Below are 41,613 nucleotides of genomic sequence, written 5' to 3'. Positions count from 1 at the left end.
TTTGATCTTGTTTTTAAAATCAAAATCAAAAGATCGCAGCGTGCCGCAGCTCCTACAGGGGATGGTGTGGGGTCAAGGTTCAAGGAGGTATTGGAAGCCGCCGTAGATCATGCGCTGCCCATCAAACGGCATCGGGTTGACGTCGGGTTGCATGCGCGGGTCTTCCATCATTTTTGCCATGCCGGCATCGCGGGTGGCTTTGTCCGGCCAGATCAGCCAGCCAGACACCACGGTTTCGCCCTCCTTGAGTTTCACCGCCATCGGGAACGACGTGAGCTTGCCGTCCGGCACGTCATCGCCCCAGCATTCAGCCACGCTGAGCGCACCGTATTCCTTGAACAGTTTTGCCGCGATCACGCAGTGTTGTTTGTACTGTTCACGATTGGCAGTCGGCACAGGCGCCACGAAAATATCGATGTAAGCCATGATCATTCTCCTTGTACGTTGGGTTCGATCTGCTGAGTAGTCGAATCCGGCGGCTGCCATTCGACACGGTTCACGCCCAAGCCGACCGACGGTTCCTCCCGCGCACCCAGATTGCGTTCGACCTGACCGGCCATGTGCAGCGTGCCGGCCATGACGCCGGTCGTCGGGTTCTGCACCAGTTTCAGCCAGGCCTTATCGAAGGTGCTGCCGAGACTGTTGCGAATCAACGCTTCGCTGTCGGGGCGATCGTTGGCCTGAATGATCGCGCGGATCCCCGCGACACCCACCGAAATCAGCCCACCGGCCAATTTACCGGCGGCGGCTGCCACGGCGCTGGCAGCTCCGCGCGGGGCCATCTCCGCTTCCATGCGCTGGCTCGCGCGTTTGGCCACCGGCGCCATGCCGGCGTCCGTCGAGGCAATCCCCTTGGCGCCGCCGTCGGTATGGATCTTGTCGATGAGCGCGGCATACGCCGGCAGCGTGTTCAGCGGTTCGCTGCTGATGACTTGATACAACGAAGCATCGCGCGCTGGCGGAGGGCCGAGCGCGATCGCCGGAATCTTCTGCAACCGCCCATTGAGCTGAGCAACCGGCACCCCATGACGCTGGGCGATGAGCGGCATCTGCTGGGCCATCAACTGCGCATAGAACGCCGTGGCCTGACCGAGAATCGCGTCCGGGTCGACCTCCACCGCCACCGGCGCCAGCACTTTTTTCTGATACTGCTCAAGCAGATACGCCGCCAGACGCTTGGCGGAAGCGTCCTGCTCGCCACCGGCACTGACGGTGTACCAACTGACCTTCATCGACAGCCATTCCTGCGTCCAGTAGCTGCTGAACCACGGGATGAAATTTTCTTCAGTTTGCTCATAGACGCGAATGCGCCAATGTTCCATCGAACCGCGGGCAAACAGCTTGACCTGCTCGGTGGCCTGCTGGGAGGCGCTGACGATCTCGCGGTCGATCTGCTGCCAGGTTGCAGGCGAGACGAACACGGCTTTAGGCGCTGACACCGGGGCACGGGCCGACGTGGCGCAGCCGGCCAGCAGAAACAGTGCGGCGACGAGCAGCGCACGCAGGTTCACGGAAGGGGTTTCCTTCAAATTGGGAAGATGCAGATTTGAGTATAGGTGTGTGCGTCGAACCATTTGTCCGCTGTCGCGAAAACTCCGCAGATCCCTTGTGGGAGCGAGCTTGCTCGCGAATGCGGTGTATCAGAAACAGATGATTCGACTGGCTCGACGCTTTCGCGAGCAAGCTCGCTCCCACAGGGGCTGCGACAACCATCACTGCCATCGATATCCACCATCGCCACGATTGCCTTCCGCCCACCGCCCATCAAAGGCACGATTGCCACATCCGAGACGCAACGAGGAGTTCACATCATGATTCACACCATCACACTCTCCGTGAGTTTCCCGGTGTTCGGCAGCAACTACTACGACCAGCACTACGTGTCGCACAAGACACAGGCGCTGGTGTTCAACGAAGCTTTCGAAGATCTGCTGATGCCCGCCGCGATCAATCACTTCAGCAATGAAGTGGTCGGCATCAACGATCAGTTCCGCTTTCTGAGCGACATTCTCGCCACCCATTTGCTGGACATCGAGGCCTCCGTGCCTACGCGATCCCGCGTCCAGGCGAGCGCTCACTTTTAACAACAAGGGCGTCCCATGGGACGCCCTTTTTCATTCAATCAATCATCATCGCGATCACGGTAGTAGCGACGGCCGTCGCGGTGATCATCGCGATCGTCCCAGCGCCGGTCGTGGTCGTAACCACGGCCATGATCGCGGTCGTAGTGCCGGCCATGGCGATGGTCATCATCAAAATCCGCCACACAACCACCGAGCAAAACGGCGGCGGTCACGGTCAGCAATATCGTTGTAGCGCGCTTCATTCAACACTTCCCTAAAACCAAGGTCTTGACGACGGAATCGGCCACGCTGCCCTTGCCTTCAGGACACGGTGCGCGCAGCCGCAGATACGACCGGACAAAAACGTGTTGATTCAGTGGCCACTATCGACCGTTTGTCGGCCTGTCGGATCGGCGTAGCGCCCTTCGCGAGCAAGCTTTGCTCCTACAAAGCGCAACGCATCGCCGCTTTCCTTGCAGGAGCCGAGCTTGCTCGCGAAGAGGCCAGCCCCGTCACCGCAAAATCCGAACCCGCCGAAAGATTGCCTAACACCGCACATAACAGTCTGGCGTAAATCCAACAAAACCTTTCCCTCCCCCCTGCGGTCACTCCTTAACGAGACCGGCGATCACGCTGGCTGCCCGTTTGGGCCATTCGCAACCCCGCTGCCCTGATTGAGAGAGACAAGGAATCGAACCATGACGATTTCCCGACGCAGATTTTTAATCCTCGGCGCCGTGACCGCGACAGCCTTCGCGATGCCCCCGTTTATCAGCCTCAAGGCCTATGCGGCCAACCTGGAGCAACCCGCCATGAGCAAAGTGACAATTCAAGTCAACGGCAAACCCCAGGCGCTGGAGGTCGACAACCGCACCACTCTGCTCGACGCCCTGCGCGAACACCTGCACCTGACCGGCAGCAAAAAAGGCTGCGACCACGGCCAGTGCGGCGCCTGCACGGTGATTGCCGATGGTCGGCGGATCAACTCGTGCCTGACCCTGGCGGTGATGCACGAAGGCAGTGAAATCACCACCATCGAAGGCCTTGGCATGCCCGACCAGTTGCACCCGATGCAAGCCGCGTTCATCAAGCACGACGGTTATCAGTGCGGCTATTGCACGCCCGGGCAAATCTGCTCGGCAGTGTCAGTTATCAAAGAAATCCGCGATGGCATTCCCAGCCATGTCAGCCCCAGCCTGACGGATTCCCCGCGACTGATCGCCAGTGAATTTCAGGAGCGCATGAGCGGCAACATCTGCCGCTGCGGTGCTTACTCGAACATCATCGAAGCCATGACTGAAGTCGCGGAGGTGCCGGCATGAGACCGTTTAATTACAGCCGCGCCGACTCCCCCGCTGCCGCTGCGCAAGCGGCGCAGATTGAAGGCGCCAAGTTCATTGCCGGCGGCACCAATCTGCTGGACTTGATGAAGCTCGACATCGAAACACCGCTGCACCTGATCGACGTCAATCACTTGGGCCTGGATCAGATCGAAGCCACGCCCGAGGGTGGTTTGCGCATCGGCGCGCTGGTGCGCAACACCGATCTGGCTGCCGATAGCCGCGTGCGCAAGGATTACGCTTTGCTCTCACGCGCCTTACTCGCCGGCGCGTCCGGCCAGTTGCGCAACATGGCAACCACCGCCGGCAATCTGCTGCAACGCACCCGTTGCCCATACTTCTATGACACCAATCAGGCGTGCAACAAACGCCAGCCTGGCAGTGGTTGCGCGGCGATTGGCGGCGTCAGTAGGCAACTGGGGATCATCGGCGTCAGCGACGCCTGCATCGCCACGCACCCGAGTGACATGGCCATCGCCATGCGCGCCCTCGATGCGCAGATCGAAACGGTGAAACCCGACGGCAGCACCCGCAGCATCGCCATGGCCGATTTTCATCAGTTGCCCGGCAACACGCCGAACATCGAAACCAGCCTCACGCCCGGCGAATTCATCACCGCCGTGACCCTGCCCGCGCCTGTCGGCGGCACGCACATTTATCACAAGGTGCGTGATCGCTCGTCGTACGCATTTGCGCTGGTCTCGGTCGGCCTGATTCTGCAAAAGGATGGCTGCGGCCGTATCGCCGTCGGCGGGATCGCGCCGAAACCGTGGCGCGTCGAAGCCGCCGAAGCGCTGCTGCCCGACGGCGCAAAAGCCGTCAGCGCACGCCTGCTCGATGGCGCGACGCCGACCCACGACAACCAATTCAAACTGACCCTGGTCGAGCGCACGCTCGGTTCGGTGTTGGCGCAAGCGAGGGAACAAGCATGAAATTCGACACGCCCGCCACCACCAACCCGATCGACCAGTTAAAGGTCATCGGCAAACCCACCGACCGTGTCGAAGGCCCGCTGAAAACCAGCGGTCAGGCGCCGTACGCCTACGAGCAACACGAGGCAGTGGCCAATCAGGCTTACGGCTTCATGGTCGGCTCAGCCATTGCCAAAGGCCGGATCAACAACATCGACCTTGAAGACGCGAAAGCTGCGCCGGGCGTGCTGGCGATCGTCACTGCCGCCAACGCGGGCAAGCTCGGCAAGGGCAAATACAACGCCGCGCACCTGCTTGCCGGGCCGGAGATTCAGCACTATCACCAGGCTGTCGCCTTGGTCGTTGCCGAGACTTTCGAACAGGCGCGCGCCGCCGCGCAAATGGTCAAGGTTGATTACGTGGCGGCCACTGGCGAGTTCGATCTGGCCAGCGTGCGCGACAAAGGCGTCGAGCCGAAAGAAGAGTTGCCAGACGTCAGCCACGGTGATTTCGCCAAGGCGTTCGAAGCCGCGCCGGTGCAGTTCGATCAGACCTACACGACGCCGGATCAGTCACACGCGATGATGGAGCCGCACGCCACATTGGCCGCGTGGAAAGGCGATGAGCTGACGCTGTGGACGTCCAATCAGATGATCGCCTGGAGCGTCGACGACATCGCCACCACCCTCGGTTTGCCGAAGGAAAAAGTCCGCCTGATTTCGCCGTACATTGGCGGCGGATTCGGCGGCAAACTGTTCATTCGCGCCGACTCAATCCTTGCTGCACTGGGCGCACGGATGGCCGGCAGACCGGTGAAAGTCGCCCTCGCCCGCCCGCAAATGGCCAACAACACCACCCACCGTCCCGCCACCATTCAGCGCATTCGCATGGGTGCGACGGCGGACGGCAAACTCACGGCAATCGCCCACGAAGGCTGGTCGGGCAACCTGGAGGACGGCAAAGTCGAGGTCGCGGCGCAGCCGAGTCAATTGCTCTACGCCGCTGAAAATCGTCTGGTCACGATGCGCCTCGCGCCGCTTGATCTACCCGAAGGCAATTCCATGCGCGCGCCCGGCGAAACGCCCGGGCTGATGGTGTTGGAAATCGCCATGGACGAAATGGCCGAGCAGCTGAAACTTGATCCAATCCAGTTCCGCATCCTCAACGACACTCAGGTCGATCCGGTGAAAACCGAGCGGCCGTTTTCCCAGCGCCGCTTGATCGAATGCCTGCAAACCGGCGCCGACAAGTTCGGCTGGAGCCAACGCAATGCTCAGCCGGGCACCCGCCGCGAAGGTCGCTGGCTGATCGGCATGGGCGTGGCGGCAGCGATCCGTAACAACCTGCTGGTCAAATCGGGCGCGCGGGTGAAGCTGGAACGCGACGGCAAGGTCACCGTGGAAACCGACATGACCGACATCGGTACCGGCAGCTATACGATCATCGCGCAGACGGCCGCCGAGATGATGGGCGTGGGTTTGAAGGACGTGACGGTGCATCTGGGCGATTCGAGCTTCCCGGTTTCGTCGGGTTCTGGCGGCCAATTCGGCGCCAACTGCTCGACCGCCGGGGTGTATGCCGCATGCATGAAACTGCGTGAAGCGGTGGCGGGCAAGCTCGGGTTGGCGGCGGATCAGGCTGAGTTTGTCGACGGTGAAGTGCGCGTCGGCGACAAGCGAGTGCCGCTGCGTAATGCTGCGCAAAACGGCGTGTTGGTGGCCGAGGACAGCATCGAATTTGCCGACCTTGCCAAGCAATATCAGCAGTCGACGTTTGGTGCGCATTTCGTTGAGGTGGCTGTGGACGCGGCGACTGGCGAAATCCGCGTGCGGCGCATGCTCGCGGTGTGTGCGGCGGGACGGATTCTTAACCCGAAAGCGGCGCGCAGTCAGGTGATCGGCGCGATGACCATGGGCGTCGGTGCGGCGTTGATGGAAGAACTGTCGATCGACAAGAAGCTCGGGTTTTTCGTCAACCATGATCTGGCGGGATATGAAGTGCCGGTGCATGCCGACATTCCCCATCAGGAGGTGATTTTTCTTGATGAAACCGATCCGATTTCTTCGCCGATGAAGGCGAAAGGTGTCGGTGAGTTGGGCATTTGCGGGGTGAGTGCGGCGGTGGCGAATGCGATCTATAACGCCACGGGCGCGCGGGTGCGGGAGTATCCGATTACGCTGGATAAAATCCTCTCTTCACTCCCCGAGATGATCTAAACAAAATCCCTGTAGGAGCTGCCGAAGGCTGCGATCTTTTGACTTTGATTTTTAAAAGCAAGATCAAGAGATCGCAGCCTGCGGCAGCTCCTACATGGATCACGGGGTAGTCTCAGTCGATCTGCGGGTATTGCTCGGCGCTCACCTGCTCCATCCACTCCACCACCTTGCCATCAAGCACTTCAGCAATCGCGATATGCGTCATCGCCGTGGTTGGCGCCGCCCCGTGCCAATGTTTGGCACCCGGCGCAATCCATACAGTATCCCCCGGGCGAATCTCGCGTACCGGTTGTCCCCATTCCTGCACGAAACCCACCCCAGCGGTGACGATCAATGTCTGCCCCAGTGGATGGGTGTGCCACGCCGTGCGCGCGCCCGGCTCGAATGTCACCGTCGCGCCACTGACCCGCGCTTCATCAGACCCCTTGAACGGTGCATCAACCCGCACAGTGCCGGTGAACCAATCCGCCGGGCCACGGGCCGAAGGTTGCGAGCCGTTGGGCGTAACGCTCACGCGAGGATTTTCATTGGCCTGCACTTCACCTGCCAACAGGGACAGGGTCAGAGCAGAAGCAGCAATCGGGTGCATGGCAAGTTCCTCCAGAGAATCAATGCCATCACTTTACCGACCCGCACTCTTCAGATAATCGACTAGAATTCGAAAAAACTTATGCGAGACACTCATCAATGCTTCGGGAAAACGCCACCGACCTGCTCGCCTTCCTCGCCGTGGCCCGCGAACGCAGCTTCACCAAAGCTGCCGCCAAGCTCGGCGTCTCGCAATCGGCGCTGAGCCACACCATTCGCGCCCTCGAGGCGCGCCTTGGCCTGCGCCTGTTGACGCGCACCACACGCAGCGTCTCGCCCACCGAGGCCGGCGAGCACCTGCTGCAAACCATCGGCCCGCGCTTCGAAGAGATCGAAGTGGAACTGGCAGCCCTGAGCAACCTGCGCGAAACCCCGGCGGGTAAAATCCGCATCAACGCCACTGACCATTCGCTGGACTGGCTGCTGCGCCCGGTACTCAAGGAATTCCTGCCCAAATACCCCGACATCGCTGTCGAAGTCAGCTGTGATTATGGTTTCGTCGACATCGCCGGCCAGGGCTTCGACGCCGGCATTCGGTTGGGCGAAGACGTTGCGCAAGGCATGATCGCCACGCGCATCGGCCCGGACATGCGCATGGCGGTGGTTGGCTCGCCCGCGTACTTCGCCCGCTGCCCCGCCCCGCAAACCCCGCGCGACCTGACCGACCACAGCTGCAACAACTTGCGCCTGCCCACCAACGGCGGGCTGTATAGCTGGGAGTTCGAGAGGGATGGCGAAAGCCTGAAAGTGCGGGTATCCGGGCAAATCACGTTGAACGGCGTCTACCCGTTACTTGATGCGGCGCTGGATGGTTTCGGTTTGAGCTACATCCCGGAGAACATCGTCGCCCCGTATCTGGCCGATGGTCGCTTGCAGCAAGTGCTTGAGGATTGGTGCCCGACATTCGCCGGGTATCACCTCTACTACCCGAGCCGGCGTCAGGCGGCACCGGCATTTGCGTTGTTGCTGGAGGCGTTGCGCTATCGCCCCTGACCCCAACCGCCAACCTGCTTTATGCAGGAGCAGAGCTTGCTCGCGAAGAGGCCTTATCAGTCGATATTTTCGCTGACTGATACACCGCTTTCGCGAGCAAGCTCGGCTCCTGCAAGATTCGTCGCAAACTGGATATCGCCACGGACTACCCCACCAACGCAATCAACTGATGCCGCTGCGCGTCGGTGAGCATCGGCCCGAATCCGGCCCTGACGTTGTCGGCCATATAACGCGGATTGCTCGTCCCCGGAATCACACAGGTCACCGCCGGATGCGCCAGCAGAAACTTCAGCGCCAGTTGCGGCCAGCTATTGACCTGGACGTCCGACACCCACGCCGGCAAAGGTTTGCCCTTGAGCCGGCCCAGCAAAGCACCGCCACCAAACGGCCGATTGCAGATCACCGCCACCCCGCGCTCGCGGCACAGCGGCAGGATGCGTTTCTCCACACCTCGATCATCGAGGGCGTAGTTGATTTGCAGAAAATCCAGTTGCTCATTCTTCAGCACCGCTTCGACTTCATCGTAAGCCGAGGACGTGTAATGGGTGATGCCGATGTAGCGGATGCGCCCCTGCTCTTTCCATTCGCGCAGGGTCGGCAGGTGGGTTTTCCAGTCGAGCAGGTTGTGGATCTGCATCAGGTCGATGCGTTCGGTGCGCAGCAGGCTGAACGACTGCTCCATCTGTGCGATGCCTTCCTCGCGCCCGCGTACCCACACCTTGGTCGCCAGAAACGCCGGCGAGCGGGGTTCATGGATCGACAGCAATTCGCCGGTGGTCTGCTCGGCGCGACCATACATGGGTGAGCTGTCGATCACCGTGCCACCCTTGGTGAACAGCTCATCGAGCACCGACGGCAGTTGCCGATAAGCCGGGTCGCCCGGCGCGACGTCGAATCCGCGATACGTGCCCAGACCGACCAGGGGCAATGACTCGGAGCTGGAGGGGATGGCGCGGGTCTGCATGGCTTGGCCTCGGATAGTCGCGGGTGGCGCGGCAGTGGCCAACGCCCGATCAAAAGTGAAGACTGCCGAAACCCCGGCAGCCAGCGTGAGCAATCGGCGACGGGAGTAACCCTCAGTGTGGCTCATGCTGGTTCCCCTGCTGCGTGAATCTGTTGCATGTTGTGTGCGCAGACCGTCTGGCGAAATCGCTGGACTACACTGCGACTGCCGACTTCCTTACCCCGTTAAAAGTAGCCGAATGTCCCGAACCCTGATGTTACTCGTCGCTTTGATCGTCGCTGTGTACTTGGTGCTGTGCGCGGCGCTGTTCTTTTTTCAGCGCTCGCTGATCTATTTTCCGCAGGCCGGCACGGTGGAGTCGGCGGAGTCACGGTTGAAATTATCGATGGCGGATGCCGACGTCTGGGTAACCACTCGCGAGCGTGTCGGGCAACGGGCGCTGATCTATTTCGGCGGCAATGCCGAGGATGTCTCGCACAATCTGCCGGAGTTCGCCGCGGCGTTACCGGATTACGCGCTGTACTTTCTGCACTATCGAGGGTTTGGCGGCAGCGGCGGCAAGCCTTCCGAGGAAGCAATTGCCGAGGATGCGCTGGCGCTGTTTGATCAGGTGTACGCCAGCCATCCGCAGGTGGCGGTGATCGGGCGCAGTCTGGGTTCGGGCGTTGCGGTGCGTCTGGCCAGTCAACGGCCGGTGCAGAATTTGATTCTGGTGACGCCGTACAACAGCCTCGAAGAAGTCGCCGTGAAGCAATATCCGTGGGTGCCGGTGAAGTGGTTGCTCAAGGATCGTTTCGAGTCAGGCAAATACGCGGCGCATATTCGCGTGCCGACGTTGTTGCTGGCGGCGAGTGATGACGAAGTGATTGCGCGGGACAGTACCGAGCGGCTATTGAGGAATTTTCCCGAGGGGGTGGCGGTGCTTAAGGTGGTGCCGGATTCGGGGCATAACTCGATTTCCGAGCGGGGGGAGTATTTGCGGTGGATGGGCGATGTGTTGAATCGCTGAGATTTGTGTTGGCGGGTCTGGCCTCTTCGCGAGCAAGCTTTGCTCCTACAAGGGCTTGAGCTCCACACAATGCCGTAGGAGCAGAGCTTGCTCGCGAAGGGGCCGGCCAAATCACATCAATACCCCAGAAAAAAACCACACCTGCCACCCTGAACCAAGTCCAAAAACCCCAGTCCTACACGCGCCGCTTTTTCCTCTCCTGAGCCATCCACTCCATGCGCCACACCGCCCACCCACTTCGTCTGGTTTCGCTGTGCCTGCTGCTTTCGCCTTTGTTTGCTCAATCTGCCCACGCCGGCGCCGAACGCCAACTGGTCGCTGCCATCAACGACTACCGCGCCCACCCGCAACGCTGCGACCGTCGCCCCGCGCAGCGCCTGGCTCCGCTGGCGTTGAAAGAAAATCTCGCGCTGCCCATCGGCTATGGCTCCGGCGGCGGCATGCGCGAGGCGCTGAAATCGTCCGGATATGCGGCGGTGACCGTGCGCAGCATCCGCATCGTCGGTGCAGAGGATGCCGACGAAGCCTTCGACCAGCTACAAGACCACTACTGCGGCGCATTGCTCGACAGTCAGTACGCCGACATCGGCATCAGCCGTTCGCGCAGTGAATGGCAAGTGGTGCTGGCGCGGCCGGTGCTCGACAACCGTGTCGGCGATAATCGTAGCGTCGGCAAAGCGCTGCTCGCCGAGGTCAATGCCGCTCGCGCCCGGCCACGGATGTGCGGGCGCCAACGCTTCGCTGCCGCCCGACCGCTGAGTTGGAACGCTGCGCTGGGCGCGGCCGCACAAGGGCACAGTAAGGCCATGGCTTATGGCAATTATTTTGCGCATCGTGATCCGGACGGTGATTTGCCGGCGGATCGCGCCAGAGCGGCGGGTTATCGGGGGCGGCAGATAGGCGAAAACATTGCCGCCGGGCAGAGTTCGCCGGGCAAGGCGATGGCCGGGTGGCTGGCCAGTCCGGGGCATTGCGCCAATTTGATGAACCCGATGTTTACCCAAGTGGGGGCGGGTTTTGCCAGTGAAGCGCGAAGTGATGAAGGGGTTTACTGGACGATGCTGTTTGGTGCGCCTTGATTTTTGATTTAAAGCAAATGGCCCTTTCGCGAGCAGGCTCGCTCCCACAGTAGATCGGCGTACACAGGCCGAAGTGGGAGCGAGCCTGCTCGCGAAGAGGCCAGCAGTGTCACCTCATCACTTGGGCCGACGCACCGCCCGCACCCGCCCGCTATTCCCGCCACCACAATAGAACCGATCCTTGCCATCCGCCTCCAGCCCCGACACGCCAGTCCCGTCGGGCATCGTCAGGCTTTCCAGTACCTCACCGTTACCCGGATCGATCCGCCGCAGTTCGCTCTCCTCGCCTTCCCACGTGCCATGCCACAGCGCGCCATCAACCCACGTCACGCCGGTGACAAAGCGGTTCGACTCCAGCGTGCGCAAAATCTCGCCGGTTTCCGGGTTGATCTGATGGATTTTACGGTCGCGATACTGACCAACCCATAACGAACCCTCGGCCCAGGCCATGCCGGAATCGTTGCCACCACCGGGTGCGGCGATGGTGTTGAGGATGCGCCCCGTGGCCGGGTCGATTTTGTGGATGTGGCGGTCGGCAATCTGGAACAGATGTTTGCCATCGAACGCGGTGCCGCCATCAGCGCCGACCTTGAGCGTGCGCACGGTTTCGCCGCTGGCCGGATCCAGCGCATTGAGCTGACCGTCGCTGGCGAACCAGACTTGCTGACCGTCGAAGGTCACGCCGTGGATGCCGTCGACCCCTTCGAACGGGCCGTATTCGCGAAGGATTTCTGCGTTTGCGTGTTTCATGGGGGCTTCCTCGTGTTGGTTGAGACCAGCCTAGCCATTGCCCAGCGACACCGGGAGTAACAAGATCGTCGCGAAACCCGGCACCGGCGGCGTCATCCAGCGCCGTGATCGGCCCAGACCGAAGGACTGGATTTTGTTTTCCGAGGCCAGTGTCTCAAGCGCTCGTTGCACTTGGCGTTGACTGCTGCCCAATGCGAGTGCCAGTGCTGAGCTCGACCACGCTTCGCCATCCGCGAGCAAGGCCAGCAGCGCCGCATGTTTGTCCTCGACCGGCAAGGTCAGCAACGCTACTTCCTCCGCGACGAGCATATAACCGCGAGCCGTGGCGCGAATGTTCGCCAGTGGTTGCAGGGCCGCACGTAATCGGCCGATTTCGACGCGCAAACGCACGCGGTGCGATTCATCACTGAGCTGCAATCGGAAAGCCTTGGCAATCAGCGCCTCTCGCGAAACATCGCCCGGCCAAGCCTCGGCCAGTAACCGGGCGAGATGGAAAAGCACCGGGCGAGTGGCAAGCGCAACCGTCATGCCGGCGCCGCGCACACTGTAGCGGCAGGCATCGATGACCAACGCTTTTGAAGCGAACAGGGTTTCTACTTCTGCGAGTTTCAGCGGCTGCTCTTTTCCGCTGATGATCAATCTGGCAACCGGCGCCTCAAGGATTTGCGCGGCGTGCTCGACTTCAACGCTCAACGCCTCAATGCCAGCCTCCCGCGCCGCGTGTTGCGCGCGAACCAGCGCCGCCTGCGCCCTGTGCGCCTGAACCCTGCGCAACGCAATGCCCGCCGCCACCAGTTCATGGGCGGCACGCAAGGCTGGCGGAAGTGGTGCAGGATCCTGTTCAGCGAGCAACCGTTTAGCGTCATCCAGCTCACCGATCAACAACAATCGACGAATCTGCAAGTAACGCGCGTGCGCCGCGTTGAGCCGGTCGCCGTGATCCTCCAGCAACCGACGCGCCGCCTCCAGCGCCTCCACCGGCCAGCCCAGATCGCGCGCCGCCAGCGCCACTTCGGCCTCGGCAACAAGACACCGCGCCCGCGACAGCGGCTCATTGCGACCGAACGCCTTCACCGCCCGCTGCAACAACGCCTTGGCACGCGGCAGATCGCCCAACTGCGCCATGGCAATACCGCGCAACGCCAGCGCCGGAGGGTCTTCGCGCAGGGCGACGAAATTCAGCGCCGCCAACGGATCCCCCGCCGCAAGCGCACGGCTGGCGGCGGTGATCAGTGAGTCCATGGTGAATGACGCATGGCGGAGGTTCCCGAAAGTCGGAGCTTCAGGGGAGTCTAATACCGGTTACTTGAGCAAGTGGTTTTTCTTCAACAGTTCAAGCAAACCTTTGGGCACTAACGGAGATTGTTCGTTGAAGCTCGAGCTGTCATGCCAACTCGCTGTGAACGGAGCGCCGTTACTTTCATGCCCTTGAATATGGGGTTGTTCGTAGAGAGCGGCATCGTCAAATGAGGCATCGTAGACCTGAACGATCTCGTGCCCAGGCTTGCCGTTGTAAACGAAGAGGCTTTCCAGCGTGCCAATCAGGCGCAAGTCATGGATCGACTGCGCCAATTCTTCCTGCACCTCACGCTCGATCGCTTCGGCGCTGGTCTCACCGAATTCGATGCCACCGCCGACGGGACGGAAGAGGGTTTGTTGCTGGATCGGGTCGTGAAAACTGTTCACCAGTATTCGACCCTTGTGATGAAAGATGCAGAGTGCGAGCGCACGGATGCGGGGTTCGGCCATGAAGGGTGACGTCCATTTGCGGGGGAAAAGCGCGGCATTAAATCACGATTCGCGCCGTATTCCCTAGGCATCACCCATCAACTCTTGACGCGTTTCAAACCGGAGAAATTGTCGCGAGCACGCCGATCAGAATGGTCAGTGTCAGAAATCCACCCAGGAAAATCGCCATCTTGAACATAGAGCTCTCCTCAATGCAGGGTTTGCGGTGCACTGGACGCTTCGGAATGAAGGACTGCCGTGAGTGACCGCACTGCCGGGGTATTTTGAGCCGGTGACTGAACCGGTTACAGGGGCAGATAGAATCGAAAAAAGCGTATCAGATGACATCTGATCTGTAGGAGCTGCCGAAGGCTGCGATCTTTTGATCTGGATCGGTGAACAACAAGATCAAAAGATCGCAGCCTCGTTTCACTCGACAGCTCCTACAGGCTAGAGTGACTGCGGTCGCGCAAAAACAATAAAAACTCTGGGGTAAATCCATGTCCGAATTGAACCTGCAGCCCAACGTTGCCGAATCGCTGAAACGCTGGCACGAGATGATCCGCACCGGCAACTTGAGCGCCCTGCCCGAGTTGCTTGACGCCAAAGCCGTATTCCGTTCACCGATGGCGCACACGCCCTACCCCGGCGCGCCGGTGGTGTCGATGATCCTCAATACGGTGTTCGAGGTGTTTCAAGACTTTGAATATCACCGTGAGCTGGCGACGGCGGATGGTTTGAATGTGATTCTGGAGTTCAGCGCCAAGGTCGGAACGAAGGAACTGAAAGGCATCGACATGATTCGCTTTGATGAGCAGGGCAAGATTGTCGAGTTTGAAGTGATGGTGCGGCCGTTGAGTGGGTTGCAGGCGTTGGGCGAAGAGATGGGGCGGCGACTTGGCGCTTATCTGGCCTCCGCGAAACCCTGACATCTGAACATCTGAACATCTGAACATCTGAACACCTGAACACCGAAACAATTCCGTAGGAGCTGCCGAAGGCTGCGATCTTTTGATTCTAAAACAAGATCAAAAGATCGCAGCCTTCGGCAGCTCCTACAGGGAATACAGGGAATACAAAGGGATATCGAGGGATAAAAAAAGCCCACTGACCGTCGCCGGTGCAGTGGGCTTTGTGTGTCAGGGGTCTAATTACAGAGCCATGTCACGTGCAGCGTTTTCCTTCGGTGCTTCAGCTTTTTCAGCCGCAGGTGCAGCCGGAGCAGCAGCCTGACCGATCACTGGAGGTGTCGGCAGTTCGAGGATCTTGGCGGTGTAAGCCCACTCTTCGGCCACTTTCGCTGGATCGCTGTTCAGCTGAGTGCCGTAGCTTGGCACGATCTGGTGCAGCTTGGTTTGCCACTCTGGGCTAGCCACTTTGTCTTTGAAGACTTTCTGCAACACGCTCAGCATGATCGGTGCAGCGGTCGACGCGCCTGGCGATGCGCCAAGCAGGCCGGCGATGGAGCCGTCTTGTGCAGCAACGATTTCGGTGCCCAGTTTCAGCACGCCGCCAGCGGCTTCATCACGCTTGATGATTTGCACGCGTTGGCCGGCTTGCCACAGGCGCCAGTCTTCGGCTTTGGCGTTCGGGAAGTATTCCTTCAGCGCGTTCAGACGGTCTTCATCCGACAGCATCAGTTGGCCAGCGAGGTACTCGACCAGCGGGTATTCCTTGATGCCGACCTTGGTCATAGGCCAGATGTTGTGGGTGGTGGTGCTGGTCAGCAGGTCCAGGTACGAGCCTTCTTTGAGGAACTTGGTGCTGAAGGTCGCGAATGGGCCAAACAGGATGACGCGCTTGCCGTCCAGAACACGGGTGTCCAGGTGCGGAACGGACATCGGTGGTGCGCCAACCGAAGCCTTACCGTAAGCCTTGGCCAAGTGCTGTTCAGCGATGGTCGGGTTATCGGTCACCAGGAACGAGCCGCCTACCGGGAAGCCAGCGTATTCCTTGGCTTCAGGAATGCCCGACTTCTGCAACAGGTGCAGTGCACCGCCGCCCGCGCCGATGAACACGAACTTGGCGTCGGTTTCGGTTTTGCTGCCGTCTTTCAGGTTTTTGTAGCTGACGCGCCAAGTGCCATCGGCATTCTTGGTGATGTCCTGGACTTCGCTCGACAGTTTCAGATCGAAGTTAGGCTTGGTTTGCAGATGGGCAGCGAACTGGCGGGTGATTTCGCCGAAGTTCATGTCGGTACCCAGCGGGCTCCAGGTGGCCGCGATTTTCTGGTTCGGGTCACGCCCTTCCATCATCAGCGGAACCCACTTCTTGATTACAGCCGGATCTTCGGAGTACTGCATACCAGCGAACAGCGGGCTCGCTTGCAGGGCTTCGTAGCGCTTTTTGAGGAACTTGATGTTGTCATCACCCCAGACAAAGCTCATGTGCGGTGTGGTGTTGATGAACGAGCGAGGGTTCTTCAGAACGCCTTGCTGAACCTGCCAGGCCCAGAACTGACGGGACACCTGGAACGCTTCGTTGATCTCGACAGCTTTCGGGATCGTCACGTTGCCTTTGTCATCTTCCGGGGTGTAGTTCAGCTCAGCCAGAGCCGAGTGACCGGTACCGGCGTTGTTCCAGCCGTTGGAGCTTTCGAGGGCGACGCCGTCGAGGCGCTCGACCATTTCCATCGACCAGCTTGGCTCCAGCTCATTGATCCACACACCCAGGGTGGTGCTCATGATGCCGCCGCCGATCAACAGCACGTCGACTTTCTTTGCTTCTTCAGCATTGGCGGACGACATCCCCATCGCCAAAGCCAGCCCCAGCAGAGCTGTGTTCACTTTTTTAAACATCTGTTGCACCTATGATAAAACGCCTTCCGCCCGCCGCTGTTATCTGTATGCGATCCGCTTTGATGACGCTCAGGCTAGCGTCGCAGATTCCGGCACACTTCAATTTTGACGGGTGGGCACACAAGGCCGACGTGCTGCATCGACCTCAGTTAATGTCCCTTCTGAACTGACTTTTTATCATTATTGGCTTCAGCTACTTGAGCGACAGGGATTCCGTCAGCCCGCCCGAAGGCAAGCAAACTGAATTAGGTCAAACCAAGTTGGCGCGAAGAATATCACGTCAGGACAAACCCGCGCGTCTGTTCCCGACTTGATAGTCCTTCTGCGTTCAGGGACTTATCGGCTGGAGGGGGTTGAACATGAATCTTGGGGCGGGCATTTAAGTATTGGGGTGACTGGACGGGCCTCTTCGCGAGCAAGCTCTGCTCCTACGAAAAGCGGGTATCAACGATCCCCGTAGGAGCAAAGCTTGCTCGCGAAAGCGGCCGCTCAATCACTGCAAAACTCTGTTACAACCGAAACCGATCCACCGACTGCGCCAACTGCCCCGCCAGACTCGACAGCTCATCCGTAGTCGTCGCCGTCTGCCCGATCACCCGGCTATTGCCCTCGGACATCCCCGCAATCATCTCGACCTGATGAGCAATCTCGTTACTGGCCAAGCTCTGTTCGCCAATCGTGCGGGTAATGTCGTTGACCAACTGTGTGGTACTTAATGTGGCCTCCAGAATCTCCCGGATCGCCCTCTCCACCTCTGCCGTCACCGCCATGCCCTTGTCGACCTGCGCCACACCCGCTTCCATGCTGCTCACCGCCTCGCGGGTGCTGTGCTGAATGCGCGCGACCATCGCAGCAATTTCCTGGGTCGAGGCACTGGTGCGTGCCGCCAGACTGCGCACTTCATCCGCCACCACGGCAAAACCACGACCCTGTTCGCCCGCCCGCGCCGCTTCGATCGCAGCGTTAAGCGCCAGTAAATTGGTCTGGTCGGCGATGCTTTTGATCACTTGGATAATGTTGAAAATGCCTTCGGATTCCTGATCCAGCGTGCGGATCACTTGCGCCGACTGTTGCGCCGAACGAGCAATGTCGTCCATATCGCTGACCACTTGATGAATCACCCCGCCGCCCTCCTTCGCCAGGTTTTCTGCCTGATTGGCCATGCTCAGGGCGCGTTCGGCGTGGCGAGTGATTTCCTCGATACTCGCGGTCATCTGGCTGGCAGCAGCGGCCATGGTGCTGGCGGCGACGCTTTGTTGCTGGCTGCTGTCGGCGACTTGATGGCAGCCGTGGCTGAGTTGCTCGCTCATGCCGCTGACGCCGTGGGCGTTGCTACGCACCACGTCGATCATGTTGCGCAAATCGCGTTGCATGGTCGCCAGCGTGCGAATCAAAGCGCTCGCTTCGTCCTTGCCGGACGGCTCGGTGATCGGTTCACTGAGGTTGCCGTGGGCGATGCTTTCGGCGATGCGGCTGGCGGTTTTCAACGGCCCGAGAATGCTGCGGATCACCCAGCGCCCCTCGACCAAAAGCAGCAACAGCCCCGCCAGTAAGACCACGCCGAGGGCAATGTTGGCGTTGCGGATCGCGGCTTCGGTGCCAGCGCTGGTCTCACGGGTATTGGCTTCAATCAATTCACTCAACGCGGCCATCTGCGTTTCCAGCTGGCTGAACGCCGCATTGAACGTGCCCAGTTCCTGCTGCGCAGCGTCCGGGTTATCCAGCGCCAGGCCGACAATGCGTTCCCCGGCATTGATGTAAGTTTCAAGGCTCGGTTTGATCTGCTCCAGCGCCGATCGCAACGTCGGGTTGATCGGCAGTTTCAGGTTTTCTTCCAGCACCTCACGAAAATGCCGCGCATGCTCCTCGATCGAACTGCGTGCCTCGGCCGCCGTGCTGGTGCTTTTGCCCAGCCCCACCAACATTGCCGAATAGACGTCGGCACGCAGGGCGTCGTGCATCATGTCCGCTTCCATGTGGTTGCGCAGCGCGCTCATGCTCACCGCGTTGTCGCTCACCGCCGAGGCCATGTGCAGGTTACCGACGTAACTGACCAGACTCACGAGTAATGCCGTCAGCAGACTGGTAACAATCAGCAACACTAAACGCAGTTTGATTGACACCGTGGGTTTCTCCTTGGGGGACGCCGGTAAAGGCCTGTCAGTCCTAGAGTTAAGCCTATTTGTGCCGGTCTGCCGCGCCAGAGCGTGTCGGCAGATGTCTGCGCGCAGGGCAACGGCGATAAAACTTTCAGTTTGAGCGGCAAGTCTCACTTTTCAACGCATGCGGACATGGCTTTCATCGCCGGTTAATGCCGGCAGACTATTGAGTCCGTCGTTCTGAAAACTCATGCAGCACAAGGAAACGCTTATGAAACGCGCACTGTGGTTAGGTCTGCTCGGCACCTTCGCAATCGGCACTGCTCAGGCAGCGACGGAAAAAGTCGCGATCAATCTGGTCAGCGCCGACGGTGCACCGCAGGCGATCGGCTCGATTACCGTCAGTGAGACGCCGTATGGCCTGTTGTTTACCCCTGATCTGAAATCCCTGCCGGCCGGCGTGCACGGTTTTCACGTGCATGAAAACGGCAGTTGCGAGCCGGGCATGAAGGACGGCGTCAAAGGCGCGGCACTGGCAGCTGGCGTACACTTCGATCCGCAGAAAACCGGCAAGCACCTCGGCCCATACGCTGACGGCCATCTCGGTGACCTGCCGGCGGTGTACGTGACCGCTGACGGTATCGCCAATTACCCGGTGCTGGCGCCGCGCCTGAAAAAAATCTCCGAGATCAAAGGCCACGCGCTGATGATTCATGCCGGTGGCGACAACCATTCCGACATGCCAAAACCTCTGGGTGGTGGCGGTGATCGCATGGCCTGTGGCGTGATTTGATAGAACTCGCGTCAAGACCGGGCACCCGCCATGGCGTGCCCGCGTCTGCAGAATTAACGCCTCACGGAACTCCCGCCCTCCGCGCACCTCTCACATTATGCAGTCCTTCCCTTTTTGCTTAGCGCTTGTGGAGGAACCCCGTCATGCGCAAGTTATTGCTCGTTTCTTCTTTACTCTTATGCCTGCCCGTCGGCTCCGCTATGGCCAAGGTCGATGCGGGGGATGTGGCCACTTCGGCCGGCGTTTCCGCTTCGCTGTACTCGACCTTCAAGGATCACAAAATGGTGATCCCGGCGCGTGACGACTTGTCTGCCTTTGTCGCCAGCGGCGGAGCCATTCGCGGGGTTTATCTTGAGTCGGTGTTGCAACAGGTTCGTCAGGAAAATCCCGGCATCAATGCCAGCGATGAAGACCTCGCCAACGCCATTCTGGTGCATTACGAAGGCCTGAATCAGTAACCGGCACGGAGCAAGCAGCCGATGGATGGCCGCTGAAGGCGCATAGGCAAAACTGTCCGACGGCCTCTATGATGGAGGCCATGACGACGACTGCGCCTTTGCGCTCCCCCTGCCCACCCGGCGCCTGCAATTGCGGGCGCGACCCGTTGCTGGACACGCCCGGCGCGGATTTGCGCATCCTGCGCCTGACCCGCGAGGAAGAAAAAATCCTGCTCGCGCGTCTCGAAAAACTGAAAAACCTCGACGACCTCCGGCACCTGCAAAAACGCATGTTCGAGCAGTTGGGCATTCGCGTCGACGTCTCACCGGGGTTTCACGAAGTGCGCACCATGCTCGGCATCGAGATCGAAATCGACGCGCTGCCAGGTCTGTGCCGCAAAACGCGCAAGTCGATTCCAACGGCGATTCGACGGGGCTTGAACAACAACCCCGAAATCGCTTTTGAATTGCTTAACGCCCACGACTTGCTGCGCGACAGCTGATCACTTTTTCATGCCGACTCGTTTGCGCATCTCGGCGGTGATGCTCTGCCGGGTTTTCTTCATGTCAGCCCAAGGCTCATCGCCAACCTCGGCCAACCGTTCGTGGACGTTATGCACGTTCCATTGATTGCCGCCCTTGATCTCCCCAACCTCTTCACGAAACAGCGGTACCGACACCGGTAGCCCTTCGCGCGTACGCGCCGAGTAAGTGCAGATGGTGGTGGCGCCGAGGCCGTTGCGCAGGTAGTCGATGAAGATGCGCCCGACACGGTTTTTCGGCCCGGACACCGCCGAAAATCGATCCGGCAACAGCTTGGCCATATGGCTGACAATCGCGTGGCTGAAATCCTTCACTTCATCCCAGCCGAGCTTGCGCGTGATCGGCACCACCAAGTGAATACCCTTGCCGCCACTGGTTTTCAGAAACGCTTTCAAGCCGAGTTCATCGAGCACGGTCAAGGTCAGCGCGGTGGCTTCGACCATGCTCTTCCACGGCAGCGCCGGATCAGGGTCGAGGTCGAGCACGAAGCGATCGGGTTTATCCAGATCCACCGTGGTCGCGTTCCAGGTGTGCAACTCGACCGTGCTCATCTGCACCGCGCCGATCAGTGCTTCGGCGTTGTTGATCAGCATCACCGGTTGGCCGGTGACGTCTTTGTCCAGCGTGCTGATGCCGGGGATCGCCAGGCGCTCGGCGTTCTTCTGGAAGAACAGTTCACCCGCAATGCCATCCGGCGCTCGCACCAGCGCCACCGGGCGATCCTTGAGTTGCGGCAGAATCCATTCGGCAACGCTGGCGTAGTACTCGGCCAGTTGCATTTTGGTCGTGCCGCTGACCGCGTCGATCACCCGATCAGGGTGAGTGATGCGAACCTTGCCGTTGGCCAGACCGAGTTGCGACGGCGCAGTCTCAGCCTTTTCCGCGGCCACTTTTTTCGCCGTTTTTTTTGCAGGGCTTTTCGCTGCAGTTTTCGTCTCTGAAGTCTTCACCGGTTTCGCTCGCTCCTCAGTGATGTCCTTGGCCGGTTTGTCATCGCGCAAACCATGGAACACGGCGTGGCGCACCGAGCCGTCCTTGGTCATTTCAGCGAAGGCGATTTCGGCCAACAATTTCGGTTTGAGCCAGTGCACGCCTTTGGCCTCGAAACCGCTCGGCGGATTGACCACGGCAGCCTTCTTCACCTGCAACGGTTTCAGCTGCGCCAGAATGCTTTTCAGCGTCGCTTCGTTGAAGCCCGTGCCAACCTTGCCGGCGTAGCGCAATTCGCCGCTGTCGCGATCATGCAGACCGAGCAGCAAGGCACCGAAGGCACTGCGCGAACCTTTCGGATCGGTGTAGCCGACGACGACAAATTCCTGCCGATGCTTGCACTTCAGTTTGATCCAGTCACCGCTGCGTCGCGACACATAAGGCGAGCCGAGGCGTTTGCCGATCAGGCCTTCCATCTGCATCTGACAAGCGCTGTTGAGCAATGCATCCGGGGTTTCGTCGAAGGCTTCGGAATAGCGCAGCAGCGGATTTTTCTGCGCGCCGAGGATCGTCGCTAGCGCGGCTCGACGCTCTTCAACCGGCACCTCACGCAAGTCGACGCCGTTGAGATAGGGCAGATCAAACAGGTAGTAGAGAATGTTGCCGCTGCGCCCAGCCTCGAAAGCATTTTGCAGCGCCTGAAAATCCGGCACGCCATGTTCATTGGCGACGACCATTTCGCCGTCCAGCCAAGCCGATTCCAGACCCAGCGCGGCCAAGGCGTCAGCCTGTTGCGGCAGCTTGTGCGTCCAGTCATGACCGTTGCGGGTGAACAGTTGCACCTGGTCGTGATCGATCCGCGCCATGATCCGGTAGCCATCGAATTTGATTTCGTAGCTCCACTGCCCTTCGGGCGCGCTGTCGACCAATGTGGCCAATTCGGGTTTGAGCTGCGCCGGCAGCTTGGCTTTATGCGCGCCCGTCAGCGTGCCGGTGGCTTTTTTGCGCGATTTCGCGGCGGGTTTCTTCACCGGTTTGCTTTGCTCGGCGGCGAGTTTCGGTTTGTCGACGAGGGTGCGTTCGCTCAACACGCTGTCCGGCTCAGCGACCAGCACGTCGTAATCATCCTGAGGCCGCGCCGCGCCGTCCTGATGTTTGATCAGGAACCACTGCTCCTTTTTCCCCGGCATGTGCGTGCGCACCAGATTCCAGATCCCGCCGAGTTTCTCGCCTTGCAGTTCGAATTTGAGCTTGCCTTTGGCGTAGGCCTGTTGCGGATCCTCCTGCGGAATCCACACGCCGCGATCCCAGACAATCACATCCCCTGCGCCGTAATGCCCTTCGGGAATGCTGCCCTCGAAGGTCGCGTAATCCAGCGGATGATCCTCGACGTGCACTGCCAGGCGCTTGACCTTGGGATCCAGCGACGGCCCCTTCGGCACGGCCCAACTCTTCAACGCGCCATCGAGTTCCAGGCGAAAGTCATAATGCAGGTGCGAAGCGTCGTGCTTCTGGATGCAGAACTGCAAGGCGTGCTCGGCGGCGTTTTTACGGCCCGAGCGTTTGACTGCCGCCGGTTCCGAGGTTGCCGAGAAATCGCGCATGCTGTTGTAGTCGTCGAGGTTCCTGTTCATCGTGCACCTGCCTGATTTCAGCCCATTCGGGTGACGGTCAACGCCACCACGGCGATCCGGTCGACCCGTTGATATCCAGGGTTCAGCAGCTCTTCGCCGAATACATCCGGATCGATTTCACAGTACGTCCAGGCGAAGCGTTTTTCATCGAGTCGCGGCAGCACCGTGTCAAGAAACGGATCACGGCCATCGACCATCGCCACGCCGGTATAGAGCAGCAGCGAACCACCGGGAGCCAGCCGATTGAGTGCCTGCTCGACGATGCGCAGCGAGAGTCCCGCGCCGAGTGTTCCGCCACCGTGGCGATAGGCGCGCTCCGCCGGATCCGCCATGTACGGCGGGTTGGCGACGATCAGATCGAACTCGCCGTCGACGCCTTGCAACAGATCACTGGCGTGAACTTCAACGTTGGCGACTTCTGCCAGCGCCGCGTTAATTGCAGTCAGGCGCAGCGCGGCGGGGTTGATGTCCAGCGCCAGGACTTGCGCCTCGCGACGGGCTCGGGCGATCACGATCGCACCGACGCCCGCGCCACAACCGATGTCGACCGCGCGATGGATCGGGGCGAAGTTCTGTTGCAGATGAGCGTGGATCATCTGGGCGAAACGGTAGGTGTCGGGGCCGAAGAACACCGAGTCCGCCGCGTCGGTCGGGAACGCCGAATGCACGAACAACAGATCATCCAGGCTCGACCAGCGCACGCGACTTTTCAGCTGGCCTTCGTAGGTGTCGATGACTTGCGCCTCCTGTAACTGGCGCTGTTCGTCGGCGGAGAGCAAACCGGGTTCGAACGGCCGCGACCAGCCAAACACATCACGCAGGCTGTCAGCCATTTGCCCTTCGTCGCGCTGATTGACGCGCTGATGCGTCAGCGGCGTCGGGGTGATGAAACGGTAGCCATCGGCCTGAAGGCGCCGGCCCAGTTGCAGCAGCGCCAGATCATGGCTGCTGAATTGTTCTTCCTGACTCATTGAAAATTTCCTTACGGCTGGCGTGATTTGAGTTCGATGAATCGTCGGGTGGCGAGCAACCCGGCCGGGTGTGCATGGCGATCCGGGGCGAGCCACGGAATCAGCGTCGCGATTTGCGTGAGACCGTCCTGACCTTGCAACGCCGCGTTCAATTGCTGCACATCGGGATCCTGCTCGGGCACCGCGATCGATGCCGCCGTTTGAGGCCGGCGCCGAGCGACTTTCGGCTTTTCCGAAGATTTCCAATCGCCGGCAATCCAGTCATGCACCAGTTGTTTTTCATAGGCGTTGAACACGCCGAACATCGCCGCACCGTCACCCGCGATCAGTTGCCAAAAGCGGCTGTTCTGTGGGTCTTCGTTGCGTTTGATCCAGCCTTTGTCCTGCAGCGCTTGCATGAAGCCGGGCAATTGCTCAGGTGTCGACAGCCATTGATTGACGGTCTGGCCTTCAAAGCGGCAGTAGTCGGAATGCATGTGCTGGCCGAACGGCCGCTTGCGCTCAAGCATCGCCAACAATTCACGCTCAAGGTCGAAGCCTTCGATGATTGCGCGACTGCCCTGCCCCAGATCATTAAGGCGATAACCGAGCGATACACGACGCAGAAAATCAGCGCGATCAGCCTCCAGTGGCAACAGGTCGAGCACCGCCTGCACGGCTTTTTGCGCATGGCCGGTGCTGGCATTGTCGATGGTCACGTGCAGGGTGAAATAGTAGGGATCGATGCCCAGTTCGCTGAGTTCGTAACTAGTGATCAGCAGGTGCAATGGCAGCTGCTCGTAACCCAGGTTGTAGCCGATCACTTCTGGCAAGCAATCGACACCGGCGATGCCAAGCGCCAGTTGCAACGCGCCTTGCAGGTAGTGTTCATCGGCGATTGCGGCGCTGTCCTGCAAGTCGTGTTCGGCAAGGAGTTTGCGGTAGATCACCACATGGTTTTGCGCGGGGTTGCCGTCGCCGAGTTCTTCCAGATAGGTGGTGAGCAAACCGGCGAAACGCGGATCCTGCCACTGCGCCAGCAAGCCATACAGCCACGCGCCGTCGACCAGTTTGGTCGGCGCCACTGCTTGCAGAAAGTACAGCGCCTGCGCCTTGCAGGTGAAGAATTGCCGAGCCCCACCGGCCTTGCGTTGTTGCAGATATTCGGCGTATTGCTGCGCGACATCGGTGCAATGTTCGGCCACCCAGGCGTGCCACGTCGTCGGGTCTTGCGGCAGGGTATCCGGAAGTTGCCCGGCGTTTTGCAGTTGCTCGTGCAGGAATGACTGCGCCAACGCCTGCGGATTTTCATCCTTGAGCAACGCGTCATAAATGCAGCGGATATTCCCGGCAGGATTGATCGCCTGCGGCTGGGCAGGCGTGGAATGCAGGCGTGTCAGGACAGTCATGGCAGTTTTCTCGGTCGATTGGCAGGACGCTGTTCACGCGCCTCTACAGCAGCAGAGGCGTCGCGCCTGTGAAAAATTCAATCGACGTGAAAATTGCCCGGACGGACGGCCCTTTCGAAGCGTTTGCAGCCAATGAATCTCCTGCGACACCTGAAACCACTGAAACTGCTGAAATCGCTGAAATTGCCGAAATTGCCGAAATTGCCGAAATTATCTGTAGGAGCTGCCGAAGGCTGCGATCTTTTGATTTTGTTTTTTAAGATCAAAAGATCGCAGCCTTCGGCAGCTCCTACATGGGCGACATCGTGTAATGGGGTTACATCGTGCAACGGGTTGGATTCGCGTTTGGGCGAGGGATGGCTAGGGTTCAAAGACGATGATTTTTGGAGGGCAAAAAGGAATGCCTGTTGCGGCAAAAGGATGTGGATTGAGGAAGGGGCGGTATTCGGAGTCAGGGCAGGTTTATCTGTTGACGGTGGTGGTTGATCAGCGTCGGCCGGTTTTTGCCGATTTTTCATTCGGACGGTTGTTGGTTGAACAATTACGCTTGGCAGAAGAATCAGGATCGGTTCAATCACTGGCATGGGTCGTCATGCCGGATCACTTGCATTGGCTGGTTGAGCTTAAACAAGGTTCATTGGCGCAACTGATGTGCCGCGTCAAATCGCGGAGTTGTCGTTCGATCAATCTCAGACGGGGCAGTCAGGGGCGGCTGTGGCAGCGTGGGTATTACGATCGGGCATTGCGGCGGGATGAGGATTTGAAAGCGGCTGCGCGGTATATCGTGGTGAACCCTTTGCGGGCCGGGTTGGTTGCGCGGTTGGGGGGTTATCCGTTGTGGGATGCGGTTTGGGTTTGAAAATCCAGATCAAAAGATCGCAGCCTTCGGCAGCTCCTACAGGGACAAATACACCCAATGTGCTGCGATCTTTTGACGTTGGCTTACGCCTGCCCTTTGGCCTGCTGCTCGAGATGCACCTGCAAATCCGGATCGATCTGCAACGCTGCTGCCAGTTCATCCAGATAGCTGCGTTCGGCATCCTGCTGGTCATCCACCAGCAACACGCTGGACAGATACATTTCGGCGGCGATGGCGGGGTCACCGTTTGCCGACTGCGCAACTTCACTGGCGTCCAGCGGTTTGGCGACTTCGGCGTCGAGCCATTGCTGCAATTGTGGATCGTCGGTGTGCTTGCCGATTTCTGCGCTGATCAGGTGTTTTTCCGATTCATCGATGCGCCCGTCGGCCTTGGCCGCTGCGATCAAGGCGCGCAGCACTGCGTGGCTGTGTTTTTCGACGTCCGGGCCCGCGAGCAGGTTGGCCGTTTGTGGAATCTGTTGTGGCGCCGTGCTGGCCTGGCTGCGTTGCCAAGCTTGATACGCCTGAAACGCCATCATCCCCAGCGACGCCAGTGCCGCATAATTGGTGCCACCGCCGGAACGACTTTGCGTGCCGCCACCGCCGCCCAGCGCGCCACCCAAGGCGCCGCCCAACCCACCACCGCCAGCCGCACCACCACCGAGCAGTCCACCGAGCAAACCGCCCAGTCCGCCTAGACCACCGGCAGACCCGCCGCCGCTGGCCGCGCCCGAGCCGCCACCAAGCAGACCACCCAGCAAGCCCCCGAGCCCGCCCAGACCGCCACCGGCCGAGGCGTTACTTTGTTGTCCCGCCGAGGCCTGGCCTCGCAGCAGTTGTTCGAGTAAATCAGTGGTGTTCATGGCGTCATCCTCAGACATTGGCAGTGACTGCGTCTGGCAACTCTAGACCCCTGCAGCCATTGCGCCAGCACCGTTTGGCCGACACTCAAGGCCCTCGCCGGTTTGCCCCGGGAATTTTTCCATCGGCCAGCTAAGATTCAAGGGTGGTGAACCTTATCCCGGCCAGACCGGTCGATAGCTGCAACCCCGACCCGGTTTGCCGGCGCCCTTGCCACTCAAGGGTGATACCCGGCTTGCTTCACTTTCTGGAGAACGCCCCCGTGATATCGACCGTACACATCGCCAGGCTCAAAGCATGGGGCGCCCATGGTTTTACCGCGACCGGCGTGGTCACTGCTTTCCTTGCCACCCTCGCCCTGTTGGAAAATCAGCCGACCCATTGCCTGATGTGGCTGGGCGTGGCGCTTATCGTCGACGGCCTCGACGGCGCCCTCGCGCGCAAGGTTAATGTGCAATCGGTGCTGCCGAGTTTCGACGGTTCGATCCTCGATCTGGTGATCGATTACCTGACCTACGTGTTTATCCCGGCGCTGTTCATCTATCGCTACATTCCGCTGCCGGATTACACCCTGCTGCTGACTGTGTCGCTGATTCTGGTGTCGTCACTGTTCTGCTTTTGCAACGTCAATATGAAGAGCAAGGACAACTACTTTGTCGGGTTTCCGGCAGCGTGGAATGTGGTGGCGCTGTGTTTGTACATCATCGGCCCTGGGCCTTGGATCACGTTTTTGACGGTGATCGGGCTGGCGCTGTTGACGGTGACTCGGATGAAGTTTTTGCATCCGTTCCGTGTGCGCCGGTTTATGCCGATCAACATTGCGGTGACGGCGATCTGGCTGCTGTGCAGCTTGTCGCTGGTGCTCAATCACCCGGTGATCAACCCGTTGGTGATGGGGTTGTGGTTGCTGATGTCGGCGTATTTTCTGGGGATCTGCATCTGGCGCACGGCGCTGGAATGGTTTGATCGGGCGCATCAAAAGTAGGCCCACCACAATCTCATTGTAGAAGTGAGCCTGCTCGCGATAGCGGTCTATCAGCCGATACATGTTTCATAGACAGACCGCTATCGCGAGCAGGCTCACTCCTACAGGGGATCTCCACTAGCGTTTGCTGATCACCACCTCCAGATACTCACTCGGCACCACCAACGAACCCTCCCCGGCTCGATTCAAGCGATTGAGCAAATCCGCCAGATCACTTTCCAGTGCCTGCCCACTCTCCGGGGGCAGCGCGGCGAACGCTTTATGCACCGGCCCGTACCAATGGCGGAAGATATCGATAAAGTGCGCCGCCGAGCGATAGCGGAAATTGAACTCGCGGCGTGTTACCTGCACGACAAAATCATGATCATCGAAATGCTCATGCAGCCACGCTTCCGTGCCCCAGTTCGACGGTGGCTGGGCGATCGCCGGGGGCGGCAGATGCCGGCCGAGGGTTTTGAACATCTGGCCGACGAAACCTTCCGGCGTCCAGTTGGCCAGGCCGATCCGTCCACCTCGGCGACAGACCCGACCCAGCTCAGCGGCCGCTTTGTCCTGATCCGGAGCAAACATCACGCCGAACGTCGACAGCACCGCGTCGTAACTCTCATCTTCGAACGGCAGATCCTCAGCATCAGCGACTTGAAAAGTCACGTCGAGATGTTCGGCGCGCGCCCGATCCTGTCCACGTTCCAGCAGCGCTGCGACGTAATCGGTGGACGTCACCAATGCGCCACGCCGCGCCGCCGCCAGCGTGGCATTGCCGTTGCCGGCCGCGACGTCCAGCACCTCTTCATCGCAACGCAGATCACAGGCTTCGGCGAGGTTTTCCCCGACGATTTGCAGGGTGGTGCCGATCACGGCGTAGTCGCCACTGGCCCAGGCGACCTTCTGGCGTTCTTTCAAGGCAGTCAGATCAATCGGTGCAGTCATGAATTCGAGCTCCGCTGCGTTCTTGTTATGGACATGGGTAACCGGGCCGGCAGTGACCCCGCTCAATCACTATCGCGCCGCGTCTGCCTGGCGTCCCGGCCAATCGTCCGGCAACCCGTCAAAACCGCTGCTTTGCCGATGAATGGTGGAAATCTGTAAAGCCGCTGCAACAGCCTCGGGATTGCCAGCGGCGGTGGATTGGTTTTTGATGCACGACCGCCTCTGGAACGGACTCGACCGATGTCACTGCAAATCGATTGGCTCGCGCATCACATGCAACACAGCGATCGCTATGCCGAATGGATTCATCAGCAATTTCATTACGAATATGCGCATCAGCCCTTGGCCGATTGGCAGCGTGAATTTGCTCAAGGGCAAAGCAACGGTGAATGGTCGTGCCTGATTGCTCTGGACGGCGAACGGCTGGTCGGCGGCGCGGCATTGGCCCGGGATGATCTGGCGCATCGGCCGGACCTTGGCCCGTGGCTGGCCTGCGTGTTCGTCAGCCCCGAGGCGCGCGGGCAAGGCTTGGCGGAGCGTTTGATTGACGGGATTTGTCAGGAGGCGAAGGACTGCGGGTTTGCGCGCTTTTACCTGCACACGCAATCCAAGCAGGACTACTACGCCAAACGCGGCTGGCAAGTGATGGAACGCTTCCGCGCGTGGGACAGTGAACACGCGCTGATGGCCCGCGACCTCTAATACACACCCATTCCCCTGTAGGAGCTGACGAGTGAAACGAGGCTGCGATCTTTTGATCTTAAAAATCAGCATCAAAATCAAAAGATCGCAGCCTCGTTTCACTCGACAGCTCCTACACTCATTTATACCCAGTCGAGGGGGCCGCAGGGCGCAGCGAACGCCCTGCCCGAATCCCCGACCACCGCCCGGTGGCGCATGCCTCGACCGTCAACGCCGCCGGACTGTGATCCTGTTTCAGGAGCACACACAATGGACGAGGCCCGACTCAACGACTTCATGGGCAAACTGGTCAACGACATGGGCGGCGCGGCGATGCTGGCCAATGTCATCGTCGGCGAAGAGCTCGGGCTGTACCGGGCGATGGCCGACAGCCAACCAATCAGCCCCGAAGCCCTCGCCGCAAAAACCACCTGCAACCCACGTCTGGTGCGCGAATGGCTCAGCGCCCACGCGGCGTCCGGCTACATGGAGCACCTCGACGGCCAATTCCGCTTGCCGGAAGAACAGGCACTGGCGCTGGCCGTGGAGGATTCGCCGGTATACGTCGCCGGCGGACTGGGCGTGGTGGCATCGTTTTTCCACGACAAAGACAAACTGGTCAAAGCCATGCGCGGCAACGGCGCCCTGCCCTGGGGCGATCACCATCCGTGCATGTTCACCGGCACCGAGCGCTTCTTTCGGCCCGGCTATAAAGGCCACTTGATCGCCGAATGGCTGCCGGCGCTGGACGGCGTGGTCGCAAAACTGGAGGCCGGCGCCAAAGTTGCTGATGTCGGCTGCGGACACGGCGCCTCGACGGTGATCATGGCGCAGGCGTTTCCCAATTCACGTTTTGTCGGTTTCGACTATCACGCACCGTCGATTACCGTCGCTACTCAGCGCGCTGAAGAAGGTGGCGTGAGCAGTCGGGCGACGTTTTTTCAGGGCACCGCGAAAAGTTATCCGGGCGATGACTATGACCTGATCTGCTATTTCGACTGCCTGCACGACATGGGCGACCCGGTCGGTGCTGCGCGGCATGCCTACGATTCGTTGAAAGATGACGGCACGGTGCTGCTGGTCGAGCCATTCGCCAACGATACGCTGGACGACAACATCAACCCGGTCGGGCGGTTGTTTTACGCGGCGTCGACGTTTATTTGCACGCCGAATTCGTTGTCGCAGGAGGTGGGTTTGGGTCTCGGTGCGCAGGCTGGGGAATTGCGTTTGCGCAAAGTATTTACCGAGGCAGGATTCAAGCATTTTCGCCGCGCCACACAAACACCGTTCAACCTGATACTGGAGGCGCGTAAATAACCCGGCCAGAAAAGTCAGTGCTAACCTGCATGTCATCCTCCAGCCTTCGGAGCGCTTGCCATGCTCGACAGCCCGACCCGCGAACACCTCGACACGCTGCAACAGGCGATGGCCGATGGCGATTTTCTGGTACTGACCGGCGCCGGCATCAGCACGCCTTCGGGCATCCCCGATTACCGCGACAGCGACGGCGTGCGCCGGGGTCGGCAGCCGATGATGTATCAGGAATTCCTCGCCGCCCCGGAGTCACGCCGCCGCTACTGGGCGCGGGCGATGTTGGGTTGGCCGCGAGTACGCCAGGCGCGGCCGAATCCTGCGCATGAGGCCTTGGCCACGTTGCAGAGCCACGGGCGAATCAGCGGACTGATCACGCAAAACGTCGACACCCTGCACGATCAGGCCGGCAGTCACGATGTCATCGAACTGCACGGCAGCCTGCACCGCGTTTTGTGTCTGGATTGCGCCCAACGCAGCGAGCGCGACGCCATTCAGCAGGTGATGGAAGCGCAGAACCCGTACCTGGCCGGCGTCGATGCGGTGCAGGCACCCGATGGCGATACCCTGCTCGACCCGGCGTTCGAAGCACGCTTTCAATCGCCGCGCTGCCCGCATTGCGACAGCGAACGGCTGAAACCGGATGTGGTGTTTTTCGGCGAAAACGTCGCGGCCCATACGGCGGCACGGGCGATGGCCGCAGCGGAAAGTGCTGCGGGTTTGTTGGTGGTGGGGTCGTCGTTGATGGCGTATTCAGCGTTTCGCTTGTGCCGGGTGATCGCGGATCGGGGTAAACCGTTGATTGCGATTAATCTGGGCAAAACGCGGGCGGATGATTTGCTCGATCTAAAAATCGAAGCGTCTTGCGAACAGATTTTGCCCCTGCTGACGCAACACCTGACGCCCTGACACCGCATTTCCCCTGTAGGAGCTGCCGAAGGCTGCGATCTTTTGATTTTGGCTTCAAGGATCAAAAGATCGCAGCCTTCGGCAGCTCCTACACGGGATGCGTTTCAGGCATAGTTTTCCTGCTGGAGAATATCGAACAACGCCTGCGCCGCCGCCGAGCGTTCATTCCCCGGTTCCGTCAGCACGCCAATCGCCCGCTCAACCGAATCAATCAACGTCAAACAATGCGCGCCCAGTTCCTGCATTTGCTCGGCACACAACGCCGGCACCGCGCTCACCCCCAACCCACTGGCGACCATGCGCCCCACCGTCGCCAGTTGATGGCTCTCAAACTCCACCGGCAACTTCATACCGCGCGCTTGCAAGTGTTCTTCAAGCATCACCCGCACTGTCGAGGGTCGTTGCAAGGTAATGAACGGCTCCTGCAACAATGTCTGCCAATCGATCTCGGTACGCCCGGCCAGCGGCGAATCCTTCGGCACCACGGCGACGAAGCGATCCATATACAGCGGCGTGAAGGTCATCGAGGTGTTCTGCATCGGCTCGAACGCCACGCCCAACTCGACCTGACGATCGCGCACCATTTCCAGCACTTGCTCGTTGATCACGTCGTTGACCGTGACGTTGACGTTCGGATAGCGCGCACGAAACGTCTTGAGGATCGGCGGCAGCAAGTTGCCGGCAAACGACGGCATCGCCGCCAGCGTCACGCGCCCGCGTTGCAGGCTGAAGCGCTGGCGCATTTCGTCTTCGGCGTTGTCCCAATCGGCGATCAGCCGTCGCGCTAATGGCAGCAGCGATTCACCTTCGGGGGTCAGCGCGACGTTGCGCGTGTTGCGGCTGAACAGGCGCCCGCCCAAACCTTCTTCCAAAGCTTTGATGGTCAGGCTCAACGCCGATTGCGACAGGTGCAGCCGCTCGCAGGCCACGGCGAAACTGAGGCTTTGCGCCACGGCGAGAAAGGCGCGGATCTGCTTAATGGTCATAATAAAACCTCTGAGCATGAAACCCGGTCATGTAGGAGCTGCCGCAGGCTGCGATCTTTTGACGTTGATTTTTTAAGATCAAAAGATCGCAGCCTTCGGCAGCTCCTACAGGTATTCATCGATTTCGGTGATTTCGGTGATTTCGGTGATTTCGGTGATTTCGGTGATTTCGGTGATTATTGAGCTTTATCAATCAATCAACCTTAAAAATCAACTTAACAAATATATCCCCCAGCGCGACACTCCAACCATTCGGCTAGCCAGCCGCCCGCAAATAATAAAAGAGGTGCATATGGCAGGTTTCGACAAGCGCGTGAGTTCTTACGAGGAAGCCCTGGCCGGGCTTGAGGACGGCATGACCGTCATCGCCGGCGGCTTTGGTCTGTGCGGCATTCCGGAAAACCTGATCGCCGAGATCAAACGCAAGGGCACCCGCGACCTCACCGTCGTTTCCAACAACTGCGGCGTCGACGGTTTCGGCCTCGGCGTGCTGCTCACCGATCGCCAGATCAGCAAAGTCATCGCTTCCTACGTCGGCGAAAACAAGCTGTTCGAAGAGCAACTGCTCAAAGGCGAAATCGAAGTCATCCTGACCCCGCAAGGCACCCTCGCTGAAAAAATGCGCGCGGGCGGCGCCGGCATTCCGGCCTTCTTCACCGCCACCGGCGTCGGCACTCCAGTTGCCGATGGCAAGGAAGTGCGTGAATTCAAGGGTCGCAAGTACCTGATGGAAGAATCCATCACCGGCGACTTCGCCATCGTCAAAGGCTGGAAAGCCGACCATTTCGGTAACGTCGTTTACCGTCACACCGCGCAGAACTTCAACCCGCTGGCCGCCACCGCCGGCAAAATCACCGTGGTCGAAGTCGAAGAAATCGTCGAACCCGGCGAGCTGGATCCGACGCAGATTCACACCCCGGGCATCTACGTCGATCGGGTCATTTGCGGCACGTTCGAAAAACGTATCGAACAGCGCACCATCCGCAAATAATTCAGGCTGACGGAGAATAAAAACATGGCACTTTCCCGCGAACAAATGGCTCAGCGCGTCGCCCGCGAAATGCAGGACGGCTTCTACGTGAACCTCGGCATCGGCATTCCGACCCTGGTCGCCAACTACATTCCTGAAGGCATGGAAGTCATGCTGCAATCGGAAAACGGCCTGCTCGGCATGGGCCCGTTTCCGACTGAAGAAACCATCGATGCCGACATGATCAACGCCGGCAAACAGACCGTGACGGCACGCATCGGCGCGTCGATTTTCAACTCCGCCGAATCCTTCGCGATGATCCGCGGTGGCCACGTCGACCTGACCGTGCTCGGCGCGTTCGAAGTCGACGTTGAAGGCAACATCGCTTCGTGGATGATCCCCGGCAAACTGGTCAAGGGCATGGGCGGCGCGATGGATCTGGTGGCGGGCGCCGACAACATCATCGTGATCATGACCCACGCATCGAAAGATGGTGAGTCCAAGCTGCTGTCCAAATGCAGCCTGCCGCTGACCGGCGCTGGTTGCATCAAGCGTGTGCTGACCGACCTTGCCTACCTGGAAATCGAAAATGGCGCTTTTGTCCTCAAGGAACGCGCACCTGGCGTCAGCGTCGAGGAAATCGTCGCCAAAACCGCTGGTAAACTGATCGTCCCGGATCACGTACCGGAAATGCAGTTCGCTGCCGAGTGAGGAATTCGAAAATGCAAGACGTCGTCATTGTTGCCGCCACGCGTACCGCGATCGGCAGTTTCCAGGGTGCCCTGGCCAGCGTTTCTGCGGTGGATCTGGGCGCGGCGGTGATCCGCCAGTTGCTCGAACAAACCGGTCTGGACGGTGCCCAAGTTGATGAAGTGATCATGGGCCAGGTGTTGACCGCCGGCGCAGGTCAAAACCCCGCGCGTCAGTCGGCGATCAAGGCTGGCCTGCCGCACGCGGTACCGGCGCTGACCCTGAACAAAGTCTGCGGTTCGGGCCTCAAGGCGCTGCATTTGGGCGCGCAGGCAATCCGTTGCGGCGACGCGGACGTGATCATCGCCGGCGGCCAGGAAAACATGAGCCTGTCCAACTATGTAATGCCGGGCGCCCGCACCGGTCTGCGCATGGGCCACGCGCAAATCGTCGACACCATGATCAGCGATGGTCTGTGGGATGCGTTCAACGATTACCACATGGGCATCACTGCCGAGAACCTCGTCGACAAATACGAAATCAGCCGCGAGCAGCAAGACGCCTTTGCTGCCGCGTCCCAGCAGAAAGCTGCCGCCGCCATTGAGGCCGGTCGCTTTGTCGATGAAATCACGCCGATCCTGATTCCACAGCGCAAAGGCGATCCGGTCGCGTTCAAGGTCGACGAGCAGCCACGCGGCGACACCACCGCTGAATCGCTGGCGAAACTGCGTCCGGCGTTCAAAAAGGACGGCAGTGTCACCGCCGGCAACGCTTCGTCGCTGAACGACGGTGCTGCCGCTGTGATCCTGATGAGCGCGGAAAAAGCCAAAGCCCTCGGTTTGCCGGTGCTGGCGAAAATCGCCGCTTACGCCAACGCCGGCGTTGACCCGGCGATCATGGGCATCGGCCCGGTATCGGCGACTCGCCGCTGCCTGGACAAGGCTGGCTGGAACATCGACCAGCTCGACCTGATTGAGGCCAACGAAGCCTTCGCTGCACAATCGCTGGCGGTGGCCAAGGATCTGCAATGGGATCTGAGCAAGGTCAACGTCAACGGCGGCGCCATTGCGCTGGGCCACCCGATCGGCGCATCGGGCTGCCGCGTGCTGGTGACGCTGCTGCATGAAATGATCAAGCGTGATGCGAAGAAGGGTCTGGCGACCTTGTGCATTGGCGGCGGTCAAGGCGTGGCGCTGGCGCTGGAACGCGTGTAAGCAAGAGTTCAACGGCAGGCGGCGGATCCACGACATCCGTTGGTTGCTGGCAACAAAAACCCGGTGCAGCTTCGGTTGCACCGGGTCTTTTTTTGTCTGTTCGAAATCTGCTCTGAATGTTACGGCCCCTTCGCGAGCAAGCTCGGCTCCTACAGGATCGGGTTCACACATCCAATGTAGGAGCAAGGCTTGCCCGCGATGAGGCCAGCCCAAACACTACAAAAATTCAGCCAGCCAACTGCAGAATCAACCAGGCATTCGCCCCACTGATCACCGCAAACAACCCCCACGCCAACACCCTTGTCGGCCACCGATTCACAAACGGCCCCATCAGCTGTTTGTCATTGGTCATGCGAATCAGCGGATACAGCGCAAACGGCAGCTGCAAACTCAGCACCACCTGACTCATCACCAACAATTTCCCCACTGCGTTATCGCCCATCAACCACACGCCGATAAACGCCGGAATCAGCGCCAGCCCGCGCGTGATCAAGCGCCGCTGCCAGCACGGAATCCGCAGATTGAGATAACCCTCCATGATCACCTGCCCGGCGATGGTGCCGGTGAAGGTCGAACTCTGCCCGGACGCCAGCAACGCCACGCCGAATAACACGCTGGCCAGCGCGCCACCGACCAGCGGGTCGAGCAAGTGATAGGCGTCCTGAATGTCGACTACGTCGGTATGCCCGGACTGGTGAAACGCCGCTGCCGCGAGAATCAGAATCGCCGCATTGACCAGCAACGCCAGCGCCAGCGAACCGATGGTGTCGATGCGCGCCAGTTTCACCGCGTCCTGCTTGCTCACTAGATCCTTGCCGATCATCCGCGTCTGCACGATCGAGGTGTGCAGGTAGAGGTTATGCGGCATCACTGTCGCGCCGAGTATGCCGATCGCCAGGTACAGCGGCGCTGCATCACTGATCGCCGACAGCGACGGTTTGAAGCCTTGGAAAACGTCAGGCCAGTACGGTTTGATCAGCACCAGCTCAACGAAGAAACACACGCCAATGGTCGCGACCAGCACCAACATGATCGCTTCCAGTCGGCGAAATCCACGGTTCTGCAGGGCCAGCACCAGCAGCGTGTCGAACGCGGTCAGGGCGATGCCGAAGGTCAGCGAACAACCGAGCAGCAGGTGAAACGCCAACGCACAGCCAAGTACTTCGGCGAGGTCGGTGGCGATTATCGAGATTTCCGCCAACACCCACTGCAAGCGTGCGGTCGGCGTGCTGTAGCGTTCGCGCGACAGTTGCGCCAGATCGCGGCCGGTGGCGATGCCGAGGCGCGAACACAGGCATTGCACGACCATGCCCGCCAGACTCGCCAGCAACACCACGAACAACAGGCTGTAGCCGAAGCGCGAACCGGCTTCGATCGCAGTCGCCCAGTTGCCCGGATCCATGTAGCCGATCGACACCAATAGACCGGGGCCGGCGAAACGCAGTACGCGTTTGAAGAAGGGGGCGTTGGGGTCGACCGCGACACTGCCGGCCACTTCCGGCGGGCAAAACGGCGCGGTGGCGATTTTGGGCACACTGAATTTCACGCACACATCCAGAAACAAGTCGGAAAGACGCAGCTTAGACGTTCACGTTGAAGATCAGAAGATCGCAGCCTTCGGCAGCTCCTACAGGTGCGATCTTTTGATCTTCATCGACTCATGCCCAACAACTGCTCGCGCAATTCGGGACTGCGTGTGCGCGGATCCAGCCAGATGTCGAAAAACGCCCGGGCGAACTGCGGATCATCGATCTCATGCTGCAACTGTTGCCCGACAAAAAACCGCGCGCCCTGCCCCGGCAAGTACACACCAGTGATCCGCGTACCGGCCTGCACATCGACGAAGGATTGCTGCATCTGAATCTGCCAACCGGCCAGCTGTGCAGGGCTGACGCTGGGCCCTCCGAGGCGTTTGATTTCGTCGACACTGGCCTTGACCAGATCATCGCGAGAAATGGTGCGGCGGTAAATCAGCTCGAGCGCGAAGGGCTGACCTTCCGCCAGCGGTCGCGCGGCACTCCACAATCGCGCGTTGTAGACATCGAAACCGAACACACTGAAATCACCGGTGCCGATGATTTGCGCACCGGGCACGGCGTCCTGCCAATTGGCCCAGGTCGGCGTGAGCAACAAGGCCCACAAGCCTATGCCGCAGCATCCACGTAACACCTTCGGTGTCCTGTTCATCGCGGCATCGACTCCGGCAAGCCCTGATAACCAGAGCATAGTCGGCTATCCGCTCAAGCACTTTGTATACAATTTTTGTACAACGATGCAGCAATCCGCGTTCGTCGATGCTAACGTGAGCGTCTCTCACTCGACGGAGCCACCTGCGTGCTGATCCTCAAACTGCTGCTGATTCCCGGTTTTCTCTTGCTGATTTCTTTGGCGGGCAAGCGCTGGGGGCCGAGCGTGGCCGGGTGGCTGTCGGGGTTGCCGGTGGTGGTCGGGCCGATTCTGTTTTTCATCGCCATCGAACAGGGGCCGCAATTTGCCGCGCATTCGGCGGTGGCGGCGTTGTCGGCGATGTTCGCGATGATCGCTTTCTGCATTACCTATGCGCAGGTCGCGCAACGGGCGAACTGGCCATGGGCGCTGGCGATATCGATGACGGTCTGGGCTGTGTTGGCGCTGGTGCTGTCGCTGATTCCACCGTCGCTGCCGTTTTCGGTGGTGGCGGCGGCGGTTGCCCTGCTCGCCTCGCCTTATTTGTTTCCTGACGTGCAACCAGTGCTGAAGGGTACGGCACCGAAGTCAGACAAGTTGATCTGGCGGATGATTGCCGGCGCGGCGTTGACGCTGGTGGTGACGATGCTTGCCAGCACCGTCGGTGAACGCTGGAGCGGTTTGCTCGCGGTGTTCCCGGTGCTTGGCAGTGTGATGGCGGTATTTTCCCAGCAGACGCGCGGGCCGGCGTTTACAGCGGCATTGCTGCGCGCGACGGCGACGGGGATGTATTCGTTTTCGGCGTTTTGTCTGGTGTCGGCGCTGACGTTGCCGAGCATGGGCTTGAGTGGGTTTGCGGTTGGGGTGGCGGTTTCAGTGGCGATGCTTGGCGTTACCCGCAAGCTGCTGGCAAAACCTCCTCCCTCTAAAACGCCCCAACCTCAAAGTTGAAACTGTCCCTGTGGTGAGGGGATTTATCCCCGTTCGGCTGCGCAACAGTCGTAAAAAAGATGGGCGCGCTGCGCACGCCAGCGGGGATAAATCCCCTCGCCACAAGGTGCATACCCGACCTCAGGAGGCCGGTTCAGACGAGCCGGGCTGGAGTGCCAGGCCTCTGCATGGGATGATCGCCCGCCTAAGCGCGACCATCCCTTGGAGATTCGAATGTCACTGTTGAGCAAAAAAGCCGTTGTCCTTTTACTCGCGGCAGTCGCCGGCCTCGGCGCCATCAACGCTCAAGCGGCCAAGGCCAAAGAAACCGCCAGCGCCGAGAAAGTCTCGATGCTCGACGGCAAGTTCACCTTCGTCCTGCCCAAAGGCTTCGTGGCCGACCCATTGCCGACCAGCCCGACGGGCGCCAAGGGCACGATGTACACCAACCAGACGACGAAAACCGTGGTCATCGCCGCCGAAAACCTGATTCCCGAAGGCAATAACGTCAAGGACAACGACAGCGCGTTCCTCGACGGCACCGTGTCGGACTTCATCGACGCTCAGCGTAAGGCGCTGCCGGACTTCAACAAGCTCAGCGAGAAAAGTCTGACGCAGAAAGGCACCGGCCTTGGCCTGCGCCAGGTCGACAGCACCGCCACTCAGGGCGGCGGCCAGACCCTCAACACCACGTTGATGGCCGGCTCCGGCACGCACATGGCGCTGGTTCAGGTGATTTCCCGGGTCAGCGACAAGGCCGGCCACGACAAGCTGATCAAGACCATCCTCAAGGATTGAGCTGCTGCAACCAGCCGTTCAGATCCCGCAGTTCGGCCGCACTGATGCTGTGGCCAACGCCGGGATAGGCATTGAATTGCGGTTTGTAATCGAGCTTCTGCAGCAGGGAATTGGCTTCGGCGCCGTCGTGATACGGCACACGATCATCGGCGGTACCGTGGCCGATGAAGATACTCAGCGGCAGCGGTTGTTGTTCGGCCTTCAGCTCGGTTTTTAACACCGGCAACAAGCGTCCGCTCAACGCCGCGATACCGCCAACAGCTGCCGGCGGTCGCAAGCCCACTTCGTAGGTCATCATCGCGCCCTGACTGAAACCTATCAGGTACACCTTGTCCGGGGTGGTGTGATATTTCTTCGCCGCTTGCGCGACAAAATCCCGCAGTTTCTGGCCGCTGACCTTCAGATCATCGGTCTCGCCGTTGTAGGCACCTTCGCCTTTCTTGCGAAACCATTGATAACGTCCTTCGCCCAACGACAACGGAGCCTGCACTGACAGGTAGTTGTACTGCGCTGGCAATTGGAACTTCATGCCGATCAAATCGGCTTCGTTACTGCCGTAACCGTGCAGGAAAATCACCAGCGGACGCGACTCGGCGTCGGCGTGAACCTGTTCGATGTACTTGAGCGGCAGATCGGATTGCAGCGAGGTTTGAGCCTGAACGGCGGTGGACGCCAGCAGGGTCAACAGAGCAAACGCCTTCAACATAGAGCCTTCCTTCACAGAGTGTCGGGTTCGGGGGTGAGCCTAACATTCCTCGGTGAGGGATCGAAATTCAGTGGTGTTGTTGATGGCGCCTTCGCGGGCAAGCCTTGCTCCTACAAGTTCGGCGTAGGTCTTGTGGGAGCAAGGCTTGCCCGCGAAGAGGCCGGAAAATTCCGCGAAAATTTTCAGTCGTTAGTCAATTTCCCGGTACGAAACGCTACCCGCCCCGCCACTTTCGCCTGCCAGATCCCAGGCTCCGTATAACGCCCGCGATCCATCGCAAACAACACGCCACTGGTGCCGGCGCGCACGGTGGTCACGCGATCCTGCAACGGATCCACCACCTCAAACAGCGCATCGCCCTTCTCCACCCATTCACCCGCATTGCGCAGGAAACTCACCACACCGTGATGCGGCGCGAACAGGTATTCGGTGCCTTCAAACGGCAAGCCTTCGCAGCACTCGCTCGGTGCGGCCGGCCATTCGCCGCTGATGAAACCCTGCTCGGCAAGGAAACCCAGAATCGCCTCGCAATTGGCTTGGGCCTGATCGACGCGGGTGTCGCCCATGCTGCCCAGCTCCAGCGTGGTCGCGAGGTTCGCAGCGGGAATCGCCGCATCCGGGAAGGCCCGCGCCAAACGCAACCACGGCGTCGAACAGGATTCGTCAAACGAACTGCCGCCCGAGTCCTCACACAACAACGCCACGCCCGCCTTCAACCGTGCGGCCAGCGATTGCCACTGCGGCCAGTGTTGCGGCAACGCATAAAGGTGAATCGCCGCGTCGAAATCGCAGTGTAGATCGAGGGTAATATCCGCATCGCAAGCATGACGCAGCAGCAAGCGATGCATCGCTTCCAATTGCGAAGTCGGGGCTGGCAGCTCATCTAACACTTGGAACATCGTCTGACGGATCAGCGCGACGTTGGCCTCGGCATTGGCGCCAAGACGCTCGCCGATCATCGCCGCGACCGGCGCGCTCAGTTCAACGAACGCGCGGTTGAAATTCTTGCCGCTGCCCAGCTCGAAGCGGCCCATGTGCGCGCCTTGCAGGTGCTGGTCGAGCCCGATCGGGTTGGCCACCGGCACCAGTTCGATCACGCCTTGCAGTCGACCTTCTTGCTCAAGTTGGTTGAGACGTTGCTTGAGTTCCCACGCGGTGCGCATGCCCGGCAGTTCATCGGCGTGCAGGCTGGCCTGGATGTACACCTTGCGAGTGCCGGCGCCGTAGCGAAACACGCTGAGGGAGCGCTCGCTGCCCAAGTGGCTCCAGGGCAGAACATGATCGATGCGTTGCATAGGAAAACTCCGATGTTTCTGTAGGAGCTGCCGCAGGCTGCGATCTTTTGATCTTGACACTCAAAAACAAGATCAAAAGATCGCAGCC

General features: G+C 60.0%; 42 protein-coding genes and 1 pseudogene. 22 read left to right on the top strand and 21 right to left on the bottom strand.

The features are described from left to right. Positions 1–72: 72 nt before the first annotated feature. Together AD669_RS10280 and AD669_RS10275 are read right to left on the bottom strand one after the other, a co-directional pair. Positions 73–426: a DUF1428 domain-containing protein gene (locus AD669_RS10280; RefSeq protein ID WP_053119325.1), complete on the bottom strand. Its 354-nt coding sequence runs from the start codon at positions 424–426 to the stop codon at positions 73–75. A gap of 2 nt (positions 427–428) precedes the next feature. Next, positions 429–1,511 carry a hypothetical protein gene (locus AD669_RS10275; RefSeq protein ID WP_053119323.1) on the bottom strand — a complete coding sequence of 361 codons (1,083 nt, stop codon included), beginning with the start codon at positions 1,509–1,511 and terminating at the stop codon, positions 429–431. Between the two features lie 300 nt (positions 1,512–1,811). Here AD669_RS10275 and AD669_RS10270 point away from each other — a divergent pair, with 300 nt between their 5' ends. Further along, positions 1,812–2,084: a hypothetical protein gene (locus tag AD669_RS10270; protein ID WP_053119320.1), complete on the top strand. Its 273-nt coding sequence runs from the start codon at positions 1,812–1,814 to the stop codon at positions 2,082–2,084. A 38-nt stretch (positions 2,085–2,122) separates the two neighbouring features. Here AD669_RS10270 and AD669_RS10265 read toward each other — a convergent pair whose 3' ends face one another. Beyond that, positions 2,123–2,326: a hypothetical protein gene (locus tag AD669_RS10265; RefSeq protein WP_053119318.1), complete on the bottom strand. Its 204-nt coding sequence runs from the start codon at positions 2,324–2,326 to the stop codon at positions 2,123–2,125. A 435-nt stretch (positions 2,327–2,761) separates the two neighbouring features. Between AD669_RS10265 and paoA the strand changes: the two genes are divergently transcribed. From paoA to paoC, 3 genes are read left to right on the top strand one after another with little or no spacing between them, the layout of a single operon-like run. Further along, positions 2,762–3,385, top strand: a complete 624-nt coding sequence (gene paoA / locus AD669_RS10260) for an aldehyde dehydrogenase iron-sulfur subunit PaoA (RefSeq protein ID WP_053119315.1) — start codon at positions 2,762–2,764, stop codon at positions 3,383–3,385. Then, the gene (locus AD669_RS10255; RefSeq protein ID WP_053119313.1) at positions 3,382–4,335 is read left to right on the top strand and encodes a xanthine dehydrogenase family protein subunit M; all 954 of its coding nucleotides are present in this window, start codon (positions 3,382–3,384) and stop codon (positions 4,333–4,335) included. Before paoA ends, AD669_RS10255 begins: the two co-directional genes overlap by 4 nt. Beyond that, positions 4,332–6,530 (top strand): aldehyde oxidoreductase molybdenum-binding subunit PaoC, encoded by a 2,199-nt coding sequence (gene paoC, locus AD669_RS10250; RefSeq protein ID WP_053119311.1) that lies wholly within the window; start codon positions 4,332–4,334, stop codon positions 6,528–6,530. Before AD669_RS10255 ends, paoC begins: the two co-directional genes overlap by 4 nt. Before the next feature lie 112 nt (positions 6,531–6,642). Here the strand turns inward: paoC and AD669_RS10245 are convergent, their stop codons facing one another. After that, positions 6,643–7,119 carry a cupin domain-containing protein gene (locus tag AD669_RS10245; RefSeq protein ID WP_053119308.1) on the bottom strand — a complete coding sequence of 159 codons (477 nt, stop codon included), beginning with the start codon at positions 7,117–7,119 and terminating at the stop codon, positions 6,643–6,645. Between the two features lie 98 nt (positions 7,120–7,217). Here AD669_RS10245 and AD669_RS10240 point away from each other — a divergent pair, with 98 nt between their 5' ends. Beyond that, positions 7,218–8,111 carry a LysR family transcriptional regulator gene (locus tag AD669_RS10240; RefSeq protein ID WP_053119307.1) on the top strand — a complete coding sequence of 298 codons (894 nt, stop codon included), beginning with the start codon at positions 7,218–7,220 and terminating at the stop codon, positions 8,109–8,111. A 145-nt stretch (positions 8,112–8,256) separates the two neighbouring features. On the opposite strand, the gene AD669_RS10235 is transcribed toward AD669_RS10240, so the two are convergent. After that, positions 8,257–9,201: an aldo/keto reductase gene (locus AD669_RS10235; RefSeq protein ID WP_172680100.1), complete on the bottom strand. Its 945-nt coding sequence runs from the start codon at positions 9,199–9,201 to the stop codon at positions 8,257–8,259. A 112-nt stretch (positions 9,202–9,313) separates the two neighbouring features. On the opposite strand from AD669_RS10235, the gene AD669_RS10230 reads away from it, so the two are divergent. Then, a complete protein-coding gene (locus tag AD669_RS10230; RefSeq protein ID WP_053119304.1) occupies positions 9,314–10,084 on the top strand; it encodes an alpha/beta hydrolase in 771 nt (256 codons plus the stop codon). A gap of 215 nt (positions 10,085–10,299) precedes the next feature. Further along, a complete protein-coding gene (locus AD669_RS10225) occupies positions 10,300–11,163 on the top strand; it encodes a CAP domain-containing protein (RefSeq protein ID WP_053119302.1) in 864 nt (287 codons plus the stop codon). Between the two features lie 117 nt (positions 11,164–11,280). Here AD669_RS10225 and AD669_RS10220 read toward each other — a convergent pair whose 3' ends face one another. Genes AD669_RS10220 through AD669_RS10210 form a run of 3 tightly spaced genes read right to left on the bottom strand, consistent with a single transcriptional unit; the run spans position 11,281 to position 13,662 of the window. After that, positions 11,281–11,913, bottom strand: a complete 633-nt coding sequence (locus AD669_RS10220; protein WP_053119300.1) for a PQQ-binding-like beta-propeller repeat protein — start codon at positions 11,911–11,913, stop codon at positions 11,281–11,283. A 30-nt stretch (positions 11,914–11,943) separates the two neighbouring features. Continuing rightward, positions 11,944–13,155: a hypothetical protein gene (locus AD669_RS10215; protein WP_053119298.1), complete on the bottom strand. Its 1,212-nt coding sequence runs from the start codon at positions 13,153–13,155 to the stop codon at positions 11,944–11,946. A gap of 60 nt (positions 13,156–13,215) precedes the next feature. Next, on the bottom strand, positions 13,216–13,662 hold the full coding sequence (locus AD669_RS10210) for an NUDIX hydrolase (protein WP_053119296.1): 447 nt from the start codon (positions 13,660–13,662) through the stop codon (positions 13,216–13,218). Between the two features lie 479 nt (positions 13,663–14,141). Here AD669_RS10210 and AD669_RS10200 point away from each other — a divergent pair, with 479 nt between their 5' ends. Further along, positions 14,142–14,570 (top strand): nuclear transport factor 2 family protein, encoded by a 429-nt coding sequence (locus AD669_RS10200; protein WP_053119294.1) that lies wholly within the window; start codon positions 14,142–14,144, stop codon positions 14,568–14,570. A gap of 222 nt (positions 14,571–14,792) precedes the next feature. On the opposite strand, the gene mqo is transcribed toward AD669_RS10200, so the two are convergent. The 3 genes and pseudogenes from mqo to AD669_RS28995 form a co-directional block, all read right to left on the bottom strand. Beyond that, positions 14,793–16,439: a malate dehydrogenase (quinone) gene (mqo, locus tag AD669_RS10195; protein ID WP_053119292.1), complete on the bottom strand. Its 1,647-nt coding sequence runs from the start codon at positions 16,437–16,439 to the stop codon at positions 14,793–14,795. Between the two features lie 509 nt (positions 16,440–16,948). After that, a complete protein-coding gene (locus AD669_RS29000) occupies positions 16,949–17,674 on the bottom strand; it encodes a methyl-accepting chemotaxis protein (protein WP_371262369.1) in 726 nt (241 codons plus the stop codon). A gap of 132 nt (positions 17,675–17,806) precedes the next feature. Further along, a pseudogene (locus tag AD669_RS28995) lies at positions 17,807–18,562 on the bottom strand (HAMP domain-containing protein); the annotation flags it as partial. 247 nt (positions 18,563–18,809) lie between these two features. Between AD669_RS28995 and sodC the strand changes: the two are divergent. The 3 genes from sodC (at position 18,810) to AD669_RS10175 (ending at position 20,271) form a co-directional block, all read left to right on the top strand. Next, positions 18,810–19,331 (top strand): superoxide dismutase family protein, encoded by a 522-nt coding sequence (sodC, locus tag AD669_RS10185; protein WP_053119289.1) that lies wholly within the window; start codon positions 18,810–18,812, stop codon positions 19,329–19,331. A gap of 143 nt (positions 19,332–19,474) precedes the next feature. Continuing rightward, positions 19,475–19,789: a DUF2388 domain-containing protein gene (locus AD669_RS10180; RefSeq protein WP_053119287.1), complete on the top strand. Its 315-nt coding sequence runs from the start codon at positions 19,475–19,477 to the stop codon at positions 19,787–19,789. Positions 19,790–19,869: 80 nt separating this feature from the next. Next, positions 19,870–20,271, top strand: a complete 402-nt coding sequence (locus AD669_RS10175) for a hypothetical protein (RefSeq protein ID WP_172680099.1) — start codon at positions 19,870–19,872, stop codon at positions 20,269–20,271. On the opposite strand, the gene ligD is transcribed toward AD669_RS10175, so the two are convergent. From ligD to AD669_RS10160, 3 genes are read right to left on the bottom strand one after another with little or no spacing between them, the layout of a single operon-like run. Then, the gene (ligD, locus tag AD669_RS10170) at positions 20,272–22,875 is read right to left on the bottom strand and encodes a DNA ligase D (protein WP_053119283.1); all 2,604 of its coding nucleotides are present in this window, start codon (positions 22,873–22,875) and stop codon (positions 20,272–20,274) included. Positions 22,876–22,892: 17 nt separating this feature from the next. After that, on the bottom strand, positions 22,893–23,846 hold the full coding sequence (locus AD669_RS10165; protein ID WP_053119281.1) for a class I SAM-dependent methyltransferase: 954 nt from the start codon (positions 23,844–23,846) through the stop codon (positions 22,893–22,895). An 11-nt stretch (positions 23,847–23,857) separates the two neighbouring features. Continuing rightward, complete coding sequence (locus tag AD669_RS10160; protein WP_053119279.1) at positions 23,858–25,234, bottom strand: iron-containing redox enzyme family protein; 1,377 nt, start codon at positions 25,232–25,234, stop codon at positions 23,858–23,860. Between the two features lie 68 nt (positions 25,235–25,302). On the opposite strand from AD669_RS10160, the gene AD669_RS28440 reads away from it, so the two are divergent. After that, positions 25,303–25,494 (top strand): hypothetical protein, encoded by a 192-nt coding sequence (locus AD669_RS28440; protein ID WP_156316136.1) that lies wholly within the window; start codon positions 25,303–25,305, stop codon positions 25,492–25,494. A gap of 140 nt (positions 25,495–25,634) precedes the next feature. Further along, positions 25,635–26,093: a transposase gene (locus tag AD669_RS28080; RefSeq protein WP_082341420.1), complete on the top strand. Its 459-nt coding sequence runs from the start codon at positions 25,635–25,637 to the stop codon at positions 26,091–26,093. Between the two features lie 83 nt (positions 26,094–26,176). On the opposite strand, the gene AD669_RS10155 is transcribed toward AD669_RS28080, so the two are convergent. After that, complete coding sequence (locus tag AD669_RS10155; protein WP_053119277.1) at positions 26,177–26,956, bottom strand: tellurite resistance TerB family protein; 780 nt, start codon at positions 26,954–26,956, stop codon at positions 26,177–26,179. Positions 26,957–27,216: 260 nt separating this feature from the next. Here AD669_RS10155 and pcsA point away from each other — a divergent pair, with 260 nt between their 5' ends. Then, positions 27,217–27,939, top strand: a complete 723-nt coding sequence (pcsA, locus tag AD669_RS10150; protein ID WP_053119275.1) for a phosphatidylcholine synthase — start codon at positions 27,217–27,219, stop codon at positions 27,937–27,939. A 117-nt stretch (positions 27,940–28,056) separates the two neighbouring features. On the opposite strand, the gene AD669_RS10145 is transcribed toward pcsA, so the two are convergent. Continuing rightward, positions 28,057–28,869, bottom strand: a complete 813-nt coding sequence (locus AD669_RS10145) for a class I SAM-dependent methyltransferase (protein WP_053119273.1) — start codon at positions 28,867–28,869, stop codon at positions 28,057–28,059. A 240-nt stretch (positions 28,870–29,109) separates the two neighbouring features. Here AD669_RS10145 and AD669_RS10140 point away from each other — a divergent pair, with 240 nt between their 5' ends. From AD669_RS10140 to AD669_RS10130, 3 genes are all read left to right on the top strand, one after another. Beyond that, positions 29,110–29,571 (top strand): GNAT family N-acetyltransferase, encoded by a 462-nt coding sequence (locus AD669_RS10140; protein WP_053119271.1) that lies wholly within the window; start codon positions 29,110–29,112, stop codon positions 29,569–29,571. 249 nt (positions 29,572–29,820) lie between these two features. Then, positions 29,821–30,867, top strand: coding sequence for a class I SAM-dependent methyltransferase (locus AD669_RS10135; RefSeq protein WP_053119269.1), 1,047 nt, complete (start codon positions 29,821–29,823; stop codon positions 30,865–30,867). A 60-nt stretch (positions 30,868–30,927) separates the two neighbouring features. Next, the gene (locus AD669_RS10130) at positions 30,928–31,770 is read left to right on the top strand and encodes an NAD-dependent protein deacetylase (protein WP_053119268.1); all 843 of its coding nucleotides are present in this window, start codon (positions 30,928–30,930) and stop codon (positions 31,768–31,770) included. A gap of 104 nt (positions 31,771–31,874) precedes the next feature. Here the strand turns inward: AD669_RS10130 and AD669_RS10125 are convergent, their stop codons facing one another. Further along, on the bottom strand, positions 31,875–32,756 hold the full coding sequence (locus tag AD669_RS10125; RefSeq protein ID WP_053119265.1) for a LysR family transcriptional regulator: 882 nt from the start codon (positions 32,754–32,756) through the stop codon (positions 31,875–31,877). 292 nt (positions 32,757–33,048) lie between these two features. Between AD669_RS10125 and AD669_RS10120 the strand changes: the two genes are divergently transcribed. From AD669_RS10120 to AD669_RS10110, 3 genes are read left to right on the top strand one after another with little or no spacing between them, the layout of a single operon-like run. Further along, positions 33,049–33,747, top strand: coding sequence for a CoA transferase subunit A (locus AD669_RS10120; RefSeq protein ID WP_053119263.1), 699 nt, complete (start codon positions 33,049–33,051; stop codon positions 33,745–33,747). Between the two features lie 24 nt (positions 33,748–33,771). Continuing rightward, the gene (locus AD669_RS10115) at positions 33,772–34,437 is read left to right on the top strand and encodes a CoA transferase subunit B (protein ID WP_008082425.1); all 666 of its coding nucleotides are present in this window, start codon (positions 33,772–33,774) and stop codon (positions 34,435–34,437) included. A gap of 11 nt (positions 34,438–34,448) precedes the next feature. Beyond that, the gene (locus AD669_RS10110; RefSeq protein WP_053119261.1) at positions 34,449–35,630 is read left to right on the top strand and encodes an acetyl-CoA C-acetyltransferase; all 1,182 of its coding nucleotides are present in this window, start codon (positions 34,449–34,451) and stop codon (positions 35,628–35,630) included. A 226-nt stretch (positions 35,631–35,856) separates the two neighbouring features. On the opposite strand, the gene AD669_RS10105 is transcribed toward AD669_RS10110, so the two are convergent. Together AD669_RS10105 and AD669_RS10100 are read right to left on the bottom strand one after the other, a co-directional pair. Beyond that, positions 35,857–37,176 (bottom strand): Nramp family divalent metal transporter, encoded by a 1,320-nt coding sequence (locus tag AD669_RS10105; RefSeq protein WP_053119259.1) that lies wholly within the window; start codon positions 37,174–37,176, stop codon positions 35,857–35,859. A gap of 104 nt (positions 37,177–37,280) precedes the next feature. After that, positions 37,281–37,817 (bottom strand): chalcone isomerase family protein, encoded by a 537-nt coding sequence (locus AD669_RS10100; RefSeq protein WP_053119257.1) that lies wholly within the window; start codon positions 37,815–37,817, stop codon positions 37,281–37,283. 147 nt (positions 37,818–37,964) lie between these two features. Between AD669_RS10100 and AD669_RS10095 the strand changes: the two genes are divergently transcribed. Both AD669_RS10095 and AD669_RS10090 read left to right on the top strand, forming a co-directional pair. Beyond that, positions 37,965–38,747, top strand: coding sequence for a hypothetical protein (locus AD669_RS10095; protein ID WP_053119255.1), 783 nt, complete (start codon positions 37,965–37,967; stop codon positions 38,745–38,747). A gap of 213 nt (positions 38,748–38,960) precedes the next feature. Then, positions 38,961–39,524 carry a hypothetical protein gene (locus AD669_RS10090; RefSeq protein ID WP_053119253.1) on the top strand — a complete coding sequence of 188 codons (564 nt, stop codon included), beginning with the start codon at positions 38,961–38,963 and terminating at the stop codon, positions 39,522–39,524. Here AD669_RS10090 and AD669_RS10085 read toward each other — a convergent pair. After that, on the bottom strand, positions 39,514–40,230 hold the full coding sequence (locus tag AD669_RS10085) for an alpha/beta hydrolase (RefSeq protein WP_053119251.1): 717 nt from the start codon (positions 40,228–40,230) through the stop codon (positions 39,514–39,516). The two genes, AD669_RS10090 and AD669_RS10085, sit on opposite strands and share 11 nt — an antisense overlap. A 182-nt stretch (positions 40,231–40,412) precedes the next feature. Beyond that, positions 40,413–41,525 (bottom strand): succinylglutamate desuccinylase/aspartoacylase family protein, encoded by a 1,113-nt coding sequence (locus AD669_RS10080; RefSeq protein ID WP_053119249.1) that lies wholly within the window; start codon positions 41,523–41,525, stop codon positions 40,413–40,415. Between the last annotated feature and the right edge of the window lie 88 nt (positions 41,526–41,613).

Origin of the sequence: Pseudomonas sp. P1.31, assembly GCF_001269815.1 — a bacterium.
Taxonomy (GTDB): domain Bacteria; phylum Pseudomonadota; class Gammaproteobacteria; order Pseudomonadales; family Pseudomonadaceae; genus Aquipseudomonas; species Aquipseudomonas rustica.
Note: the sequence above shows the minus strand (reverse complement) of the source record. Positions and strands in the feature narration are given on the sequence as shown.

Coding starts and splice junctions, on each gene's coding strand:
- AD669_RS10080 (WP_053119249.1), bottom strand. CDS start 41,525: ATGCAACGCATCGATCATGTTCTGCCCTGGAGCCACTTGGGCAGCGAG.
- AD669_RS10155 (WP_053119277.1), bottom strand. CDS start 26,956: ATGAACACCACTGATTTACTCGAACAACTGCTGCGAGGCCAGGCCTCG.
- AD669_RS10100 (WP_053119257.1), bottom strand. CDS start 37,817: ATGAACAGGACACCGAAGGTGTTACGTGGATGCTGCGGCATAGGCTTG.
- mqo (WP_053119292.1), bottom strand. CDS start 16,439: ATGTTTAAAAAAGTGAACACAGCTCTGCTGGGGCTGGCTTTGGCGATG.
- AD669_RS10140 (WP_053119271.1), top strand. CDS start 29,110: ATGTCACTGCAAATCGATTGGCTCGCGCATCACATGCAACACAGCGAT.
- AD669_RS10265 (WP_053119318.1), bottom strand. CDS start 2,326: ATGAAGCGCGCTACAACGATATTGCTGACCGTGACCGCCGCCGTTTTG.
- AD669_RS10215 (WP_053119298.1), bottom strand. CDS start 13,155: ATGGACTCACTGATCACCGCCGCCAGCCGTGCGCTTGCGGCGGGGGAT.
- AD669_RS10240 (WP_053119307.1), top strand. CDS start 7,218: ATGCTTCGGGAAAACGCCACCGACCTGCTCGCCTTCCTCGCCGTGGCC.
- AD669_RS10115 (WP_008082425.1), top strand. CDS start 33,772: ATGGCACTTTCCCGCGAACAAATGGCTCAGCGCGTCGCCCGCGAAATG.
- AD669_RS10175 (WP_172680099.1), top strand. CDS start 19,870: ATGACGACGACTGCGCCTTTGCGCTCCCCCTGCCCACCCGGCGCCTGC.
- AD669_RS10220 (WP_053119300.1), bottom strand. CDS start 11,913: ATGAAACACGCAAACGCAGAAATCCTTCGCGAATACGGCCCGTTCGAA.
- AD669_RS10225 (WP_053119302.1), top strand. CDS start 10,300: ATGCGCCACACCGCCCACCCACTTCGTCTGGTTTCGCTGTGCCTGCTG.
- AD669_RS29000 (WP_371262369.1), bottom strand. CDS start 17,674: ATGGCCGCTGCTGCCAGCCAGATGACCGCGAGTATCGAGGAAATCACT.
- AD669_RS10130 (WP_053119268.1), top strand. CDS start 30,928: ATGCTCGACAGCCCGACCCGCGAACACCTCGACACGCTGCAACAGGCG.
- AD669_RS10210 (WP_053119296.1), bottom strand. CDS start 13,662: ATGGCCGAACCCCGCATCCGTGCGCTCGCACTCTGCATCTTTCATCAC.
- AD669_RS10135 (WP_053119269.1), top strand. CDS start 29,821: ATGGACGAGGCCCGACTCAACGACTTCATGGGCAAACTGGTCAACGAC.
- sodC (WP_053119289.1), top strand. CDS start 18,810: ATGAAACGCGCACTGTGGTTAGGTCTGCTCGGCACCTTCGCAATCGGC.
- AD669_RS10180 (WP_053119287.1), top strand. CDS start 19,475: ATGCGCAAGTTATTGCTCGTTTCTTCTTTACTCTTATGCCTGCCCGTC.
- AD669_RS10120 (WP_053119263.1), top strand. CDS start 33,049: ATGGCAGGTTTCGACAAGCGCGTGAGTTCTTACGAGGAAGCCCTGGCC.
- AD669_RS10160 (WP_053119279.1), bottom strand. CDS start 25,234: ATGACTGTCCTGACACGCCTGCATTCCACGCCTGCCCAGCCGCAGGCG.
- AD669_RS10090 (WP_053119253.1), top strand. CDS start 38,961: ATGTCACTGTTGAGCAAAAAAGCCGTTGTCCTTTTACTCGCGGCAGTC.
- AD669_RS10125 (WP_053119265.1), bottom strand. CDS start 32,756: ATGACCATTAAGCAGATCCGCGCCTTTCTCGCCGTGGCGCAAAGCCTC.
- AD669_RS10255 (WP_053119313.1), top strand. CDS start 3,382: ATGAGACCGTTTAATTACAGCCGCGCCGACTCCCCCGCTGCCGCTGCG.
- AD669_RS10235 (WP_172680100.1), bottom strand. CDS start 9,201: ATGAGCCACACTGAGGGTTACTCCCGTCGCCGATTGCTCACGCTGGCT.
- AD669_RS10085 (WP_053119251.1), bottom strand. CDS start 40,230: ATGTTGAAGGCGTTTGCTCTGTTGACCCTGCTGGCGTCCACCGCCGTT.
- AD669_RS10110 (WP_053119261.1), top strand. CDS start 34,449: ATGCAAGACGTCGTCATTGTTGCCGCCACGCGTACCGCGATCGGCAGT.
- AD669_RS10165 (WP_053119281.1), bottom strand. CDS start 23,846: ATGAGTCAGGAAGAACAATTCAGCAGCCATGATCTGGCGCTGCTGCAA.
- AD669_RS28080 (WP_082341420.1), top strand. CDS start 25,635: ATGCCTGTTGCGGCAAAAGGATGTGGATTGAGGAAGGGGCGGTATTCG.
- AD669_RS10145 (WP_053119273.1), bottom strand. CDS start 28,869: ATGACTGCACCGATTGATCTGACTGCCTTGAAAGAACGCCAGAAGGTC.
- paoC (WP_053119311.1), top strand. CDS start 4,332: ATGAAATTCGACACGCCCGCCACCACCAACCCGATCGACCAGTTAAAG.
- AD669_RS10270 (WP_053119320.1), top strand. CDS start 1,812: ATGATTCACACCATCACACTCTCCGTGAGTTTCCCGGTGTTCGGCAGC.
- AD669_RS10200 (WP_053119294.1), top strand. CDS start 14,142: ATGTCCGAATTGAACCTGCAGCCCAACGTTGCCGAATCGCTGAAACGC.
- AD669_RS10280 (WP_053119325.1), bottom strand. CDS start 426: ATGGCTTACATCGATATTTTCGTGGCGCCTGTGCCGACTGCCAATCGT.
- AD669_RS10245 (WP_053119308.1), bottom strand. CDS start 7,119: ATGCACCCGATTGCTGCTTCTGCTCTGACCCTGTCCCTGTTGGCAGGT.
- paoA (WP_053119315.1), top strand. CDS start 2,762: ATGACGATTTCCCGACGCAGATTTTTAATCCTCGGCGCCGTGACCGCG.
- ligD (WP_053119283.1), bottom strand. CDS start 22,875: ATGAACAGGAACCTCGACGACTACAACAGCATGCGCGATTTCTCGGCA.
- AD669_RS10230 (WP_053119304.1), top strand. CDS start 9,314: ATGTCCCGAACCCTGATGTTACTCGTCGCTTTGATCGTCGCTGTGTAC.